A 57,000-nucleotide genomic window follows, 5' to 3' on the forward strand; every position below is an offset into this window, starting at 1 on the left:
GCAGCGTCGACGCATCGTGCACGGTGGTCAGTGCATGGTAGTCGGCGATGAAGTAGCAGCACTGGTTGCCGGCGGGTTCCTGCAGCTCGAGGTGCTGCTTGATGGCCCCGAACCAGTTGCCCAGGTGCAGTTTTCCGGAGGGCTGGACGCCGGACAGGATCCGCATGCGAAACGCTCGTTCGGACGGAGGAGCGGGGTACGTGGTGGACGACGATTCCGCGCGGCGCCGCCGCGGGACCGAGCAGGCTAGCCCGCCCGCTCCGATGCGGTCAACCGCGGCCGGAGGAATCTGCCCACCGAGGAAACTTTTTCCTCAAGCCCGGCACGCATCTTCCGATAGCAGAGGGTGAGCGCACGAGGGAACCTCTCCCTCCGTCCTGGGCGAGGGCGGGGGGAGAGGGAATCACCGCGCAACCTCTTTTGCCCGCGGGGGGCGATCGGAGGCGGGCAGTATGGACATCGGGTCCATCGTTGCCAGTGGCATGCAGGCGATGCGGCAGAAGGCCGACGCGCATGCGCACAACGTCGCCAATGCACGCACCCCCGGATACCAACGGCTGGCCGTCCGCACGACGGAGAGACCTCGTGGCGGCGTCGGTCTCTCGGTCGAGCGCGAGCCGAGCCAGGTGTCCACCCGGGGAGAAGGCGAGCTGCCGCCGGCCTCGGCGGACGGTGGCTCTCCCGCGGGCAATGTCTCCGCCGCGGATCCCGGTCGCGTGGATCCGCAGGAAGTTCGACCCGAAACAGAGGAAGGTGAACCATCATCGAGCGACGAGGCGGTCGCCCGGAGAACGGACGCCGACCTGGTGACGGACATGATCGGCACGACAGAGGCGGCACGAGGCATGGAGATGCTGGCCGCGGTGTATCAACGCCACGATGAAGCACTGGGTACGGTGATCGACGCCTTCGGGTGACCGAGGAACCGCCGCCCGGGGACGCCCGGCGCGGTGAGAGTCCAGCAACCACGGGCCGCGTCCGGATTCGGGCGCGGCCTCGCCCGTACCGGGGGCCGTGGTTGCCAATTGTTGTTACAACGATTATCGTCCCCGACCCATGAACACGATCGCGAACGACACCACCTACGACGTCCTCTGCGTCGGGGCCCACCCCGACGACGTGGAGATGGCCATGGGCGGCACCGTGGCCGGACTGGTCGACGCCGGCCACCGCGTGGCCATCGTCGTCCACACCCACGGCGAGATGGGCACCTTCGGTGACGCCGAGACCCGGGTGCGCGAGGCACGTGCCGCGGCCGAGGTCCTCGACGTGGGCCTCCGGATCCTCGAGCATCCCGATGGCGCCCTGCAGGACACGCTCGAGACCCGCCACGAGATGGTGTCGATCCTCCGCGAGCTGCGGCCGCAGCTCGTCTTCGCGCCGTACCCGCACACGCGGACCGGCGCCCTCGACGGGCGGGCCAACGTCGACCATCTGGCCTGCGGCACGATCGTCCGCGAGGCGACGAAGCTCGCGCGCTTCCGTCGGCTGATGCCAGATGTCGAGCCGCACACCGTGCGCCGGCTCTTCTACTACATGCTGCCCGACGACGTGCTGCCTTCGTTCGTGGTCGACGTGTCGGACCACCGCGAGCGGCTCGAGTCCGCGATCTCGGCCTACGCCTCGCAGATGCAGATCCGACGCGGCGAACGGCGCGTGCTCGACATGCTCATGCTCCTGCGCCAGCACGCGGGGCTGCGGATCCACGCAGAACTCGGCGAGGGCTTCCTGAGCGTCGAACCGTTGAGCGGTCCGGCCGAGAGCCTCATGCGGGTCTGAATCCGGGCCCGGAACTTGATGTTCCGGTGTCCGGGTCGCACTCAAGCGACGGGTTCTTCGTGCCGATCTCCGGGGCGAGGAGGGTGTCCGCGTGGAACCGACGCTCGACAATCGCATGATCCTGGGTGGCATGGGCAACCTGCGCCTCGCTCCGCACGTGCGCGAGGGGCGGGGTGTCGCGCCCGGTCGGGGCGTTGCCGCCGATCCGCGCCCTTCCGCGCCGGCGGACGGATCTTCCTCTTCGGCTGCTGGCGGCGAGCGGGTCTCCATCTCGGCCGAGGCGCGGGCCGCCTTCGAACAGGCCCTCGGGCGCGCGGGCGGTGCCGGTCCGCGCGGCAGTGTGCCTGCGGTCTCGGGAGCCGGGTACGAGGCCCGTGGGGGGGGCGAAGGGCGCCGAGACGCGACCGGGCAGGAAGTCGGTGCACAGCGGCAGGAACGCCCGACCGACGTCGAGGCGCGGTTCCTGTCCGCCGTCGCCGCCTATGCGGAGTCCACCGCTCCCGACCACGGGCAGACACCGAGCAGCCCGGCTGCCGGTGCCGGTGTCCGCGCATCGCTCCCGCCGGGCGGACTCTACGCCTGATCCCTCGGGTCGGCGTGGTCGATCGACCCATCGTCCGCTAGGCTCGCTCCACCATGGAAAGCACCCTTCGTTGGATCCTGCGCCTCAGTGCGCTCTACGACCTCGGCGCGTTCGCCGTACTGCTGGCCATGCCGGCGTGGTTGTTCGTCCTGTTCTCCCACCCGAGGCCCGAGAACCCCTTCCTGTTCCGCTTGGCCGGTCTGCCGCTGCTCATGGCACCCGTCGTGTACTGGATGGCGTCGAACCGACCGCTCGAGCGACCCTCGTTGGTGCGGGCGTCAGTGCGGTTGCGCGTCGTGGGGGCACTGGGAATCACCGCCGTCGTCCTGTGGCACCGCCCCCCCGGAGCCCTCGCCTACTGGAGTTTCGTGGTCGCCGACCTGATGTGGGCGGGTCTGGTGGCGTGGCAGTGGAAGCGCACGGCCACGCGGGTCGTCGGGCGCGTCTAGGCCCGGGCCGCGGATCCGGACCGTCTCTGCGGACACCGGCGGGTGGGGGACGCACCCATCGGATCGGTCGTCGTTCCACGAGTTCTCTCCCGGACCGTGAGCCGTGATCGTCCCGGGCGATGGAGGATCGCCCGATGCACGACGACGTCCACTGGCTCGGCGCGAGCCGGCTCCTCGATCTGTACCGGCGACGCGAGCTGTCGCCGGTCGAGGTCGCCCGTTCCCTGCTCGATCGTGTCGAAGACCTCGACGGCCACTTCGGTGCGTTCCGTCTGGTCGATCCCGATGCGACCCTGGCCCAGGCGCGGCGCTCCGAGGCCCGCTACCGGCACCTGGAGCGCGTCGGGCTGCTCGACGGACTCCCGGTGGCGATCAAGGACTCGTTCCCGACCCGCGGATGGAGCACCTGCTTCGGATCGCGGGCGGTCGACACCCGCCGGGAATGGGGCCGTGACGGTCCCACGATCTCGTCCTTGCGCCGTCAGAACGCGGTGTTCATGGGCAAGACCACCATGTCGGAGTTCGGCTGGAAGGCCGTGACCGACAGCCCACTCACGGGCGTCAGCCGGAATCCGTGGAACACCGACCGGACGCCCGGAGGCTCGAGTGGCGGCAGTGGAGTGGCCCTGGCCGCCGGCTTCTGCCCCTTGGCGATCGGTTCGGACATCGGGGGCTCGGCACGGATTCCCGCGGCCTTCTGCAACGTCGTGGGCCTGAAACCCACGCAGGAACTCGCTCCGCTCCGTGACGACATCAAGAGCGGTCTCCTGCTCCACGCCGGCGTGATGGCGCGCACGGTCGAGGACATCGCACTGGCCATGGACGTGATGACCGAGTGGCATCCGTCCTCGGCCGCGCGTCCGCAGTCCGCCGAGAGCTACACGGAAGCCTTCGCGGAAGATGTCGAAGGGCTTCGCGTGGCGTCGAGTCCGGGCCTCGGGTTGTTCGAGCTCGATCCGGGGGTCGAGTCGGCGGTCCGCGAGGTGGGCCGGACGCTCGAACAGCTGGGCGCATGGGTCAGTGAAGTGGACCCCGGGATCGAGGATCCGACGAAGATCTACACGGACCTGCTGTTGCCCTCGCTCACGATGGAGGTCGACGCCGTCGATCCGTCGAGGCACGACCGCATGGACCCCGGGCTGCTGGAAGCCGCCGACGAGGGACGACGGCTCGGTGCCGTGAGGTACGCCGAAGCCCTGCAACGTCGTCGCGGGCTGATCGCGGAGCTGGGACGCCTGCAACAGCACTACGACGTTCTGATCACGGCGACGGTTCCGGTCCCGCCCTTCGAAGCCGGGCTCGAGGTGCCCCGTGGTTGGCCCCACGACCGTTGGTGGACGTGGACCCCCTTGACCTTCCCCTTCAACGTCACGGGTCAGCCCGCGCTGTCCGTCCCCGCGGGGTTCACCGATGAGGGACTGCCGATCGGCGTCCAGTTCGTCGCGGGCCGGCACCAGGAACGCGTGATCCTGAAGGCCGCGCACGCCTACCAGAGAGCGAATCCGACGTTCACCCGGCATCCCCCGTCGGTGTCCCGAGGATGACCGAAATCGAGAAGGAGGAGCCCGTGTCCGACTCCACATCCGCACCGGGCCTCGAGATCCGCACCGCTGCCGAGGCCGACCTTCCGCGCGTCGCGTCGATCCTCCACGAGGTCGGATTGAACGGCGAGCTGACGCTGCCGGTCCTGCATCGCATGCAGGAGATCAGTGATGATCTCATGCTGGTCGCCGAGAACGAAGAAGAGGTCGTCGGAGTCCTGATCGCCAGCTTCAACGGGCGGACCGTCTGGGTCAGCCACCTGGCGATCTCGCGCGCTGCTCACCGAACGGGGATCGGGGGCCGGCTCCTGCGACGACTCGAGACGAGGGCCCGGGCCCGCGGCGCCCTGCGCGTGATGATCGACGCCTGGGAGGACGCCGTGGGGTTCTACTCCCGGAAGCACTACCACGACTCGGGCTACACCCTGTTGTTCAAGCACGCCTCGGCGATCGACGATTGAAGGTCGATCACCGGACGGTGCGGAGCGCGCCTCAGAATCCGGTGCCGAAGAGCGCGCCCATGCCCACCTTCAGCATGTCGAAACCGACCTGGTCGAGGGTCGCCTGGCTCGCCGCGCCCATCTCGACGGGGAAGGCATGCGTGTACTCGACCTCGAAGAAGGTGGCGAGATCACCCGCACCGGTCAGCATCCATCCCAGGCCGAGACCGTAGCCCCACACGGTCTCACGGAGTACGGCCGAGGAACCGATGGCGTCGACGGTCGCGCGGAGCTGCCGCACCCCGAGCGCACCCTTCAGGTACGGGCCCGACAGCGGGTCGTCGAGATGGAAGCGCGCGAAGGCACCGTACTCGAGGATCGAGTTCGACGCGTCGATCCCGAAACCCTCGAGGACGTCGCGGGTCTCGTCGCCGAGGCCGATGCCGTTGTAGCTGAACTCTGCACCGAATCGCAGTTGGTCGGTCGTGCGGAATGCAATGCCGGTCCCGAGGGTGTACGACATCGCGGTGCCGTCCTCGGCCAGTGGTCGGGTGGCGCCACCCTGGAAGGTGATTTCGAAGGGATGCCCGGGATCCTGCGCAAGTGCGGGAGACGACGCGGTCAGCGCGATCATGGCGGCCGTGGCCAGGGTGAGCATGCGGTTGCGGTGCATGGGGACGATTCCTCCGGACGAGGCGGACAGGAGCGCGAGACATGGCGTTCCCCCCACGGGATTGCACTGCGCGTGCCTGTTCGCGGCTCTCTTCAGTCCTGCACCCGGACGTGAACGCCCCGTCGGCCGAGTCGACCGATCAAGGCGTGTCCCATGGCGCTGGCCGGGGTCACCACTCCCGGGACACCGGAGGGTTCCTCGCCGGGCAGGGCAAGGCACAGTGCCGACTCCGCCAGCATGATCGCGGTGGCGCCGTAGCCGGGATCGCGATCGGCGTGCACGGTCGCACGGAGCACCTCGGAGCCACCGCGGCGGCCGGACAGCAGGGCCGTGAAGTGACCGGACTCGATGCTCTGCGGGCTCGGTCCCTCCCCGGGAGACGGCAGCGCGAAGCGCCGCAGGAGGGCACGGGTCGGACGGGCGTGCATGGCACCTCGGAAGGCGGTGATGCCGGCGGCGAGGAGGGTGGCGCGGACCGCGCCGCGCAGGCCCGTTCCCGTGTCGACGACCTCGGAGTAGCGGAACTCGCGTCCATAGCGGTGGTCGAGCAGCGCGTTGGTCCTCCGCACGACCCGCGTGTTGACCGGCGCCATCACGAAGGGGCCGGTCCAACTCCGTGTCACGGGGTCGCGCAGGACGCCGGCCTGGTCGGGCGTGTCGGGGCCGTGGCGTTCGCCCTCGGGGTTCAGGCCGTAGGGATCGGAGACGACGCGGGCGACGTCCGTCGAGCGGGCGTCCTCGAGCAGGTCGACCATGCTGGCGATGGTTCCCCCCGACACGCCGCCGCGGATGTCCTGCAGCAGGAACTTCACTTCGTCGCACGGCCGGCCGTCCCGTGCGATCGCCGCTTCCTGGAGCGCGAAGGTTCCCAGATCACTCGGGATCGAGTCGAAGCCGCAGCAGTGGACGATCCGCACACCGGCTGCCGTGGCGTCGTCGTGGTGGCAGTCGATGGTCCGGCGCACGAACTGCGGTTCCCCGGTCAGGTCGACGTAGTCGGTGCGGTGAGCGACGCAGGCGGCGACCAGCGGCTCCCCGTGGCGCACGTAGGGTCCGACGGTGGTGGCCACGACCGCGGCCGATGCCGCCAGTCGAGCCATGGATCCGGGATCGTGGTTGTCGGCCACCACCAGTCCGATCGGGCCCGACTCCGGGAACCGGCTCCGGATCCGATCGCGCAGCTCGACCAGGCGGGCCTCGTCGCGACCCGCGATCGCCCAGCGGAGACCTTCGTCCTGGTGGTGGGCGGCGAGGTGCTCGGCGACCAGGCGCCCCGTGAATCCGGTGGCTCCGTGGAGCACCACGTGGTACGCGCGGTCGGTGGGGGAGATCGTGTCCATGGACCCATGGTGCCAGATCCGGGCGCGCGCCGACAGCCCCGGGCGCGCTTGACTCCGCAGGACCGCCGTTGGTAGCTTCGGCGTACCTGACAGGGGGCCCACGCGCCGCCCCGACACGCCACCCTCACTGGCTCCCAGAATCATCGTGAACACATATGAACGGAAGGGCCACGGGCCCTTCGTCCGGATCGTCGTCTTCGTCCTCGTCCTGATCGTCGCTCCTTCTGCCTCCGCCCGGCTGCTCTTCGACTTCGAAGGGCCGTACCTGACCGAGCCCGGCCGGTCGCTCAAGGACCACGCGATCGTGCGATCGGGCGACACCTGGCACTGTTTCTACACCCGCGGACTGTTCTTCGGGGAGGGCACGAACCAGGAGACCGCGCTCGGCCACGCGATCTCGAACGATCTGCGGACGTGGTCGCGGCAACCCACCGTCCTTCCGGTGGTGCCGTCGTCGTGGGAGGACACCGCAGTGTGGGCTCCCAGTGTCGTGCCCACACCCGACGGCAGCGGTTGGACCATGCTGTACACCGGCGTGACCGACTTCCTCGTGCAGCGCATGGGCCGCGCCACGTCGTCCGATCTGTTCGACTGGAGTCGGCCGAGCTTCGACCCCGCGCTCGAGCCCGACCCGGCCGTCTACTACTGGTCGCCCTCGATCCAGTTCCTGAGTGCCTTCCGCGACCCGTTCGTGTTCGAGCACGACGGGGTCTACCACGCGGTCAACACGGTATTGCTCCGGGACGAGACGCTCGACACCGGCTTCCGGGGCGCGATCCACCACGCCACGAGCAACGATCTGACGAACTGGACGCCCCTCGATCCGTTGGCGGTGAACGAGAACGGGACCGAGGGCGTGGCACGGGAGATCGAGTCGGTCCAGGTGGTCGAGGCGGCGGCGCAGTGGAACCTGTTCTTCACCTATTCGCGGGTCGACGGCGTGTACTGGATGCGCAGCGACTCGCTCGCGGCGGGCTGGGACTTCTCCACCGCGCAGGTGATCGACGACGGCGTGGGTGCCGAGCTCACTCCGTTGTCGGACGACGACTTCCTCTTCACGCGCTACACGTCGGAGCAGCACGCGGCCGGGCATCCCGCGCCCGAGACGACCTTCTTCGTGATCCGCGCGGATACGCTGCGGTTCGACGCGCAGGGCGTGCCGGAGATCATTCCCTCCGACGTCCTGGCGGACGAGTGGCCGGAACGCGAGGGCACGGCCTTCGGCGTGGCGCCGATCTTCGGCGACAACGCCCTGGAGCGGGGAGAGCCCGCCACCCGGCCGATCGGTCACGGGCACCTGAACAGCCGCGAGGCCTACGGAGGGCCGCTGTCGGGGCAGGGCACGATCGGAGAGGCCCGTGCTTCGGCGGCCACCGGCCGGATCCGGTCGGTGTGGTTCGCGATCGAGCCCACCGACTCGCTGCTCACCTTCCAGTTCTGCGGTACGGCCGACCCCGGCTGTCGGGTGGAACTCGTGGAGCGACTGAGTGCCGATGGCGAACCGCTCTCGACGGCCGTGCGCCGCACGGAGCAGGGCAACGGTCTCGAGTCGCTGGCCACGACGAGCTGGGACGTGAGCGATCTCCGCGGCGCCACGGTCCGTCTCGAGTTGATCGACGAGTCGGAGACGGGCTGGGTCGCGCTCGACTACGTGCAGCTGCTGAGCGCGTCGGCGATCGCCGTGTCGGCTCCGGCGCAGGTCTCGTGGTTGATCGAGGACCTGGCGGTCGCTCCGAATCCCTTCAATCCGCGCACGCGGATCGCCTTCGGCCTGCGCGAACGGGCGCCGGTGGACCTGCGGATCGTCGATCTGCGAGGGCGCTCCGTCCGAACGGTCGCCCTGGGCGATCTGCCCGCCGGTGAGCACGGCTGGACGTGGGACGGCACCGATCACCGCGGTGGTGCGGTGGCCAGTGGCACGTACCTCGTCCACGTCCGGGCCGCCGGTCAGCAACGCGTGGTCCGCGTGACGCTGGTGCGCTGACCCCGGAGCGCACTCTTCGGCACGAACGAGCCCGTCGGCGTCCACCGGCGGGCTCGTTCGGTCTCACGAAGGTCGGCGTGGCTCTCAGAACTCGAGGAGACGGCGCGCTTCCTTCGCCACGTCCTCGGTCTGGGGCAGGATGAAGTCCTCGCTGTCGGGCTGGTAGGCCACCGGCGTGTCGATGGCGGCCACGCGGCCGACGGGGGCATCGAGGAACTCGAAGAGTTCGTCCGCGACGAAGGACACGACCTCGGCGCCGAATCCGAAGCTCTTGTTGTCCTCGTAGACCACCAGGCAGCGGTTGGTCTTCTCCACCGACGCGGCGACGGCCTCGTGGTCCCATGGCGAGAGCGACCGTAGGTCGAGGATCTCGCAGGAGACGCCCTCCTTGTCGAGTTCCTTGGCCGCCAGCTCGCAGCGGCGGAGGGTGGCTCCGTAGGTGACGATCGTCAGGTCCTCGCCCTCGCGGTGCATGCGGGCCTTGCCGAAGGGGACGGTGTAGTCGGGGCCGGGGTAGGTGCCCTTGCCGTGCGGCTGGCGGTAGAGGTGCTTGTGTTCGAGGAACATGACCGGGTCGTCGCACCGGATCGCGGTCCGCAGCAGACCCGCCGCGTCGATCGCGTTCGACGGCATCACGACGCGCACGCCAGGCAGATGGGTGAAGAGGTTCACGCCACTCTGCGAGTGGTAGATCGCGCCTCCCTGCAGGTAGCCACCCGAGGCGACGCGCACGACCATCGGCGACGAGAAATGCCCGAAGCTGCGCCAGCGCATCATGGCCATTTCGTTCTTCAGCTGCATGTAGGCGGGCCAGATGTAGTCGTAGAACTGGATCTCGACGACGGGCTTCAGGCCGCGGACGGCCATACCCACGGCGCGTCCGACGATGTTCGCCTCGGCCAGCGGCGAGTTGAACACGCGGTGGCTGCCGTAGAGGGCCTGCAGTCCGTGGGTGGCCTTGAACACGCCGCCCTTACCCTTCACGCGCTCGAGGGCGTCCTCGTTCGTGGCGTCGGCGACGTCCTCGCCGAAGACCACGACGTTCGGGTTCACGCCCATCTCGTCCTTCAGCACCTGGTTGATCGCGTCGAGCATGTAGACCTCGCGACCCCCCGTCTGCGGTTCGGCCTCGAAGTCCGGCCCGGTGGGGTCGACGTCCTCGCTGTAGAGGTGCAGGAAGACGTGCTCGGGCGTGTGCTTCTCGTGGCGCTGCGCGCGCTCGGAGGAGTCCACGACCTCGGTGCGCCACTCGGCCTCGTGGGTCTCGAGTTCCTCGGTCGTGGCGACCCCGCGTTCGATCAGCAGTTTCCGCAGCCGCGGAATCGGATCGAGCTTCGCCTGCTCGGCCAGTTCCTCCTCGGTGCGGTACATGCGCTCGTCGTCACTCATCGAGTGGGAGTACGGCCGCACGCAGGTGGCGCGGACCAGGGCCGGGCCCTTCCGCGCGCGGCAGTGCTCGGCGGCGCGCTGCATGGCCGCGTAGCTGGCCTCGAAGTCGTTGCCGTCGACGTCGACGACCTCGAGGTTCGGGAAGTCGGCCACCTGTTCGTGGATCGGTACGCCGGCGATCTGCACGCTGCGCGGAACGCTGATCGCGTAGCCGTTGTCCTCGACCAGGATCAGCACCGGCAGCTTCATGTTGCAGGCGCTGTTCAGTGCCTCCCAGAACTCACCCTCGCTGATCGAACCGTCGCCGATCGACATGTACACGACCTCGTCGTCCTCGAAGTCGCTGGCGGTCTTCCGCGCGTCCTCGACCATCTCGAGGTAGCGGCCCGCCTCGGCCGCACCCACGGCGTGCAGCGCGTGCATGCCCGTGCAGCTGCTCTTCGAGATGATGTTCAGTGCCTCGTGGCCCCAGTGGGCGGGCATCTGCCGGCCGCCGCTGTTCGGATCCTCGACCGCGCCCACGCCCTGCATGAACATCTCCTCGGCGGTCATGCCGAGCTGCAGGCACAGCGCGCGGTCACGGTAGTAGGGCAGGAACCAGTCGTGGGCGGGCTCGAGCACCATGCCCGCGGCCGTGAGAATCGCCTCGTGGCCGGCGCCGGAGATCTGGAAGTAGTACAGGTTCTTCCGCTTGAGCTTGATCTCCTCGTCGTCGATGGCCCGGGACATCACCATGTTCCGGTAGGCCGCCAGGAGCTGCTCGTTCGTCGGGTCGGCGGAGGCGGTGTTCTTCGTCGACTTCGTGTTGCTCACGATGACTCCCATCTCGAGCGGTCTGTTGGGCCGGGGAACGGGGGCCCGGAGTTCGGGTCTCGCGTGCGGAGGCGAGAGGGTCGCGGCGCGTGGCGCGGATCCGGCCACGTGGAGTCGCCGTCCGCCCGGGAACGCATCGGTGTCCCGGACGCGGTGGACGATGTCACAGTATAGGACTCCGCGACGACGTCGCGATGTCCGTGTCGGTCAGCGTTTCGACGCCCAGCTGTCCAGATCTTGACTGGTGCGCAGCCATTCGCCGTAGCTCCTGGCCTCCTGGCTGCTCCCGAAGTAGCCCACGCGGACCCGGTAGACGGGGTCTCCCTGGTCGGCGCTGGCCATCTGGACGTGGGCGTCGATGCCGCGGCGCGCGAGTTCCTCGACCCGTCGGTCGGCGTTGCCACGCGACGAGAAGCTCCCCACGTTCAACACCCATTCGCCCTGGGACGCGGGCTCGATCCCGGTGCCCGTCTCGACACGCTGCGGAGCGCGTTCCTCGACGGCCTCTTCGGGCACCGGCGGTGGTGGCGTGATCTCCGACCGGGCGGCGGGCTCGGAGTCGTCGACGATCCTGGTCTCGGCGCGTGGATTCGCCGGCTCGCCGAGACCCGAGACGTCCGTTCCCCCGGATCCGTTCACGTCCGCGGCCACCGGCGGCTCTTCGGACGTCGGGCTCACGGCGTCGTCCGAGGCCTGTGTGGTCGTGCGCGGCGTGAGCGACGTTCCGTCCATCGGATCGGTCTGTTCGCCTCGGGGCCAGAAGAGGAAGGCGGCCACGAAGAAGATGACGATGGCCACGCCGCCGTAGACCAGGGGGCGGCGGTCAGGGGTCTCCAGTGGATCGTTCACGGTCGAACCTCCGGGGTCGGACCCGCACGCGGGACCGAGCTTGCGGCGCGTCGTGCGCGTGCCTGCACGCGCCACGACGGGATCGCGACGTCGACGGGAGGTCGTGGGGCGGGTGTCCCCGTCATTGTCGGTCTACGCCGCCGGCTCCCGGCCGTCAAGCACGGCGAGCCCGAGGCCCACGCACAGCAACCAGCGTTTCTGGGCGATCGGACTCTCGAAGGCCTGCGCGGTCTCGAGGCGCACGGGCAATCCCTCGGCGTTCATGCGGGGCCGGCGCACCTCGTCGGCGCGATCACTGCGCTGGAAGCTGAGGACACGACCGTTCTCGCGGAGCATGGGGACCCCGAGGTCCAGAGCGTCGTTCGGGGCCAGGCGCTTGACCACGACCACGTCGCAGGTGTTCGCGTTGTGCCGCGCGAAGTCCTCGTGCGACTGGGCGTGCACGTGCAGGTTGCGCAGGCCGTAGAGGTTCGTGACCCGTCGCCACCACCACAGCCGTTTCCGGTCGGGCTCGACCAGGTGGAAGGGCTGGTCGGGGTGGAGGATGGCCAGTAGCAAGGCGTTGATGCCCCAGCCGTTGCCCAGTTCGACGATCCGCGGGGGGATCTTCTCGATCGTCGGCTCGGGCGGTGTCTCGGGTGCCTCTTCGCCGTCGGGCACCGGTTCGGGCGTGACCTCGACCTCGCGCGGACGCAGGAGCGGTTCCATCCACAGGGCGGTTTCGAGATCCTCGGCGATCATGGCCGCGATGTCGGCTCCACTGCGCCCCTGGAACAGCTCGCGCGGGAGGACCGTGACCCCGTACTCGAGGATCTCCTCGCCCATGTCGTGGGCGAGGGCGCGGAGTTGCTCGTCGTTCTCGATCACCGGGGCGAGCCCGCCGTCGAGACGGCGCAGGATCGCGTCGGGGGTGACGTTCATGCCGACCCTTCCTGGCCCGGCCTCGGTCGGCCGGTGGCCACGGGGAAACGCTGCACCCACGCGAGGCCGGCGGGTGCACAGGACCGAGCGCAGGCTATGCACGGTGCACTGCCGCAACAAGTGAAGAGCTGTGACGGTCGAGCCCGCGGGTCCGTGCGCAGAGGGCCGAGTGCTGCTACCGTGCGCGCCATGGATCCGCGGTGCATTCTCTTCGACCTCGACGGGACCCTGGTCGATTCCGTGGGCGATCTGACGGCGGCGGCCAACGTCGTCCGCGCCGAGCACGGACTCGAAACCCTCCCCGAGGAAACGGTCGCGGCCCACGTCGGCGACGGGGCCCGCAAGCTCGTGGAACGTGCCTTCTCCGACCTCGACGGTCTCGACGTCGATTCGGTCCTCGAGCGCTTCCGGGCCGTGTACCTCGACCACTGCACGGAGCGCACGCTTCCCTATCCCGGGGTGAACGCCGCCCTGGAGGCCCTGCGTTCGATCCCGATGGGGATCGTCAGCAACAAGCCGCAGGAGATGTGCGAGCGCATCACCGTTGCCCTGGGTCTGTCCGACTGGATCGACGCCGTCGTCGGGGCGCGGCGCGGGGTGGCGGTGAAGCCCGCTCCAGCCCTGCTCGAACTCGCTCTCGACGAGCTGGGCGTCACCGGACGCGACGCCTCGATCTGGATGGTCGGCGACAGTGCCAACGACGTCCGCAGCGGCCGGAGTCTCGGGGCGACCACGGTCGGGGTGACCTATGGCATCGGTGACGTCGAGATCATGCGGGCGGCCGGGCCGACGCACGTGATCGATCGCATGGAGCGATTGGTCCCCCTCGTGCGAGGCTGAGACTCGCCCTTCTTCCGGTCCGCTTCGCCGCGCGGTCTTTCCATCGCGACTGAACCATCTTCACCGAGGCCTCGTGTCCAGTGGGCCGGACACCGTCCCGGACCCCGGGCACTCCGATGCGCGGTCCGGCATTGGGTTGTGGTGATCTTCCACATCGGCGGTTCGTGGTAGGGATCCATAACTGATTCCTTGGCAGTGAGTTGAAGATTCATCCGGAAAAGCTTGCCGGTCCGCGCGTGGTCTGGCCCCGCCTTCGCTATGGCGTACGGGCGGGAGGCCGGGTCTCCCGCGCGTCGGAGGTCGGGGTCCAGGGGCTGCTTAATGGGAGGCGGGCGGCTCGAGGACACCGGCGGACCGTGGATCGGACCCGGTCTCCCGCTTCGTGCGCTCCAATCGGCACGAGAGCGAGGCCCCACCGGACGGTGGGGCCTCCACTTCGTTCGATTCCCGGGGTGGGCCGCGTCACGAGGCGGCGTGCGGCGCCTCGGCCGTGCGCAGCAGCTGGTTCAGCATCGGGATCCGGTTCCGACGCACCCAGGCGACCGTGAGGCCGGCGGCCAGCCCGACCAGGGCCAGGATGAACAGGGACGGATCTCCGTTGTAGACGACGCCGAGGATCGTCAGGTGGGCCAGCACGGCGCCGGTCAGGATTCCGGCGGTCAGCAGCCCTCCGATCGCGGCCGTCCGCGGCACCAGCAGCAGCACGACGGCCATGGCCTCGAGCGCTCCGAGCGTGAGGCGGCCGTAGGCTCCGGCACCGAGTGTCTCGAAGAGGGCGATGGTTTCGGGCGCTCCGACCAGCTTGGGCACTGCGGCCATGCCGAGGATGGCGGCGCCGACGATCTGGGCGGTCCAACTGACGGTGCGAGTGGTGCGGCTCGGCGTCGAAGCGTTCATGGTTCCCTTCCTTCGTTCGTTCTCGGGTCTTCGTCTCGATGTCTTCACCCGGAGGTACGCCGGCCTCGGTTCGGTGGGACACCACCGAACGTCAACTCGATGTCACGACGACGACCCCGGGCCGTCCGGCCCGGGGTCGTGTCCCGACGGAATCGTCCACCCGGAATGCGACTCAGGGCTTGACCGCGTAGGTCCCCTGCTCCACGAGCTGCTTCGCGATGCGACGCCGCACGCTCGCGGTGTCGATCGGATCGCTCACCTTGGTGAAGCGCTTCAGTCCGGCGAGCTGCACGCGCAGGTCGTCGCCCTCGCTGGTGTGCGCCAGCGCCTGGCTGCCGGCGTCGAGCACGCGGTGGGTGGTGCGCTGGATCAGCACGTCGACCATGTCCTTCGCCAGCGTGGCGTCCTCGCCGGCGCTCTCGATCTTGCGCGCGCGCAGGACGGCGCTCTCGAGCGCGAAGGTGTCGATGACCATGTCGGCCAGCCACGACAGGACCTCCTGCTCCTTCTGGATCGACGGACCGTACTTCAGGGCGGCCACGCCGCTGACGAGCAGGATCGCCTTCTTGGCGCGCTCGACCTGGTCCATGGCGTCGTCGAAGGTGCCCTTCTCGGTGCCGTTGGAGAAGTCGGGCACGGACAGGAGCGCGTCCTGCACCTGCTTGGCCGCGGCCATCAGGGGCAGCTCGCCCTTCATGGCCCGCTTCAGGAGCATGCCGACGGTGACCATGCGGTTGATCTCGTTGGTGCCCTCGTACAGGCGGTTGATGCGCGCGTCGCGGAAGTAGCGTTCGGCCGGGTAGTCCTCGACGTAACCGTAGCCGCCGAAGACCTGCACGCACTCGTCGACGCAGACGTCGAGCACCTCGCTGCCGAGCACCTTGAGGATGGCGCACTCGATCGAGTGGTCGTCGATGGCCTTGATCACCTCGCGGTCGTGGTTCTCGGCCGCGGGATCGATGGCGGCGATGGCCTGGTCGAGCAGTCCGGCGGTGCGGTAGGCCGCGCTCTCGGCGGCGAAGGTCAGCGCGGCCATGTCGGCGATCTTGCCCTGGATCAGCGGGAAGTCGGTGATCGGCTGGCCGAACTGCATGCGGTCACGGCCATACCGGATCGAGTCCTCCACGCAGACCTTCGCACCGCCGACGGCGCCCACGCCGAGCTTGAAGCGCCCCACGTTGAGCACGTTGAAGGCGATCACGTGGCCCTTGCCGACCTCGCCGAGGAGGTTCGCCTCGGGGATGCGCGCGTCCTGCATGATGAGCGAGCGCGTGCTGCTGCCGCGGATGCCCATCTTGCGCTCCTCGGCGCCGGTGCTCACGCCCAGGATGTCGGCGGGAAGGAGGAAGCAGCTGAAGTGCTCGCCGTCGACCTTGGCGAAGACGATGAACAGGTCGGCGAAGGCGGCGTTGGTGATGAACTGCTTCTCGCCGTTGAGCACCCACTCGCCGTCGTCGAGCTTCGCGGTGGCCTTGGCGGCGAGGGCGTCGCTGCCGCTCGACTGTTCGGTCAGCGCGTAGGCACCGATCTTCTCGCCGGTGGCCAGCTTCGGCAGCCACTCCTGCTTCTGCTCCTCGGTGCCGAAGTACACGATCGGCAGGGTGCCGATGCCGGTGTGCGCGCCGTGGGTCACGTTGAAGCTGCCGCCACGCGCGAGGCTCTCGACGAGCAGCATGGTGCTGGTCTTCGGGACGTCGAGGCCGCCGTAGGTCTCGGGCACGTCGGTCGACAGCAGACCGATCTCGCCGGCCTTCTTCACCAGCTTCACCATGAGGCCCTCTTCCTTGGCCTCGAGCTGGTCGACGACGGGTTCGATCTCGTTGGCCACGAACTCGCGCGTGGTCTGCGCCAGCAGCAGGGCCTCCTGGTCGAAGTCCTCGGGCGTGAAGACCTGGTCGGGGTCGGGGGTCTCGACGAGGAAGCTTCCGCCCTTGAAGCGGGTCTTGCTCTCGGTGCTCACGTTGGTCTCCTCCTCGTGGTGGTTCAGGCGGCCGTGAAGGTCGCGGCCGCGCCCATTCCCCCGCCCACGCACATGGTGGCGAGGCCCTTCTCCTGTCCGGTGCGCTCGAGGTGGTGGAGCAGGGTGACGACGAGGCGCGCGCCGCTGCATCCCAGCGGATGGCCCAGCGCGATCGCTCCGCCGTTGGGATTGACCTTCTCCTGGTCGAGGCCGAGTTCGCGGATCACCGCGAGCGACTGGGCGGCGAAGGCCTCGTTCAGCTCGACGGTCTCGACGTCGTCCTGTGACCAGCCCGCCTTCTCGAGCGCCTTCGGCACCGCAGCCACCGGTCCGATGCCCATGATCTCGGGCGGGACGCCGGCGGCGGCGTAGCTGTGCATGCTGCCCAGGGGCTCGAGGCCCAGCTCTTTCATCACCGACTCGCGCATCAGCAGCACGGCGGCCGCGCCGTCGGTGAGCGGTGAACTGTTGCCGGCGGTAACCGTGCCGCCCTGGCGGAACACGGGCTTCAGTCCGGACAGCACGTCCATGCTGGTGTCGGCGCGCGGGCCCTCGTCGCGTTCGTGGACGTCGTTCTCGATCCCGGTGACCGCGTCGAGCGGGTAGGGGATGCGTTCCTCGGACCAGGCGCCGCTCTCCTCGGCGGCCAGCGCCTTGCGGTGGCTGGCCAGGGCGAAGGTGTCCTGGTCCTCGCGGCTGATCTCGTGGCGGTCGACCAGGTTCTCGGCCGTGAGTCCCATGCCCAGGTACATGTCGGGATGATGCTCGGTCAGGTTCAGGTTCGGCGTGAACGAGTGCCCGCCCATGGGGATCATGGTCATGCTCTCGGTCCCGGTGGCGACGATCACGTCGGCCACGCCGGTGGCGATCTTGGCGTGGGCGGTGGCCACGGCTTCGAGCCCCGACGCGCACCAGCGGTTGAGCTGCATGCCGGGAACGGAGTCGGGCAGCCCGGCGAGTTGGGCGACCACGCGTCCCAGGTTGTAGCCCTGCTCGGCCTCGGGGAAGGCGGTGGCGGCGATCAGGTCGTCCACGCGCTCGGGGGCCAGGGCCTCGTTCCGCTGCAGCAGGGTGCGGACGAGGAAGGCGGTCATGTCGTCGGGACGCACGCCGGCCAGACGGCCCTTCCTGCTGCGCCCCATCGGGGTGCGGATGGCGTCGACGATGTACACGGCTTCGGTCATCGGATTCGTCTCTCCCTCGTGGGTTCTCAGTTCCGCAGCGGCTTGCCCTTCTGGAGCATGTGCTGGATCCGTTCGAGCGACTTGCGTTCGCCGCACAGCGACAGGAAGGCCTCGCGTTCGAGGTCGAGCATCTGCTGTTCGCTGACGATGCGCGGGTTCGGACCGCTCTTGTGCGCCCCGCCCGAGAGGATGTGGCCGATCTTGCGGCCGATCAGCGCGTCGTGATCGGAGATGTAGCGGCCGGCGTGGAAGTTGTGCAGGCCGACCTCGACCAGCGCGAGGGTGTCGGCCCCGCCGACGGGGATCTCCCGGCGCAGCGCCGGCGGCGTGTAGCCGGACCCGGCCAGGGCCAGGGCCTCGTCCTTGGCGGTCTGCAGGAGGTGGTCACGGTTGAAGGCGATCACGTCGCGGTCGCGCAGGAAGCCCAGGTCGCGGGCCTCGTGGGCGCTGGTGCTCACCTTGGCCATGCCGATCACCTCGAAGGCCGCGCGGGCGGCCTTGCGTGGATCGGCGTCGGGGCCGAGGGCGTCGAGCTTGCGCAGGTACAGCTCCTTGGTCCCACCGCCGGCGGGGACCAGCCCCACTCCGCCCTCGACCAGACCGCAGTACAGCTCCGCCGCCGCGACCACGCGATCGCCGTGCAGCGTCACCTCGCAGCCGCCGCCGAGGGTGAGTGAGAAGGGCGCGATCACCACCGGTCGCGCGCAGGTGCGCAGCGACGTGGTCATACGCTGGAACTGACGGATCATGATGTCGATCTCGTCGAACTCGCCCTCCAGTGCGGCCATGAGCAGCAGCGCGAGGTTCGCGCCGGCGCTGAAGTGCTGGCCGTCGTTGCCCACGACCAGGCCCACGCCGTGGCGCTCGACGTGGTCGACGGCCTGCAGCGTCATCTGCACGCTGTCGCCGCCGAGGGAGTTCATCTTCGAGTGGAACTCCAGGCCGAAGACCCCGTCGCCGAGGTCCCAGAGCGAGGCACCGGCGTTGCCGGTGACCTTCTCCGGACCGGTCGGCGTCTCGCGCAGCGTGAGCACGCCCGGGCGCGGTGGCACCGGACGCGTGCCCTCGCCGCCGAGGTCGAGGACGTGCGGGCCGGCCTCGGTGTCGACGTAGAAGCGGTCGTTGCCCTCGGCGAGGTGGCTCTTCACCCAGGCGGGAACGGTGAGTCCGTCCGACTCCATACGGTCGACCACGCGCTGCACGCCGAGCACGTCCCAGAGTTCGAAGGGGCCGAGGTCCCAGCCGAAGCCCCAGCGCATGGCGCGGTCGATCGAGGCGATGTCGTCGGCGATCTCGGCGGCGACCTCGGCCGCGTAGAGCAGCGTGTCACGGGTGATCGCCCACGCGAAGGCGGCGCCGCGTCCCTTGGCCGCCATCAGCGCACGCAGGCGTTCGTGCAGGTCCTCGACGGGGCGCACCGCGTCGATCTCGCCGAAGCGTGCCTTCGGCTTCGGCGCGTACTCCATGGTCTCGAGGTCGAGGGCCTCGATCACGCGGCTGCCGTCCTCGGCGCGCGCCTTCCGGTAGAAGCCCGCGCCGGCCTTCTCGCCCACGAGGCCCTTCTCGACCATCCGTTGCAGCACGGGAGCGGGACGGAAGGTATCGAGTTGCGGATCGTCGGTCGCGCCGTTCACCACGTTCTCGGCCACGTGGAGCAGGGTGTCGAGACCGACGAGGTCCACGGTGCGGAAGACGGCGCTCTTCGGCCGGCCCATCAGCGGGCCGCTCAGGAAGTCGACCTCGGTCGGATTCAGGCCGTGCTCGAACATCAGCTCGACGCTACGGAGAACGCCGTAGGTTCCGATGCGGTTCGCCACGAAGTTGGGGCGGTCCTTCGCCACGACCACGCCCTTGCCCAGGACGTCCTCGCCCAGGCGGGTCAGCGCCTCGATGGCGCCCGCGTCGGTGTCGGGTCCGGGGATGATCTCGAGCAGGTGCATGTAGCGCGGCGGATTGAAGAAGTGCGTGCCCAGGAAGCGGGGGCGAACGTCCTCGCCCACGAAGCCGGCCAGGGTGGCGATGGGGATGCCGCTGGTGTTGCTGCTGAGCAGGGTGTGCGGGCCGATCGCGGCGGCCACGCGGCCGAGCAGGGACTCCTTCACGTCGACCCGCTCGACCACGGCCTCGATCACCCAGTCGGTGTCGGCCAGGGCGCCGAGGTCGTCCTCGAAGTTCCCGGGGCGGATCCGCGCGGTCACCGACCGGTGCACGATCGGCGAGGGCTTGTCCTTCGGCAGGGCCTTCATCGCGTCCAGCACGATGGCGTTGCGGACGTCCGGCGCGTCGCCGGGCGCGGAGTCCTTCGCCGGCAGATCGAGCAACAGCACGTCGAGGCCGCAGTTGGCCAGGTGGCCGGCGATCGCGCGGCCCATCACGCCGGCGCCCAGCACGGCGGCGCGGCGGAGGACCGGAGGGGTCTGGGATGAATCCATGTTCAGCTCCGGGACGCGGCGCGACACGCCGTCGTCGCAGAATCCGGGGAATTCCTGGAGTTTCGAGGGAGCAACCGGTCATCCGTGCCGAGGACCAGCGACTGGCGGTTGCTCTTGTCTCGCGTTTCATGAATGATTATTCATAATCACGGCGCTGGCAAGGGCGGGGTGTGTCGGTGCCGTGAACTCCGGTACCAGTCGCGCCGCGGCTGCTCTCCCGCCCGGGGAGGACCACCATGGACATCGGTTCCACCTCCGCGCGGGACGCCGCGCGGGACGGCGCGCGGGATCGCCGCCGCGACGAGAAGCGCGAGCGCATCCTGGCCGGCGCGATCGAGGCCTTCGCCGCCCACGGCTTCCACCGCGCGCGGGTGAGCGACGTGGCCAAGGCCGCCGGCGTGGCCGACGGCACGATCTACCTCTACTTCGAGAACAAGGACGAGCTGCTCGCGCGGATCTTCGAGCAGACGCTCGATCGCTTCTGGGAGCGCGGCGAGGCCTATGTCTACGGCGTCGAGGCTGCCGACGAGCAGCTGGGTCGCCTGGTCGAGCTGCACCTGAAGTTCCTGGGCGAGAACCGGAATCTGGCGGCCGTCTTCCAGGTCGACCTGCGCCACAGCCCGCACTTCCTGGGCGACGTCAGCCGACGGATCTTCCGGCGCCATCTGGACGAGCTCGGCGCCATGATCGAACGCGGGCAGGAGCAGGGCGTCTTCGCCGACGACGTGCCCCCGGCCGAGGCGGCCAAGCTGGTGTTCGGAGCGATCGATCAGCTCGTGACGAGCTGGGTGCTCAGTCGTCGGAACTATCGACTGGAGTCGATGGCCCCGGTCGCCCAGCGTTTCGTGCTGCGGTCGCTGGGGGCCGAGCCCCGGTCCGACGGCCCGGAATCGTGAACCGATTCACGAGGTCGAGAGGGGTCGTCGGCGTCCGTGGGCTTCTGTATCCTTGGTGTCGACGCCCCGTTCGACGCACCTCCCGCCGGGAGTCCACATGACCACGAAGACGACGTCGATCCTCTCGCTCGGTGCGGTCGCGCTGCTGGCGGTGGTGCCGGTGCACGCCCAGACCGCGGCGTCGCTCGACGACCTGGCCCTGATCGAGCAGGTCGATGCGGCTCTGCACGGCGGGGGCGAGACCCCCGAGCAGCCGGTGCGCTGTCTGTTCCCGCACTTGATGGAGATGGAGGCGCGCGGTCTGGCCGTGGCAGCCCTGGAGCCCGTGCTGGAGCGGGCGACGCTCCTGGAGTACCCGACGCCCGAGGGGCACTTCGTGATCCAGTACTGGAACGACGGTCGCGACGCACTGCCCGACAGCACCGACGCCGACGCCAATGGCGTTCCCGACTACGTGGAATGGGTGGCCGAGGCCATGGAGGAGAGCTACCAGCGCGAGGTGGTGGAACTGGGCTTTCCGTTTCCCACGGGCGGCCGTTACGTCGTCCGTCTCAAGAGTCTCTTCGGTGGCACCTACGGCCTCACCCGTCCCTTCCAGACCAGCTTCTTCGCGGGCACTTTCATCGAGATCAACAACGACTTCGAGAGCTTCTACCGCAGCTTCCCCGACCTGACGAACGACGATCCCGACGGATTGATCCGGGGTGCCATCCGCGTGACGGCGGCCCACGAGTTCAAGCACGCGATCCAACTGGCCGAGGACTGGAACATCGATTCGCCACACACGCAGTGGTTCGAGGTCGACGCCGTGTGGATGGAGGAAGTCGTCTACGACGGGGTGAACGACTACTACAACTACATCCGCAACTCCGGGTCGCCCTTCACGTCGCCGAGTCTCTCGATGCTGAACACTGCCTCGTACGAGGACGCGACCTGGCAGATGTTCCTCGAGCAGGAGTACGGCGTCGACTTCATGCTCGACCTGAGCGAGCGGCGTGCGACCTTGCGCGACGAGTTCTTCCCCTTCGCCTACGAGAACGTGGCCGCGGACCGGCAACTCGTGTGGTCGGACGTCTGGCGTCGCCATGCCCTGTACAACTACCTGACCGCGGACCGGGCGGCGCAGAGCTTCGGCTTCACCGAGGCCGCACACTATCCTCGGGCGCCGGTCGACTCGATCCCCGCGCTGCCCCACACCGAGGAAGGGAAACTCCTGGCCCCCTGGGCCAACCGTTTCCACGAGTTCGACAACTCGGCCGGTGACGCGTCGGGAGAGCTCCGCGTGGTCTTCGACGCCGAGAACCACGGGGACTGGGGCCTGAGTGTGGTCCTGCAGAACGAGACGGTGACGCACGTGGTCCCGCTGTCCTACGACGCCCGACCGGACACCTTCGCGATCCTGGGCTTCGACGTGGTGGACTTCGAGCGCGTGGGCCTCGTGGTGGGCAATGGTCGCACCGCGATGACGACCTCGCCCGCGGACACCTACACGTTCAGCGTCGAACTCGACGATTCCGTCCGCGCCGAGCCGTCCTCGTTCGGGAGCCTCAAGGCTCGTTACTGATCCGACCGGTCCCGCGACAACAGAATTCCAGACCCTCACAACAGGCCGCACAACACGATGTGTTGTGAGGTGCAGTGTTGCACAACAATCAATGTTGTGTGTCGTGTCACATCTCTGGTGTGCATCGGCGTGAAGTGACTGTGAAAAAGAGACTTGAAGGAGTTTTCGGGGTGGCGGAAGCAGTGGCATTGTGGTTGCGTATGGGTCGTCGCGAGGGCGGGATCTGGGCGAGGATCCCGACTCTCGATCCGAAGACCGGAGTTGGCGAGCTCCCCTTCGGAACGACACCCGATCGCCGAGGCAAGGCGGCGTCCCCCGGGCCCTCCCCATCGGAGGCCAAGGGTGGAGGCGCCGGGCGAATCGGGGAACAGCGAACGGGTTCCGGGGAGTTGGCGAGCTCCTCGAAGGTCCCGCCCGGGACCGCGGAACCCGCCGCCGACGATGCCGCAGCCGGTCTTGGCGAGAGACCGGTCGGCGACGGGCTCCGGCCCGAGGAACATCGTCGGCACGATACGGGGCGCCCTTGGCGAGAGGGGCGCCCCGTCAACGTTTCCCCCCGACGGTCTCCGCTCAGCGTTGCTCGGCGGGCGGTACCGGTTCGGTCAGGCCGCGCTGGATCCAGGCGCCTCCGAGATCGCCGAGCCTCCGGACCGCGTCGCGGTAGTCCCCGGGGAGTCGTGGAAAGGCGCGGTGCGGCTCCCCGCGCTCGGCGGCCAGGGCCAGGCGTTCGATCACGCGACGTACGCGACGGGCTGCCCGATGGCGGGCGAGGTTCGACCCCGCGAGACGTTCGACCGCGCCCGACAGACCGCCTTCCTCCAGGAAGGCCTGCAGGATCTCGCCATCGAGGTAGTGGCTCATCTGCGCCCGGTCGACCACGGCCACGTCCTCACCCTCGAGCTTGCGCGCGCGGAGCCTCCGGCTCGCCTCGAGCAGGTTGAACGAGGACTGCCGCCACGCCTGCACCACCTGGGCGCCGGCGTCGAGACCGGCCGGCGAGTCGGGGAAGACACTCCGCACCGGCAGGACGTGGTCGTGACCCCGCGGCGGCCCGGACGCAGAGGGGCCGCCGTCGGTCGGTCCTCCCGGCTCCTCGACGTCGAGGGAGGTCTGGCCTCCGGGATGGATGTTCATGCTCCGGAAGACGTCGTGCAGTGCCGTGAGCGTCACCCGCCCCGTGGTGCGGCTGCGAATGGCCAGCGCCTCGGCCATGTTCTGCAGCTCGCGCACGTTGCCCGGGAAGGGGTAACGGTTCAGCTCGGCGAAGACCTCGGGGTCGACGTCCGGCGGGTCACGCTCCTCGTCGACGAAGAAGCCCTTCAGGAAGGCGCGCGTCAGGACCTCGACGTCTCCTTCGCGCTCGCGCAGAGGGGGTAGACGCACCGGGAACACCTGGATCCGGAAGAACAGGTCCTTGCGGAAGCGCCCCTCGCGCACCGCGGCTCGGAGGTCGACGTTCGTGGCCGCGATCACGCGGACGTCGACCGAATGCTGTTTCTCCCCGCCCACCGGCCGGAATTTGCCCTCCTGCAGGACGCGCAACAGCCGTGTCTGACTGTTCAGGGTCATGTCGCCGATCTCGTCGAGGAAGATCGTCCCGTGGTGGGCCAGATCGAAGGCGCCGCGCCGGTCGCGGACGGCACCGGTGAATGCGCCTCGCATGTGGCCGAACAGTTCGCTCTCGATCAGCTCCCGCGGGATCGACGAGCAGTCCACGATCTCGAGCGGACCCTTGCGCCGCCGGCTGAGCTCGTGGATCGCCTTGGCCACGAGCTCCTTGCCCGTCCCGCTCTCGCCCTGGATCAGGATCGTGGCCCGGCTGTCGGCGAACTCGACGAGGTCGCGGAAGAGTTCGAGCATCGCCGGGCTCTCGCCCACGATCCGGCGGAGTGGGGGGTGCTCCAGTCGAAGCTGCCGCAGGTCGAGGTTGTCCCCCTCGTCGCGGCCCCGTGCGCGGGGGATGCCCGCGGCCCTGCCGCTCTGGACCCGCTCCGGCACCAGGTGGGGCGCCCGTTCGAGCGCCAGCACGTAGAGTTCGGCCAGGCTCGCGAACAGTTCGAGATCCCGCGCGGCGTAGCCCTCGGCGAACAGACGCCGGCCGAGGACCAGGAACCCGAGCAGCCCCTCGCGTCCGGCGAGCGGGCACACGACATCGGCGTCGAGCTGGGTGAGGGCATCGGCGAACTGCTGGAGGAACAGACTCGTCGCGCCGCCGGTGAGCACTTCGTCGGTCCGGACCGGGCGCGGTGCCGGTTCCTCGCGGAAGGCCTCGAGCAGCGAGCGCGACATCCGCAGACGCAATCGGGGTTCGGGGTCGAGCCCGAGCTGGTTGCCCAGCACGAGGTGGTCGCCGTCGCGCAACAGGACGCACGCACTTCCGGCACCGAGCACGCCGATCGCCGACAGCAGCACGCGGCGTGCGACGTCGTCGGCATCTCGGGCGCGGAGCAGTTCGCGACTCGTCTCCACGAGCGTCAACAGCTCGAAGAGCTTCGCCTGGAGCTCGTCCCGGTCCATCTCGGCGAAGTCGAGGTACTCGCCGGCGAAGGGGACTTCGTCGTCGTGGGTTCCCATGCGCGGCAGGCTAGCACCGGCCGGCCCCGGGGGCCACGTCGGAGCCTTCCGGCGGTGGTGGGGCCCGGATCCGGCTGGTAGACTGTTCCGCCTGTCGTGACCCTCACCGCCGGGATCGTCCATGCGTCGTATCGTCAGCCGAATCCAGACCGAGTCCGAGGAGTTCCGTCGCAATCGCGCCTTCCACCGCGAGCAGGCCGAACGGTTGCAGGAACTGCTGGCCACCACCGCTCTCGGCGGGAGCGAGAAGGCCCGCGCTCTGCACACGAAGCGCGGCAAGCTGCTCGTGCGTGAACGCATCGAGCGGCTGATCGACCCGGGCAGCCCCTTCCTCGAACTGAGCCCTCTGGCCGCCCACGAGGTCTACGATTCGCCCGTGCCCGCGGCCGGACTGATCACGGGCATCGGCAACGTCCACGGCCGCCAGGTGATGATCGTGGCCAACGACGCCACGGTGAAGGGTGGGACCTATCATCCGCTGACGGTGAAGAAGCACCTGCGAGCGCAGGAGGTCGCGTTGGAGAACCGACTTCCCTGCGTCTATCTCGTCGACAGCGGTGGGGCCTTCCTGCCGCTGCAGGCCGAGGTCTTTCCCGATCGTGAGCACTTCGGACGCATCTTCTACAACCAGGCGCGCATGAGCGGACTGGGGATTCCCCAGGTCAGCGCGGTCATGGGGAGCTGCACGGCGGGCGGAGCCTACGTACCCGCCATGAGCGACGAGGTGGTGATCGTCGAGGAGCAGGGCACCATCTTCCTGGGCGGACCCCCACTGGTCAAAGCCGCCACCGGCGAGGAGGTCAGCGCCGAGGACCTCGGTGGTGGTGACGTGCACACCCGCCTGAGTGGCGTGGCCGACCACCTGGCTCGCGACGACGAGCACGCCCTGAAGATCGTGCGCGACATCGTCGAGAACCTGGGCCACCGCGACCTGGCCGCGATCGATCGCGCCGAGCCCGAGGATCCGGCCTACGACCCGGAGGAACTCCTGGGCATCGTGCCCGACGACGAGCGCAAGCCCTTCGAGGTGCGCGAGGTGATCGCGCGTCTGGTCGACGGTTCGCGCTTCCACGAGTTCAAGGAGCGCTACGGCAATACGGTCGTCACCGGCTTCGCCCGCGTCCACGGACAGCCCGTCGGGGTCATCGCCAACAACGGTGTCCTGTTCAGCGAGAGCGCGCTGAAGGTGACGCACTTCATCGAGATGTGCGGGCAGCGCCGGGTGCCGCTGTTGTTCCTGCAGAACATCACCGGGTTCATGGTGGGCCGGAAGTACGAGACCGGCGGCATCGCGAAGGACGGGGCGAAGATGGTCAGTGCCGTCAGCAGCGTGGCGGTACCGAAGTTCACGGTGGTGATCGGTGGCAGCTACGGCGCGGGCAACTACGGCATGTGCGGGCGGGCCTTCCAGCCACGGCTGTTGTTCATGTGGCCCCACGCGAAGATCAGCGTGATGGGCGGAGAGCAGGCGGCCAACGTGCTGGCCACGGTCAAGAAGGACCAGCTCGCGCGCGAACAGAAGTCCATGACGGCCGACGAGGAGGCCGCCTTCAAGCAACCCATCCTCGACAAGTACGCCGAGGAGGGTTCGGCGATCCACAGCACGGCCCGGTTGTGGGACGACGGGATCCTGCAGATGCCGCAGACCCGGGACGTGCTCGGGCTGTCGTTGGCGATGGCGCGCAACGCTCCCCACGCCGAGAGCCGGTACGGCATCTTCCGCATGTAGCGCTCAGTCTTCGCGCCGCCGGCGCGGTGAGATCGGTAGAGGTCCGCGCCGGAGCAGTCCGTCGACACGGCCCGGGCGCAGCGGCATGACCCGGCCGCTGGCGAAGAAGGGGAAGTCGAAGTCGAGCTCCTCTCCGGCGGCCCGTCCCGGCATGGGCATGAGCCGCGCGGTCAGCGGCTTCTCGAGCCGGAGCGCCAGGGCGCCGAGGTCCAGCAGGCAGGCCACGATGCTCTCTGCGTCGACGTCGCCGGGCAGGGGCACGGTGTCGAGACCGGTGCCGCAGACGGTCGAGGCCAGGAGCAGGTCCTCGATCCGAAGGCTTCCCTCGGCCGCGCGGCGGGCCAGCGTGTCGTCCTCGAGCACCGGCAGGAACAGACCGCTGAATCCGGTCCGCGGGAAGCGGGCGCGGTCGACGGCGCTGGTGATCATCGCGGCCGCCGCCACGCTGCCGGGCCGACCCACGGCATCGACACCCATCGACTCGATCGTGGCCCCGATCGAATCTGCGTTCCGGGGAAAGGGTGCGGGGCTGAAGTCGATTCCCCCGAAGCGCGCGGTTCCGCTCCGCTCCAGCGTCCGCGCCACCGACTCGATGGACGCGGCGGCCTCCTCGATCCGGTCGACGAGCCGGTCGAGTGCCCGGGCCGGCGACGACGCCTCGGCGAACGCGCTCCGGGCGAGGTCCGCGGCCTCGGTCGCGACGGCGAACTCGGCGGGTGCCCCGGCCCGCGCGTACGCGGACGGCAGGAAGGGGACGCCGGCCGGAACGCGGGCCAGGGCCGAGAACCGGAGATTGGCGAAACCGTTGGGCTCGATCGGCGCCGCGGCGAGGATCACGTCGGCGGCATGGGCCGCCTGTTCCCCGAAGAGTTGCCCGTGGCCGTCGTCCATCTGCAGCGTCACGAACACCCGCTGCGTCTCGTCGAGGATCCGCGGGAGGGCCTCGACCCAGCGGTGCGGATCCCCGGGACGGTGCGGACCGAGTGCCGCGTAGTCGATCCCGCGGTCGTGGGCCCTGCCTTCGATCTCCCGGGCGAGTTCGATCAACGCGTCCGGGGAGCGAGCGGGCTCCACGACGTCGCTCAACGGGGGAAGCGCCAGGCGCACCGTCTGGACCTCGAATCCGGCGTCCACGTAGGCCGCGCGGGCACGGCCCAGGAAGCCGGCCACGGCGTCCACGCCGTCGAGGTCCGCGCAGAAGCCGGTGATCGATCGGATCTTCATGGACGAGCGCTCCCGAGTCGGGGTCGACGTGATCTCTTGCTCCGAGAACGCAAACCCGTCGAGGGGTCGCGGCAGGAGCCGGCACCGGGCGACGAAGCACCGGGCGACGAAGGCCGACGGTCCGATGGACACAATCTCTACCACGATCGCATCGATGTCTCGACACTGGCGTCGGGTGGCTCGTGATCGCATGATGGGGGTCATGACCGACCCCGAGCCCGGCTTCGTGCCCTTCACACTGCCCGATCTGTCCGAGGACGAGCGCCAGGCGCGCGGACGCGCCTGGTTCGAGGAACTCGACCGCCGCCGCAGCGTGCGCGACTTCTCCGACGCGCCGGTGTCGCGTACGTGCATCGAGTGGGCCATCCGGGCGGCCAGCACCGCTCCGTCGGGAGCGCACCGCCAACCCTGGACCTTCGTCGCCGTCAGCGCGGACGAGACCAAGAAGCGTATCCGCGAGGCAGCGGAACGGGAGGAGCACTCGTTCTACGAGGGCGGGCGCGCGCCCGACGAATGGCTGGACGCGCTCCGGCCCATCGGGACCCACTGGCAGAAGCCCTTCCTCGAGACCGTCCCCTGGATCGTGGTCGTCTTCGAACAGTTGTCCGGCTACGACGAGACGGGGAGGCGCCAGCGCAACTACTACACGAAGGAGAGCGTGGGCATCGCCTGTGGGCTCTTCGTGGCGGCGCTGCACCGGATGGGGTTGGTCACGCTGACGCACACGCCCAGCCCCATGGGCTTCCTGCGCGAGATCCTGGGGCGGCCGTCGAACGAGCGGCCCTTCATCCTGTTCCCGGTCGGGAGGCCGGCGGACGACTGTCGCGTGCCCGACCTGCGGCGCAAGGAACTCGACGAGGTCGCGATCTTCGATCCGCGGCCGCAACGGCCACGGGGTACGGGGCCCGAGTCCACACCCGACCCGACACCCGACCCGACACCAGGAGACGATCGATGAGTCTCGAAGCACTGTACGTGGCCCACGTCGGCCGCGTGATCGCCGACACCGAAGCCGCGCTCGAACGCTCGAAGGCGGCCGGGGCCGCGTTCGACGGGGTCGTCTTCCACGCCGGGGGCGAACTGCTCGTCCACCGTGACGACCAGACGCACGTCTTCCGCCCCGACTACCACTTCGCGCGCTGGGTGCCGCTGGCCGGTCCCGACCATCTGATCTCGTTCGAGCCCGGCCGGAAACCCCGGCTCGTCCGGGTGGTGCCGAAGGACTACTGGTACGAGTCGCCTCCGCCGCCACCGGTCGACATCACGCGGGTCTTCGAGGTCGTCGAGGTCGAGGACGTCGACGAAGCCGTCGACGCGCTGCGGTCGCGCCCCCGCCACGCTTTCGTGGGGGCCGACGGCGAGGTCGCCGAAGCTCTCGGTCTCGATCCCGGCGCGCAGGAGCCCGAGACCCTCATGGCGAGCCTGGACTGGTCGCGGGGGACCAAGACCGATTACGAGGTCGAGTGCCTGCGGCGGGCCGGCTCGCGCGCCGCCCGTGGGCACCGGATCGTCCGGGAGGGGGTGGCCGCCGGTCGCAGCGAGCGGCAGATGCACCACGACTACCTGGCGGCGACCTCGATGGTCGAGGACGAGGTGCCGTACCCGGCGATCATCGGCTGGGACGATCACGCCGCCGTTCTGCACTACACCCGCAAGGACGTCACGCCCCCGGCGCCCGGCGGCGTTCTGCTGATCGACGCCGGGGCCAGTTTCCAGGGCTATGCCTCGGACGTGACGCGCACCTACGTGACCGACAAGGCCCCGTCACGCTTCGCAGAGCTGCTCGACGGGATGGACGACCTCGAGCGGGAACTGGTCGACGCCGTCGGGCCCGGGGTCCCCTACGTCGACCTGCACCGGCGGGCCCACGAAGGCGTGGCCAGTCTGCTCGCCGACACCGGCGTGTTCCGATGCCCGGCCGCCGAGGCCATCGAGAAACGCCTCAGCCTCCCCTTCCTCCCGCACGGCCTGGGGCATCACCTGGGCCTGCAGGTGCACGACGTGGGAGGGCGGCAGGCCGATCCGTCGGGAACGACCGTGGATCCGCCCGAGGACTTCCCGCACCTGCGGACGACGCGCACCCTCGAGCCGGGGCACGTGGTGACGATCGAACCGGGTCTGTACTTCGTGCCGATGCTGCTGGATCCGCTCCGCGAAGACGAGCGTGGGGCCCTGGTCGACTGGGACCTCGTCGACGAGTTGCTGCCCTTCGGTGGGATCCGGATCGAGGACGACGTGTTGGTCACCGAGGACGGGCGCGAGGATCTCACGCGCCCGCAGATTCCCGGTCACCGCGACTGAGGGTGCCCGCCACGGGCGTGACGGGCCGAGAACTCAGTCCACGTAGACGACCATGCGGCCGTTGCCGTAGCCGTCGATGTTGATGTCGAGACCGGTCTTCTGCTCGGCCTCGCCGAACCAGGCCACCAGACCCTCGCCCGCCTCGTCGGGAGGCTCGGAGTAGTGTCCGAGCTTCAGGCGGGGCGTGCCGGGGCTGTTGAACAGGCCGGCGCAGACGTTCAGCACCTCACGGAAGTTCTCACTGAGGTTCTCGGCGACCTGTCCCGCGCGGATGCTGTCCTGGGCCATGCTGGCGGGGATCAGCGAGAGCGCAGCGCCGCCGTAGGCCGCGGTCGCGACGTCGCACGCGATCACGGCGCCGAGGGTGCCGTCCTCTTCGTCGTAGACGGCGAAGATCCAGTTCGCGGTGCCGTCGAAGTCGACGGCGGGGTTCTTCCGGGCGGTCGTGTCCTTGCCGAGCAGGCTGGTGAGCATCTCGGCGATCTCGACGGCCGTCGGGCTCGCGTAGGTGAGAGCAGCCATCGTTCCTCCGGTCGGGAACAGCGGTGTGGTTGGAGCCGGGGGTCGCCTTCTCCGGTGGCGACGACGATCAGCTCTTGTTCATGAGGACGACGAGATAGGCTTCGATCTCCCCCAGAGCGACCTGGGTGACCTGGAGGTCCTGGCGGTCGTTCGGGGAGATGTGCCCGTGGATCATCGTCGGCAGACCCAGCGTCAACCCTCGATAGCGGCTGTCCATGACCTGCTTCAACGAGCCGGCCAGGATGTTCACGATCTCGCCGAAGGCGTCGGCCATGACCGAGTCGGTGAGCTCGGGGTCGCCGGCTTCCATCATCATGAGGGCGCCGGCGAGCCGCCGGCAGTCCCCGCGTCCGGCGGCGATGCCGATCTGCATCTGCACCTCGGGCGAGATGAGGGCCAGATAGGCGCCCGACATCTGCAGCGAGAGCTTCTCGGCCTCGCCGACACGTCGGCATCCGGCGGTGATCGAGAGGGCCTCGCGCGCGACTTCGTCGGTGGCGCGGACGAGACCGTCCGACCACTCCTGACAGGGAGTCGTCACGGTCATGAGACGGCCGCCGCGATGTTCTCGGAGAAGTCGTTCGCCGTGAAGGGCTTGCTGATGAGGAACGCCGCGCCGGCCTCCTGGGCCTGCTGGCGCATCTCGGTGGTGCCCTCCGACGTCACGAAGCCGAAGTTCACGTCGTTGCCCTCGGCGCGCAGGGCTCGCAGGAACTCGATGCCGTTCATCTCGGGCATGTTCCAGTCGCACAGCACGATGTCGGGTGCATCGGCCTTCACGGCGTCGAGACCTTCGCGGCCGTTCGTGGCCTCGCTCATGGTCGCGTCGCCGTAACCGGCCTGCTTCAGGGTGCGCTTGACGATCATACGCATGGCCTTGCTGTCGTCCACGATCAGGATCTTCATCCGGGTTCCCCCTCGGTCGTTTCTCGTTCGGCCATATCGGCCGATGCTCCGGCAGTTGCTGCCGGTCCTCGTGTGACGTCGTTCCGTTCAGGCGACGTTCGCCGGGTCCTTCCGGCCCGTTTCTGCATTCTTCGCCGAACGGTGGGTGTCCGCACCCGCCTCGTTCACTTCGGCGAGCACGACGCGTACCGGTTGACACTCGCTGCGGAATCCGACCCGCGTGACCGGATGACTTCCCGGCACCGCGAGGCGCGTGTGGATCCCGGTGGCCACGGTCGGCAGGGAGAGCTGGCTCGGTCCCGGGACCAGGCCCTTGACGTTGCCGCCGATCATGTTGGCGACCTCGCCCACGGCGTCGTGCAGCAGCTCGTCGTCGACCTCGTCGTGCTCGAGTTCGAACATCGCGGCGGCGATGGCGATCCCGAGGGTCGACGGGCACGACAGGATCACGCTGCCGTTCCAGCCGCCCGAGATGTGCACGCACGCAGACACGGTCTCGTCCCCGTCGGGTGGATGGTGGTCGTCCTCGACGGGTTCGATACCCATGGCCAACACGGTCTCCCACACGGTCCGCGTCAGTTCGATGACTTCGGCTTCCAGGAATTGCATTCCCGTTCCTCCTCGAGTGGTCAGCGGACGCGGTACACCACGGTCCTGCCGAGCCGTACGATCTCGAAATCGTCGGCGAAATTGATCACGGTCTCGGCCCCACCCAGGAAGAGGGTGGCACCGGGGGCCAGGACGCTCTTCAGGCGTCCGAGGATCTGTCGCTTGGTGTCGGGATCGAAGTAGATCAGCACGTTCCGCAGGAAGACGATGTCGAACTTCGGCATGCTGGGCCAGGGTTCGACCAGGTTCATCTTGCGGAACCGGACCAGTCGGCGGACCTCGGGCTTGATCTGCCACTGGAGGCCGACCCTCTGGAAGTGTTTGACCATGAGCGGCGCGGGCAGCCCACGGTTGATCTCGAGCTCGCTGTACGCGCCCGAGCTGCTCTTCTCGAGCATCTCGTCGGAGATGTCGGTGCCCAGGATCTCGACCTGCCAGCCGTTGATCTTCGCCCCGAAGTGCTCCTGCAGGGTGATCGCGATCGAGTAGGGCTCCTGACCGCTGGAGCAGGCGGCACACCAGACCCGTAGCGAACGATTGGACTGGTTGCGCTCCAGGGTCCCGGGCAGGACCTCGGTCCGGAGGGTCTCGAAGGGATGGTGATCGCGGAAGAACGAGGTCTCGTTCGTGGTCATCGCGTCGATGACTTCGCTCTGCAGCGCTGCGGAGCCGCCGGACTGGAGCTTCGTCACCAGCTCGCCCAGGTCGGTCAGGGAGTGGGCGCGCAGGATCGGGTGCATGCGCGACTCGACCAGGTACTCCTTGCCCGGCTCGAGCACGATTCCGGCGCCGCGGTAGACGATCTCGCGGATCACGTCGAAGTGGCTGGTCGCGATCGTCATGGTGTCACTCCCGCTCGGACCGGGTTCTGGCTCGCGCGGGCACCGGCCCGTACGACGCTCGTGATCTCGGACGCGATGGAGTCGATCGACACGATCGAATCGGCCAGCCCTTCCTTGGCCACGTGACCCGGCATTCCCCACACCACCGACGACTCGGCGTCCTGGACGACGACGTGGGCCCCGAGTTCGCCCAGTTTCCGACAACCCTCGAGTCCGTCGCGGCCCATGCCCGTGAGGATCACCACGAGCACGCGGTCGCGGTGCGTCTCGACGATCGAGTCGAGCATGACGTCGACAGCGGGTCGGCAGGAGTTCACCGGAGGCCCGTCGTCCAGCTTCACCCGGATCGCGCCCTCGGATCGGACGAGCGTCAGGTGCCGGTCGCCGGGGGCGAGGTGGACGTGACCCGGCTCGACGACCACGTCGTCGCTCGCCTCGGTCACCCGTAGCGACGACGCTCCGTCGAGTCGTTGTGCCAGGAGCTTGGTGAACAGCGGTGGCATGTGCTGGGTGATCACCATCGGGACACCCAGATCGGCGGGAAGGGATCCGAGCACGGTGGCCAGCGCGTTCGGCCCTCCGGTGGAGACCCCGATCGCGACCAGGTCGACGGAGCTCTTCCGTTCGCGGCCTCGCGGCGGGGGCACCGTGTCCGGAATCGCGACCGAGGGTCGAGACTCCGGAGTGCTCGGCGTCGGACCATCGGGAGGCGGGTCGCTTCGTGTCGGCCGTCGCCGGATCGAGTGCGTTTCGACCAGCGAGCGCAGACGGGGGAGCAGTTCGTCGCGGACGGCCTGGAAGGCTCCTTCCTGACTGTCCTGGTTGCTGGGTTTCGCCACGCAGTCACTGGCCCCACGGGCCAGGGCCTCCAGGGCCGCCTCGCCGCCCTGCGTGGTCAGCGTGCTGAACATGACGACCGGCAACGACCGGTCGCGGGCCCGGATCGCCTCGAGGGTCTCGAGGCCGTTCATCACGGGCATCTCGACGTCGAGGACCACCGCATCGATGTCGTGCTGCTCGAGGGCGCGCAGCGCCAGGTGACCGTTGGCCGCCGACGCGGTCACCTCGAAGTCCGGGTCGCTGCCCAGGATCCTCTTCAGCGCGCGGCGGATGAACGCGCTGTCGTCGACGATGAGGATGCGGATGGTCATCGTGGTCCGTTCCTAGGCCGTCACGCCGAGCATGTTGAGCTTGTCCTGGAGCGCTTCCTTGGTGAAGGGCTTCATGATGTACTCGTCGGCTCCGGCTTCGAGGGCCTTGACGACCTGGGCGGTCTCGGTCTCGGTCGTGACCATGCACAGCTTCATGGAGGCGTACCGGTCTTCCTTGCGGACGGCCTTGACGAATTCGTAGCCGTTCATCTCGGGCATGTTCCAGTCGACCAGCGCCAGGTCGAAGGGTTCGCCGCCCTGCAGCTGCTCGAGGGCCTCGGCCCCGTGGCCCGCCTCGACGACCTCGGCGCCGATGGATTTCAGCGTCTTCTTCAGGATCATGCGGATGGCGCGGGAATCGTCGATGACGAGTACTCGCATTCTGCCCACCTCAACGATTGGCCACGTCGCCCTCGAGACTCGTGACGAGTCCGGTGAGCTCGGTGGTCATACGGGAGAAGTCCTCGATGGCGGCGCGGGTCTCGTCCGCCCCGGAAGCGGCGCTGCTCGCCGCCGTCGTCAGTCCGGCCATGTTGGCGCGGATGTGGACGCCGCTCTCGGCGGCGTCCTTCACGTTGCTGCGGATCGCGTCGGCGGTGCCGGCCTGTTCCTCGACGGCGCCGATGATCGATTCCTGGATCTCGTTGATCCGTTCGACCACCGTGCCGATCTGCTGGATGGCGCCCACCGCGTTCTGGGTGTCGTTCTGGATCGCTTCGATCTTCAGGCCGATGTCGCCGGTGGCCTTGGCCGTCTCGTTGGCGAGCTCGCGGACCTCGTTGGCCACGACGGCGAATCCGCGTCCGGCCTCGCCCGCGCGAGCGGCCTCGATGGTCGCGTTCAGGGCCAGCAGGTTGGTCTGCTCGGCGATCGAGTTGATCAGCTTGACCACGTTGCCGATCTCGGCGCTGCTCTGGCCGAGACGGGTCACGTTCTCGTTCGTGTTGCGCGCGGCGTCGACCGCGTCGCGGCCGACCTCACCGCCGTCGCGTGCGCTCGTGGCGACGGCATGGATGGTGTCGCTCAGCTCCTGCATCTTGTTGCTGACGGCTTCGACGCTCGTGTTCACGCGGTCGAAGTGGGAACTGATCATCTGCGCCTTGTCGGAGGTCTGGCCGGCGTTGCCGGTCATCACGAACATCAGGTCGCTCATCTGGCCGGCGGCCTGGGCCAGGTCGCGGACACTGCGGGCGACAGGGGTGGTGCGGTCCTGCACCGCCTGTTCGTGGTCCCGCACGCGGTCGACGATCCGGCGGACCCACGGCGCGGCCAATCCGTTGAGATCGAGCTGATCGGTCCGGTCGTGCGCGAGGGCGTCGGCCATCTCCTCGAGCGGCGAGAAGATCGTCCGCTGGGCGAGCCACGCTCCGCCCACGGCCCACGCCACCGCGAGACCGAGTCCCGGCATCCATCCGGCCACGGATCCCACGACCACCGACGTGCCCGTGCCCAGACCGACGAGCGCGCCGCAGAACAGCGCTTCGCGGCTCGACCGCGATCCCGATGTCGTCTTGGTCGTCTCGTCCACGACGTCCTCCTCGGCTTCCACGAGGTCCGGTGTGATCAGGCGGCCGCGCCCTCGAATTCCATGAGCTTGTCCGGATCGAGGATCTGCAGCAGGCGGCCCTCGAGCTTGTACACGCCCGCGAGCAGGGCGCGGATCCGGGGATTCACGTTCTCGGGGGCGGCTTCGAGCAGGTCGTCGGCCGGCGACATGACGTCGCCGATCTCGTCGACCAGCAGGCTGACGCCGCCGTCCGGACGGCGGATCACGACGTTGATCGGACGTCGTCCGTCGGAGCGCGGTGGCAGACCGACGCGCTCACGGAGGTCGACCGCAGTCATGATCTGCCCCCGCAGGTTGATGAGGCCCCGGATCACCGGAGCGCTCAGCGGGACCTCGGTCATCTCCTGGAAGCGCAGGATCTCCTGGACACGACCGACTTCGATCCCGAAGAAGTCGTCGTCGAGGTAGAAGGTGCAGTACTGCGTCTCGTTGGGCACGTCGGCCTCCTAGGCGATCGCCGTTTCCTGTTGGGTGAAGAACGACGGGTCGGCTGCCCGGATCACGCCCTCGGCGTCGACGAGGTCGGTCACGCGACCCTGGATCACGGCCGAGCCGAGCAGGCCCGGCCGATCGCTCTCGCGCTTGACCGTGATGTTCTCGTGCACGATGTCGACGATGTCGTCGACGAGCAGACCCACGCTGCGGTCGTTCTTGGTGTAGACCACGACCTGCAGCTTCTCGTCGGCCTCGCGTGGCCGCGGCGCGTAGCCACCCAGGACGTTCGAGACCGGAATCAGCGGCAGCAGTTCGTCGCGGTACTGGACGACCTGCTGGGTGCCGGCCTGTTCCACGCGCTCGGGCTCGAATTCCTCGAGGCGGGCGACCATCTCCAGCGGCATGCCCAGGCGGGAACCCTCGCCGACGGTGAAGAGCAGCAGGGTCTTCCGCTCGCCGGCGTCGTCGGCTCCGTCGTCCTGCAGGGCGGCTCCGTGTTCGCGGATCTCGCTGAGCACTCCGGCGCCCTGGGCGACACCGATCACGTCGAGGATCAGCGCCACCGCGCCGTCGCCCATGATCGTCGCCCCGGCGTAGGTCGCCAGGTTCTTGATCTCCGAACCCAGTGGCTTGACCACGATCTCCTCGGTGTCGTTGATCGAGTCGACGACCAGGCCGAAATCCCGTTCGTCGGCCTGGAGCACGACGATGTTCACGATCGGGTCGTCGGGGTCGAGCTCGGCCTCGGGCAGGCCCAGCTCGCGATTCAGGTAGACCAGGGGCAGCAGGTTGCCACGCAGTCGGTAGACCGGCGTCCCGTGGATCAGCTCGATCCCGTTGCGGGCCACGTCGCCCTCGAGACGCAGCAGTTCGATCAGGCTCACCTGCGGGATCGCGAAACGGTTCTGCGCGGCCGCGACGATCTGCGCCGGGATGATCGCGAGTGTGAGCGGAATCTTGATCCGGAAGGTCGTGCCCTGTCCCGCGCGGGTCTGGATCTCGATGGTGCCGCCGATCTTCTCGATGTTCGTGCGGACCACGTCCATGCCGACGCCGCGCCCGGACACGTTCGTCACCTGCTTGGCCGTCGACAGGCCGGCCTTGAAGATCAGGTTCGCGACCTCGCGTTCGCTCATCGCCTCGGCCTGGTCCTCGGTGATGAGACCGTTGCGGACCGCCTTGGCGGCGATGGCGCCGGTGTCGATGCCGCCGCCGTCGTCGGCGATCTCGATGTTCACCAGCCCGCCCTCGTGGAAGGCGCGGAGCAACAGCACTCCCTCGGCGGGCTTGCCGTTCGCCCTGCGCGTCTCGCAGTCCTCCACGCCGTGGTCGACGGCGTTGCGGACGAGGTGGGTCAGCGGATCCTTGATCGCCTCGATCAGGGTCTTGTCGAGTTCGGTGTCCTTGCCCTCCATCTCCAGCCGGATCTTCTTGCCGCAGGAGTTGGCGAGGTCGCGGACCACGCGGGGAAGCTTGTTCCAGATGTTCCCGATCGGCTGCATGCGCGTCTTCATGACGTTCTCCTGCAGCTCGGAGGTGAGAACGTTCAGCCTCTGCGTGGTCGAGGCGAAGACCGGGTTCTGGACCTGGGCTCCGTACTGGAGGATCTGGTTGCGGGCGAGGACGAGCTCGCCGACCAGGTTCATGAGCTTGTCGAGCAGGCCGACGTCGACCCGGATCGCCTGTTCGGTGGCGCTCCTGGCGGCGGCATCGGCTCTCGCCTGGGCCTGTTCCGACGGTGCCTGCGATTCGTTCGTCGGTGCCGCCTTGCTGACCTGCACCGTCGCGGCGTGGACCTGATCGACGGCCGGGTCGGCATCGGCCGTCCCGGCGTGGTCGTCGCACGCGTCGTCGGCCCCGGTCTCGTCGGGCGCCTCCGTCCCGTCCGTGACGTCTTCGGTCTGCACGTCGGTGGCTGCGTCCGCGTCCTCCGCGCCGTCCTCGAGACCGCCCGTCTTCTGCAGGCGCTCGAGCTCGGCGATCAGGGCGGAGTAGTCGGTGTCCCCTTCGGTCTGCGTCGACTCGATGTGTCCGAGCATCTCGCGCACCGCGTCGCCCATGTGCAGCAGGGTGTCGGTGATCGGGCGGTTCACGGCCCAGTGGCCGTCGCGCAGCAGGCTCAGGAGGTTCTCCCCGGTGTGGGTGACCTTCTCGAGCTTGCCGAAGCCGAGGAACCCGCAGGTACCCTTGATCGTGTGGATCGTCCGGAAGATCGACGCGATGATGTCGGTCTCCTGCGGATTCTCCTCGAGCGAGACCATGTCCTGCTCGAGCTGATCGAGGTTCTCGTAACTCTCGACGAGGAATTCCTGGAGGACTTCGTCCAGTTCGCTCATGCCACCGGCCTCGCGATTCGTGCTCCGATGTCCCGCACGCGGCGGGCTCGATTCGCTCTACGGGGCGGATATCGGTCGTCTCCGGGCCCGGCTTTAGGCGGGAATCCGGCGGACGGTGGCTCCCGGAGCTTCCCGGCCGCGGGTCGGGACGGGTGGTGGATCCACTCGGCGTGCTGGTGGACGCAACCCTCGGTGCTTTCTATACTTGCCGACTCCGGCCAGAGGACGACCGCGCGCACCACCAGACGGTGGCCACCGCGACGCGGTCCGCGAAAGGTGATCGATGAGCGAACGAGTGCTTCGGATCGGGAACGCGAGCGGTTACTGGGGCGACGACCTGACCGTGCTGCGGCGCCAGATCGAAGGCGGCCCCCTGGACTTCGTCACCCTGGACTTCCTCGCCGAGATCACCATGTCGATCCTTCAGAAGCAGCGGGATCGCGATCCGTCGGCCGGCTACGCCCGCGACTTCGTCGACCAGATGGACGAGGTCATGGCCGCGGCGCTCGAGCGCGACGTGGTGGTCATCAGCAACGCCGGCGGCGTGGCGCCCCGGGCCTGCGCGGACGCGATCCTCGAGCGCGTCCGGGCCCGTGGTCTGGACCCTCGGATCGGCGTGGTCGCCGGCGACGACCTGCTCGATCGCCTGCCGGGCTGGCACGAGGAGGGAGTCGACCTCTCCAACATGGACGACGGTCGGAGCTTCGACACGATCGTCGGGCGCGTGAGCAGTGCGAACGCCTACTTCGGAGCCGCTCCGGTCGTCCGGGCACTCGAAATGGGCGCGCAGATGATCGTCACCGGCCGCGTCACCGACACCGGGATTACCCTGGCCCCCATGATCCAGCGCCTGGGCTGGGCCGCCGACGACTGGGATCGTCTGGCCGCGGGGATCGTCGCCGGTCACATCCTCGAGTGTGGAGCCCAGAGCACGGGGGGGAACTTCACCGACTGGCGCCGCGTGGGCGACTTCCACCGCATCGGCTACCCGATCTGCGAGATGCACGAGGACGGAAGCTTCGTCCTGACCAAGCACGAGGGCACCGGCGGTATGGTGTCGGTCGAGACCATCAAGGAACAGTTGCTGTACGAAATGGGGGATCCGCACCGCTACCTCACGCCGGACGTGGTGGTGGACTTCTCGAGCATCCGTCTCGAGTCCGACGGCCCGGACCGCGTGCGCGTGTGGGGCGTGCGAGGCGCGCCGCCGACCGAGTTCCTGAAGGTCTCGGTCAGCTACTCCGACGGGCACAAGGCCTCGGGCGCGGTGATCGTCTCGGGCCCCGAGGCCCGCGACAAGTGCGAGGCCTTCGCCGACATCCTGTGGAAGCGACTTCCCGAGTACGAGGAATCGCTCACCGAGTACGTGGGTGCCGATGCGACCTGGGGTCCGCTCAGTCCGAGCGCCGATGCGAACGAGATCTACCTGCGCTTCGGAGCGCGCGACCACGACGCGGCGAAGCTGGGCGAGTTCAGCAAGATGCTTCCGGCGCTGATCCTCTCGGGGCCGCCGGGAGTGGCCGTCACCGGGGGGCGCCCACGGGTGCAGGGGGTGGTCGCCTACTGGCCGCTGCTCGTTCCACGCGAGCGCTGCACGGCGCAGGTGACCGTCGTCGCGGGAAGCGGCGAGGAGAGCGCCGAGGTCGGGTTCACCGGACCCACCGGACCCGGTGCCTGCGAGGGGACCGCGGCGACCCTCACCGAAGCGCCGGCTCCATCGGGTGAGACGGTCACGGTTCCCCTGCGGCGCGTGGCCCACGGGCGCAGCGGCGACAAGGGCGACACCTGCAACATCGGCGTCATCGCGCGGCATCCCGCCCTGTACGGTTGGATGCGGGACACCCTGACCGCGGAGTGGGTGAAGGAGCGCTTCACCGGAATCGCCCACGGCGACGTCGAGCGCTTCGAGGTGCCGAACCTCGACGCCCTGAACTTCCTCCTGCACGAGTCGTTGGGTGGGGGCGGGACCCTCGCGCTGAAGATCGACGCCCAGGGCAAGACCTTGAGCCACGCATTGCTCGGCTGCGAGGTCGAGATCGACCGCGCGCTGCTCGACCTCGTGGAGGACGCGTCGTGAGCCGTCTGCGTCTCGAGCCGTCGGGTGACGTCCTGACGATCGTCCTCGACCGCCCCGACGCGCGGAATGCGCTCGACGAGCAGGCCATCGCCGAACTGACCGAGGCCCTGCGCGGACCCGCGTCCGATTCCGGCGTGCGCTTCGTGGTGCTCCGGGGCGAGGGCAAGGTCTTCTGCGCCGGGGCCGACCTCGACTACATGCGCCGCCTGGCGGCCGCCGACGACGAGACGAACCAGGCCGATGCACGCCGGCTCGGTGCGCTGTTCGACGCCATCGCCGGCTGTCCGCATCCCGTGCTCGCCGCGGTGCACGGCGCGGCGATCGGGGGCGGTATCGGACTCGTCGCGGCCGCCGACCTCGTGGTCGCGACCGAGGGCACGAAGTTCGGCTTCACCGAGGTCCGCCTGGGCATCGTGCCCGGTGTGATCTCGCCCTACGCCGTGCGGCGGCTCGGACCGGCCGTCGCCCGCCGCCTGTTCCTCACCGGCGAGATCTTCGCCGCACCCGTCGCGCGGGACTTCGGCCTGGTCGACGAGATCGTCGCCGACGGCGCACTCGATCCGGCGATCAGCCGCTGGGTCGAGCGGTTGCGGGTCGGGGGCCCCGGGGCACAGACCGCCGTGAAGCGGCTGCTCGACGACGTGCTCGACGCACCCCTGGCCGAGGCGGTGCAACGCACGCCGGCGCACATCGCCCGCCAGCGGGCCACCGACGAGGCGCGCGAGGGATTCGCCGCCTTCTTCGAGCGGCGCCCACCCTCGTGGTCGCCGGAGGCGAAGTCATGAGGGCGCGTCCGTTCCGCCGCGTGCTCGTGGCCAACCGCGGGGAGATCGCCGTCCGCGTTCTTCGCGCCTGCCGACAGCGAGGACTCGAGACCGTGGCCGTGGTCAGCGAGGCCGACCGCGCGTCGCTGGCCGCTCAGTTGGCCGACCAGGTCGTCGAGATCGGTCCGGCCCCCGCCGCCGAGAGCTATCTGCGTATCGACGCCATCCTCGACGCCGCGCGGGGCACCGGCGCCGATGCGATCCATCCCGGCTACGGATTCCTGGCAGAGAACGCCGCCTTCGCCCGGGCCTGCGACGACGCCGGGGTGGTGTTCATCGGACCGGGTGCCGACGTGATCGATGCCATGGGGGTGAAGACCGAGGCCCGCCGCCGCATGGAAGAGGCCGGGGTGCCGGTCGTGCCCGGGGCGCTGCTCGAGGGCGACGACCCTGCGGCCTGGGAGGCCGCCGGCTCCGGCGTCGGCTATCCGTTGCTCGTGAAGGCCGCCGCCGGAGGTGGGGGCAAGGGCATGCGCGCCGTCCACGGAGCGGCGGATCTGGTCGACGCGATCGGCGCCGCCCGCCGGGAGGCGGCCAGTGCCTTCGGCGACGCCACCGTGTACCTGGAACGACTGCTGATCCGGCCACGCCACGTGGAGGTCCAGGTCCTCGGCGACACCCACGGTCACGTCCTGCACCTGGGCGAGCGTGATTGTTCGGTACAGCGTCGGCACCAGAAGGTGGTGGAGGAGTCGCCCGCCCCCGGGCTGAGCGACGACCTGCGGGCGCGCCTGCACGACGCCGCGGTGCGTGCCGCCCGGGCCGTGGACTACGTCGGCGCCGGAACCGTCGAGATGCTGCTCGACGCATCGGGGGACTTCTTCTTCCTCGAGATGAACACCCGTCTGCAGGTCGAACATCCCGTGACCGAGAACGTCACCGGGGTCGACCTGGTGGAGGCCCAGTTGCGCGTGGCCGCCGGCGAACGGCTGGCGCTCACGCAGGACGAGATCCGCGCCCACGGTCACTCGATCGAGGTGCGGCTGTACGCCGAGGATCCCGCCCGGGGCTTCCTGCCGCAGACGGGCACGCTGCACCTCTTCGAACCGCCGGCAGGTCCGGGCGTGCGCGTGGACACCGGCGTGACGACGGGCAGCGAGGTCACGCTGCACTACGACCCGATGATCGCGAAGCTGTGCGCGTGGGGCGCGGACCGCGAACAGTCGCGCCGGCGTCTGATCGAGGCCCTGAGCGAGACCACCGTGCTCGGTCCGACGACGAACCTGTCGCACCTGCTGGCGATCCTCGGACACGAGGCCTTCGCCTCGGGTGCGGTGCACACCGGATTCCTCGAAGAGCACCTGGCCGACTGGAGCCCCGACGGCGAGGGGAACGTGGACACCGACGAGGCCCTGTGGCTGGCGGCGGCGGCGAGTTTCGCTCTCGACCCGGGGGGCGGGACGGCGCGCCGTTCCGACCGCGACACGATCGGCGAGGCGCCGGGACCCTGGGAGGACCTGGGTCCGCTGCGCCTGGTCCCCGCGCGGGAGGACGGATGATGGAGATCGATCTCGAACGCGACGGCCGCCGTCGACGGACAAGGGTCCATCGCGAGGGCGACGACACCCTGCGCGTGCAGATCGACGGGGGCGACGCCCGCACGGTACGGGTGATCGCGCGCGACGAGAACACGCTCCTGCTCGACGTCGACGGCCGTCGGCATCGCCTTCGCTGGGTGCGGCGGGGGCGCGAGCTCCACCTGGGTCTGCGCGGTCACTCCGCGCACTTCCACTGGGTGGAGGAGGACGAGGTCGACGAGACCGTCGGGGCCGCCTCGCCGGTGGTCCGAGCGCCGATGCCCGGCAGGGTTCTCGAGGTGACCGTGGCGGCGGGCGACCCCGTCGCGGCGGGGCAGGTGGTGGCGCGCATCGAAGCGATGAAGATGGAGATCGCCCTGTCGAGCGACGTGGCCGGGCGGGTGTCGACGGTCCACGCCGGCAAGGACGCTCTCGTCGAACCCGATCAGCCCGTGGTGACGATCGAGCCGGACGGCGAGGCGGATTGAACCGCGAGACCCGCATCCGCGCCGACCTGGCGCTGGTCCTGGTCACGATCTTCTGGGGAGTCACCTTCCCGCTGATCCGCAGCGCACTCGCCGACGTCGGTCCGCACCAGTTCATCGGGTGGCGCTTCGCGCTCGGCACCGCGGCCTTCCTGCCGCTGGTGGTCCTCGATCCGGGGGCCCGCGCCGGGCTGCGCCGGGCACTGCTCCCCGGCGCGCTGCTGGGATTGATCGCGTGGTCGTCCTACGTGTCCCAGACGATCGGCCTGCAGACCGTGCCGGCGGGGCGTGCCGCCTTCATCACCGGCACGGCGGTGATCATCGTGCCGCTGCTGGCTCCGGTGTTCCGGGCCGGTCGGCCCACGGCGGTCGACTTCGCCGCGGCCGTGGTGGCGGCAGGGGGGCTGTACCTGCTGACCGGAGCCGGCGCGACCGGCGTGTCCGGCTTCGGGGTGGGGGATCTCTGGGTGCTCGCCTGCGCCCTGGGTTACTCGACGTACGTGCTCGTATTGCAACGTGTTCTGACGGTCGAGCACCACCCGACCAGCCTCGCGTTCACGCAGGTGGCCACGATCGGACTGATCGGGGTCGCCGTGCTCGGCGTCCGTGGGAATGTCGCGATCGAGCTCTCGGGGGACGTGGTGCGCGCGCTCGGCTTCTGCGCGCTGGTGGCGACGGTGGGGACCTTCTGGTTGCAGACCCGGTTCCAGGGCTCGACGACGCCGCAGCGGGCATCGCTGATCTTCTCGCTCGAGCCCGTCTTCGCCACCTTCTTCGCGTGGTGGCTGCTGTCCGAGGTCCTCACGCCGCTGGGAGCGCTGGGGGCGGCCCTGATCCTCGCCGCGGTGATCGCCTCGGAGACCTGGACCGGGCGTCGAACGCACCGATCCGACGCGACGGCTGGCCAAGGCGGCGTGACCCCGGTAGACTCGTAGGACCATGAGCTCTTCCGCCGCACGCGAACGTTTCGGACGACTGGCCGCCCTCGAGGACGACCACATCGACCTGCTCGAGGGTGCCTTCCTGATCGCCCAGGAGGAGTACCCGGAGCTCGTGCTCGACGAGCAGATCCAGCGCGTCGAGGCGATCGCCCGTCGCTGTTCCGAGCACCTGGCCGGGGCCGAGGACTTCTTCCACGCGGTGTGGGTGATCAACCGTGTGCTCTTCGACGAGATGGGCCTCCGTGGCAACGTCGAAGCCTTCGACGACCCCGAGAACAGCTACCTGAACCGGGTTCTCGACCGTCGCACGGGCATTCCGATCACGCTGTCGGTACTCTACCGCGAGGTCGCGCGCCGCTGCGGGTTCCACGTCGAGGGCATCGGCCTGCCCGGTCACTTCGTCGTGCGCGTGACCGACGACTGGGGTCATACCTACGTCGATCCCTTCCACGGCGGCAGCGTCGTGACGCGCGACGATCTGTCGCGTCTGTTGCACGAGCGATTCGGCCCGCGGGCACGACTGCTCGAGGAACACCTCGAACCGGTGTCCTCCCGGCGGATCCTCACCCGCATGCTCCTGAACCTGAAGCGGATCTACGTGCGCAAGCAGGACGACGAGCGGGCGGTGCTGGCGAGCGAACGGATCGTCCTTCTGCAGCCCGATGCCGCGACCGAGCGCCGTGACCGCGGGCTCCTGTACCGCCGGACCGGTCGCCGCGCCGAGGCGATCACCGATCTCCGGTGGTACCTCAACGACCGGCCGCAGGCGATCGACGGACCCCGCATCCGGCGCGTGCTCAACGAGCTCCTGCACGAGCGCGCCGCCGAGGGATGATCCGGCGCGGGCGCGTCTCCGCCTTCCTGTTCGCGCTCCTCCTCCTCATCGACGCGGTTCCCCCCGCATCTGCGGCCGAGCGCGAGGGCTTCGCGTTGGTCCTCGGTGGCGGCGGGGCCAAGGGCCTCGCGCACATCGGCGTGATCCGGGTGCTCGAGGAACTGGACATGACCCCTTCCCTGGTCGTCGGGACCAGCATGGGGGCGTTGGTCGGCTCGCTGTACGCGAGCGGCCTCGACGCCGACGAGCTCGAGAGTCTGGTGGTCGATCGGAACTGGCTGCGGACCCTCCTCGACTCCGACGCCCCGGCCCAGCCGGTCCAGGGCGGGTGGAGCAGCCTGCCGCGCGCACAGCTGCGTCTGTGGCTCGACACCTGGCCGCCGAGTCTGCCGCCGGGAGCCAGCCAGGGACACGCGGTCGAGGGACTGATCGGCCGCCTGACCGCCGACGCGGCGTACCGGGCCGGCAACGATCTCGACCGGTTGCCGATTCCCTTCCGGTGCGTGTCGACGGATCTCATGACGGGTGAGGCGGTGGTCTTCGACGAGGGATCGGTGGCGCGCATGGTGCGGGCCAGTGGGGGACTGCCGCTGGTCTTCGCTCCGGTCGAGTACCGTGGCCGTCACCTGGTCGACGGTGGTTTCGTCGACAACCTGCCGCTCGGCGTCGCCCGGTCGATGGGATTCGAACGCGCGATCGTGGTCGACGTCAGCAATGCCTTCGTCCCTCCCGACTCGCCCCCCAGCGACCTGTTCGGATTGTTGCAGCGGTCGACGAGTCTCGCGCAGCTGGCCGAGAACACCGTCGAGGCCGGCGCGGGTGACGTGGTGCTGCGCCTCGACCTGCGCGACCACTCGTCGCTGGGTTTCTGGGCCTCCGAGGACATCGTCGACGAGGGCTACCGTCAGGCCTCGGCCCACCGCGAGGAGTTGCGCGCGGTCGGAGAGGCTGCGGGTGCGGCTGCGGCGCGACCGCAGCCACCGAAGGTGACCGTCGGTCCGTTGCGTGTCGAGGCGGTCGAGGTGCGCGGAAACCGGCGTCTGTCGGGTTGGTCGATCCGCAAGCGGTTCGACCTCGCGGCGGGCGATACGGTGCAGGCCGAAACGCTGTGGACGCGGGCGGCGGACCTGGCCCGACAGTCGATCTTCGAGAGCGTCTGGGTCGAGGCGCTGCCGCGGCCGGACGGAACGATGCGGGTGGTGACGCACGTCGACGAGCGCGATCGCCCCGAGCTGGAGCTGGCGGCGAACTACCGCGACGACATCGGGCCCGCGGCGATGCTCCGGTTGCGGCTCGACAACCGGCTCGGCGCCGGGGGTGGTCGGACGCTGACCTGGAAGGTGAGCGACGAACGGGCGAGCCTGGCCCTCGACACGTCGGTCCCGATCCGTGGTTCGAGGCGCGTCGAGTTCCGCGCCGGAGGACGGTGGGTGAACGAGCGGGTCGAGATCGAGGAGGGACCGCGCGGTGAGGACGCATGGTCGTTCCGGCGCGTCGGCGGCCATGCCGACGTCATCGTGGGTCGCGAGGTGGGCGAACCCGCCCTACGGTTCGGCTTCGAAGCGCTCGACGGCCGCCGTCACCTCGAGTCGCGCGCGCCCTCCGGCAATGGAGAGTCACGGTGGCGGGCCGTCCGTGTCCGGCTCGAGACGTGGACGGGAGGCGGGCTGAACCCGTGGCCGGGGCAGGGCTTCGCGGTCACCGGGCGGTGGGGACTGCGAACCCTGGGTGGGCGCAGCAACGCGTGGTCGGTCGAGGGCGGATGGACGCATCGACTGTTCGCGACCCGTTGGTTCGGCGCGACGTCGGTCGGCGGCGCCGCGTGGTCCGCGGCCGATTTTCCGCTGCAGTTGCTCCCGCGCGCCGGTGGGCCGCGGGGCTGGGTCGGTCAGGACCCCGACGCGATCCTCGCCCCGAAGCTGGCCTGGTCGCGTCTCGGACTGGATTTCTTCCTGAACCGCGAGATCCGCTTCGAGCTCGCAGGCGCGGTGGGTTGGTACGGTCGGGAGGGGCTGGACGAGCACCGTCCCCGCCCCGGAGTCCAGCTGCAGGTGATCTGGGAATCGGCGCTGGGGCCGGTCCAGCTCGGCTGGGCGGGAGGCCGTCGCAACGAGCCGCGGGTCGTCTTCGACGTCGGTCACGAGTTCTGAACCGGGCCGCCCGTCGTCTGCCTGCGCCAACTCTCTTCGCCAGAACGAGTTTCCGGATCGGGCGCTCCTCGGGTGAAGGTCGGGGTCGGGCCGGGCGGGCGCGGGACGGAGGTGGTGCGCCGTCGGTCGCGAGTCCCAACTGAAGTTTTCACAGGCACTTGAAACGAAAATTCGAACGGGCGCGAAAAATCGGTTGAGGCCCCCATGGCTTGTGGTAGCTTGCGCACGTCGCCACCAGATCTTGTGGAGACGGGCCCCAACCGCCTGCGGCACACCGACTTCCGGCGAACCGTGCGGTTCCGTCCTCCCCGGCCCTGGCGACGGCCACCGACGCGCGGTGTCGCGCAGTCCACGTCGAGCATCGGAAGCCCGACGGAAGCGGCGGACGAAGAGGTCCGCCCCGGGGATCCGTCGTCCCCGAAGAGTCGAGATCGAGAACCGTCGGGTGTGCGCGCGACCGCGTGACGCTCGCCCCGACACCCCAGCCCATGGACGGAAGGAGCCGAACGACCATGGCCGACGACCTCAGCCTGCACTCGGAGAAGGACGCCACCCGCACGGTCGCGAAGGACGCGACCACCCGAAAGGGCGTCCACGTCACTCGACACTTCACACGCCCCGGCGAGTCGGTCTTCGACTCCGTCGAGTGGGAACTCCGCACGGCCACGATCGCCGACGACAAGGGCGAGGTCCTCTTCGAGCAGACCGACGTCGAGGTCCCCGCGAGTTGGAGCCAGCTCGCCACGAACGTCGTCGTCTCGAAGTATTTCCGGGGGTCGGTGGGGCGGCCCGGCCGAGAGACCAGCGTTCGTCAGCTGATCGGACGGATCGTCGACACACTCACCGCCTGGGGGACCAAGGACGGCTACTTCGCGACGAACGACGACCGCGACGCCTTCCGGGACGAACTCACGCATCTGTTGCTGTACCAGAAGCTGAGCTTCAACTCGCCGGTGTGGTTCAACATGGGCGTCGAGGAGACACCGCAGTGCTCGGCCTGCTTCATCAACTCGGTCGACGACTCCATGGGTTCGATCATGGACCTGGCCAAGACCGAGGGCATGCTCTTCAAGTTCGGCTCGGGGACCGGGACCAACTTCTCGGCCCTGCGCGGAAGCCAGGAGACCCTGCACGGCGGCGGCGTGGCGAGCGGCCCGGTCAGCTTCATGAAGGGCTTCGACGCCTTCGCCGGCGTGATCAAGAGCGGCGGCAAGACCCGCCGCGCCGCCAAGATGGTGATCCTCGACGCCGACCATCCCGACATCGAGGAGTTCATCGAGTGCAAGGTCAACGAAGAGAAGAAGGCCTGGGCACTGATCGACGCCGGCTACGACGGCAGCTTCCGCGGTGAGGCCTACGGCTCGGTGTTCTTCCAGAACAGCAACAATTCCGTCCGTGTGGCCGACGACTTCATGCGCGCCGTCCTCGAGGACCGCGAGTGGCACACGACGGCGCGTGTCGACGGGCGTACCGTCGGGACGCATCGCGCCCGTGATCTCATGCGCAAGATCAGCGAGAGCGCCTGGCACTGCGGCGATCCCGGCATGCAGTACGACACCACGATCAACGACTGGCACACCTGCAAGGGCACCGACCGCATCTACGCCAGCAATCCGTGCAGCGAATACATGTTCCTGAACGACACGGCCTGCAACCTGGCCTCGCTCAACCTGCTGAAGTTCCGCGCCGACGACCTGACCTTCGACGTCGAGGCCTTCCGCCGCGCCGTCGACGTCACCATCCTCGGCATGGAGATCATCGTCGACAACGCCAGCTACCCGCGGGATCGCATCGCCGAGAACAGCTACCGCTTCCGTCCGCTCGGACTGGGCTACGCGAACCTCGGGGCCCTCCTCATGAGCCGGGGGCTCGCCTACGACAGCGACGAGGGTCGGGACTTCGCGGCGGCCGTGACCGCGCTCATGTGCGGCCAGGCCTACCGCCGCTCCGCCGAGATCGCGGAGTCGACCGGACCGTTCGCGGGCTATCCCGAGAACGAATCGTCGATGCTCGACGTCATTGCCAAACACCGTGCGGCCGTATCGACGATCAACCGCCAGCGTGTGCCGGCCGACCTCTTCGAGGCCGCCGGGCAGAGCTGGGACGAGGCCCTCGACCTCGGTCGCGAGAACGGCTACCGCAACAGCCAGGTCACCGTGCTCGCACCGACGGGGACGATCGCCTTCATGATGGACTGCGACACGACGGGGATCGAGCCCGACATCGCGCTCATCAAGTACAAGAAGCTCGTCGGTGGCGGCTTTCTGAAGATCGTCAACCGGACCGTTCCCGAAGCCCTGCGCCGCCTGGGATACTCGGAGTCGCAGATCGAGGAGGTCGTCGCCTACGTCGACGACCAGGAGACGATCGAAGGCGCTCCGCACCTCCTCGACGACCACCTCACGGTCTTCGACTGTGCCTTCAAGCCGCAGAACGGGGTCCGCACGATCGAGCCCATGGGCCACGTGCGCATGATGGGCGCGGTGCAGCCCTTCCTGTCGGGCGCCATCTCGAAGACCGTGAACCTCCCGGAGGAGGCCACGGTCGAGGACATCGAGAACGCCTACATCGAGAGCTGGAAGCTCGGTCTGAAAGCGGTCGCGGTCTACCGGGACGGCAGCAAGCGCACGCAGCCCATGAACACCAGTCGCAGCAAGACCGACGACGCGGTCCGCAAGGAGGCCAGGGCTGCGGCGGAAGAACTGGTCGGTCCGCAGCGTCGCCGTCTGCCCGACGAGCGCACGGCGATCACGCACAAGTTCTCGATCCAGGGCCACGAAGGCTATCTGACCGTGGGTCTGTTCGAGGACGGGACGCCGGGTGAGCTCTTCGTGCGCATGGCGAAGGAGGGCTCGGTGATCAGCGGGCTCATGGACAGCTTCGCCACCGCGGTGTCGATCATGCTGCAGTACGGCGTTCCGCTCGAGGTCCTCTGCCAGAAGTTCAGCAACAGCCGGTTCGAGCCCAGCGGCTTCACCCGGAACCAGCAGATCCCCATGGCGAAGAGCATCACCGACTACATCTTCCGCTGGTTCGGGATCAAGTTCCTGGGGCACCGTCCGGCGAATGCCGATGTCGTCGAGGACGAGGTCGAGACCGCGGCGGGTGGCTCGCTGCCGCAGCTCGAGAAGACCGAGACCCCGGCGGGGCAGTCCAACGGACGCAGTGTCGGGGCCGCGGCGGTGGCGGACTCGCCACAGGGGACCACGGCGAGCGACGCGCCGCCTTGCACCGAGTGCGGTTCGGTCATGGTGCCCAACGGGAGCTGCTACCGCTGCGCGAACTGCGGGTCGACGAGCGGCTGCTCGTGATGCAGACTGGCCCGACGCCGTGATCGCGAACGGGCGTCCCGGACGGGGCGCCCGTTCCGCTTCCGCCTCCCGAACACGGAGATCGCACCATGACGAAGACTGCGCTCGTCACCGGAGCCAATCGCGGAATCGGGGCCCGGACCGCCCAGTTGCTGAGCGAGCGGGGACTGCGGGTGATCCTCGCCGTCCGTGACCGTGCCGCCGGCGAAGAGGCGCTCGGAGCACTGCACGGGGACGGACACGAGGTACTGGAGCTCGACGTCGGTGATCCGGCATCGATTCGGCGCGCTCTCGACACCCTGTCCTCGTCGTCCGTCGACGTCCTCGTCAACAACGCCGGAGTGTTGGAGAGTGGTGATGCCCTGGAGGTCGATCCCGACTCCATGGACCGCAGCTGGCAGGTGAACGTGCGGGGTCCGTGGATGCTCGTGCAGGGGCTGTTGCCAGGAATGATCGAGCGGGGCTACGGACGCGTGGCGAACGTCTCGAGCGGTGGTGCGTCCTTCGGCGAGGGCAGTATGATGACCGGCCAGGCGGTCTACGCGGTCACCAAGGCGGCCCTGAACGCGTTGACGGTCTGTACCGCGGCGCGGGTCGAGGGCGACGTGAAGATCAACGCCGCGTGCCCGGGCTGGGTCCGCACGCGCATGGGTGGTGACGCCGCGCCGCGATCGGTCGACGAGGGTGCGGCGGGCATCGTCTGGCTGGCGACCCTTCCTGCCGACGGCCCCCACGGGGGTTTCTTCCGCGACGGCGAGTCCGTTCCCTGGTGACGTACGTGGCCGGGTCCGACCCACGGTCTTGAGGGCCGGGCCCGCCTCGACTAGCGTATCGCGGAACGCCTCGCACCGCGGGGCCACCGTCCCTCCTGCGCCGTTCCCGATCCCGACGAGGAGAGCTCCGTGGACCCGCTGCCCGAGGACATCACCGTCGAAGAGCTCGCCCGCCGTCGTCGCGAGGGCGACGGTCCGGTCGTTCTCGACGTCCGGTTGCCCGAGGAACTGCAGATCGCCGCGCTCGACGGCGACGTCGTGCACATTCCCCTCCATCTGCTGCCGCTCCGGATGGAGGAACTCGATCCGGGACGCGAGTACGCCGTCCTGTGCCACCACGGTGCCCGGAGTTGGCAGGCGGTCCGCTACCTGCGCTCGCGGGGATTCGCGGGGCCGCGCAACGTCGGCGGGGGCATCGACCGCTGGTCGGCCCTGATCGATCCCGCGGTCCCGCGCTACTGAGCGGCCGGTTCGGTACCGGTCGTCGAACGGAGGTCCCTTGAATCCTGCGCTCCGCCGCACCCGCATCGTCGCCACCGTGGGTCCCGCGTCGTCCGAACCGGAGCAGTTGCGTCCGTTGCTCGCCGCCGGCGTCGACGTGGTGCGCCTGAACGCCAGTCACGCCGACGCGGAGTACTTCCGGACGATGGTTCCGCGCATCCGCGGGCTCGCGTCCGAACTCGACCGGACGGTCGCCGTCCTGCTCGATCTGCGCGGACCCAAGATCCGCATCGGAGACGTGGAGCGGCCCGAGGGGGTGACGCTTCCCGCAGGATCCGAGGTGGAGATCGCGCCGGGCGACTTCGTCGGCACCGCCGATCGACTGCCCTGCACCTACGCCGACCTGCCCGCCGACGTGGGCGCCGGAGACGTGATCCTGATCGACGACGGGCTCGTCGAGCTCGAGGTGCTCTCGGCCGACCCGCCCCGTTCGATCCACTGCCGGGTGATCGTGGGCGGAGCCGTGAAGGCCAACAAGGGCATCAACGTCCCCGGGCGCCCCCTGTCGACACCGGCGTTCGGCCCGAAGGACCTCGCCGATCTCGACGCCGCGCTGCCGCTGGGCGTTGATTTCGTGGCGCTCAGCTTCGTGCGCCAGGCCGCCGATGTCTACGCCCTGCGCCGCGAGCTGCACGAACGGGGGTCGATCGTCCCGATCGTCGCCAAGATCGAGAAACCCCAGGCCATCGACGCTCTCGAGGAGATCCTCGAGGCCGCCGACGCCATCATGGTCGCGCGCGGAGACCTGGGCGTGGAGGTCCCGCCCGAACGCGTTCCACGTCTTCAGAAACGGATCATCGCGCGGGCGAACGCGCGGGGGCTCCCCGTGATCACGGCCACGCAGATGCTCGAATCCATGATGGAGAACCCGCGGCCGACCCGGGCCGAGGCCAGCGACGTGGCCAACGCCATCTTCGATGGCACCGACGCCGTCATGCTGTCGGGCGAGACGGCTGTCGGCCGGTATCCCCTCTACGCCGTGCAGATGATGGACCGGATCGCGCGCGAGTCCGAGGCGTCGCAGTTCTACGGATCGACGGGCGTGTCCGAGGAGGAGCTCGAGGCCTTCGAACTCGAGCGCCGCGAAGTCGCCGTGGCCGCCACGCGGATCGCACGGCGGATCGACGCCGATTCGATCGTGGTCTACACCCTGTCGGGTACGACCGCCCGACTCATGAGCAAGCTCCGTCCACGTCGGCCGATCTACGCCCTGTGTCCCGACGAGATCGTGTGCCGGCGCATGACCCTGGAGCACGGGATCATTCCCCTGCGCGTGGACTACTACGCCGCCACCGACGACATGCTGCGCGAGGGCGACCGGTTGCTCACCGAGCTGGGAGTGGTCGAGCCCGACGATCGTGTGGTCGTGGTGGGAGGGACTCGGCAGTTCGCCGGGGTCAGCAACATGATCCAGATCCGCCATCCGGTGGGAGATGCCACGCCGGCCGACGGGGACGACGACTGATGGCGAGGCTGCTCGCGATGGCCGTGGTGCTGCTCGCGGCGTGCGGCAAGGAGTATCCGCCGACGCCCGAGGGCCGCTACCTGGCGCGGTGTGTCCGCTGCCACGAGGTCGACGGGAGCTCGATCACCGCGAGCGAGCAGGCCGGCGAGCCGGTGAGCATTCGCGATCCCGAGTTCCAGCGTCTGGCCACCGACGAAGACATCGAGCGCATCGTCACCCGTGGCAAGGGGCAGATGATGCCGGTGTCGGGTCTCTCGGCGGCGGAACTCGATTCGATCGTCCTGCACGTACGGCGCCTCGGCGCCCGCTACGCGGCCGCGCTCGACAGCGCGCGCGTCACCCCCTAAGCTGCCGCGCGTCGCACGAGCCGGTTCCGCCGCCGGGCGTGCACTGCCAGGAGGTCCTCGTTGCTCCGCATCCTCGTCGCCACTCTCTCGATCCTGCTCCTGGCCGGCTCCGGTCGTGCCCAGGTCGACGCGCAGGGTCACTGGAACCAGGAGTACGACCCCCACGTGGCCGCGCTCGGCCTCGCGGCGGGTTACACCTCGGGCACAGGTCTCGCGCTGCGCTGGCCGGCCTTCCCGCAGACAATGGTCGGTGTCGCGGGGGGCGCCTGGGGTCGGAGCGACGAACTCGACTGGAACTTCGGGGTCGAGGCCCACTACGTGCTGCGGCAGAGCGGACGGACGCGGGTCTTCCTGGGACCGGGCATGGGTGTCTACAGCGATCACGACGCCGACGACACGAACGTCAACGCATCGTTCGACGTGGGCTTCGAACACCTGCTCCAGCCACGCCTGTCGGTGAAGGCCGACATCGGCTTCACCTACCTCGGCGACGACGACGCGGTCTATCCGATCCCACAGATCGCGGTGTACTACTACTTCTGAGTCACGTTCTGAGTCACGACCGCCCGACGGGGCTCGTCAATCGACGAACTCGACCGTCTCGATCCGTGGCACGACCCCGGCGTCGGCGCCGCGTTCCAGCAACAGCGAGATGGCTTCGCGGCCGCGATCGCCGTAGTCCAGAGTCCACTCGTTCACGTACATGCCGATGAACTCGTCGGCCGTCGACACGTCGAGCCCGCGTCCGTACTGCATGGCGTGCTCCACGGCCTCGCGACGGTGCTCGAGTCCGAGCTCGATGCTCTTCTTCAGGACCGAGTTGATCTCGCGGTTGCGTTCGAGCCCGAAGCTCTTGCGAATGGCGTTGCCGCCGAGGGGCAGGGGCAGACCCGTGTCCTGCTGCCACCACACGCCGAGGTCCTGCACCAGTTCCAGGCCGTCGGCCTCGTAGGTCAGCTGGCCTTCGTGGATCAACAGTCCGGCCTCGAAGTCCCCGGCGGCGACCCGGGCCGGGATCTCGTCGAACATCACGACCTCGTGTTCGAAGTCGCCGAGCAGAAGCCGCGACGCCAGGTACGCGGTGGTCATGGTGCCGGGCACGGCGACCTTCTTCGACTTCAGGTCGTCCACACCGAACCCACTGCCCTTCTTCGCGACGAGCATGGGTCCGTAGCCGTCTCCCATGCTGCTGCCGGTCGGCAGGAGGGCGTAGCCGTCGTGGACGTGTGCGTAGGCGTGGATCGAGATGGCGGTGATGTCCAGTTCACCGCGCTGTGCACGCTCGTTGAGCGTCTGGATGTCCTGCAGGATGTGCTCGAAGCTGTACTCGCCCGCGTCGAACTGGTTCGTGGCCAGGGCCCAGAACATGAAGGCATCGTCGGGATCGGGGCTGTGGCCGAGGGTCAGGTGCATGGAACTTCCTCGAGGGTCGAGGGGGAGGGCGGGGGCGTCGAGCGGGGGTGTCGGGCCGGCGACCGAGGGAAACTAGTCGCCGGGCGCAGGCCCGGCAAGCGGGTGTTCGGGGCGAATCCGGCCAGGGACTTGCATCCTGTCCGGGGCGCGGTAGCATGCGCGCGCCGCCGCGGCATCCCCCTCCGACGGAACCGATGGCCCGAGTCACCTTCCACAACGACGACCTGACGGTCGACGCCGAGCCGGGCACCACGCTCTCGCTCGTGGCCTTCCAGAACGAGGCCGGGCTGCCCTTCGGCTGCCGGGCCGGTACCTGTGGTACCTGCGTGCTGACGGTGGTCGAGGGAGCCGAGGGCCTCGACGAGCCGGGCTTCGTCGAGGACGACACGCTGGCGGTCTGCGGGGAGATCGGACCGGGGCGACGGCTCGGGTGTCAGATCATCGTGCGCGACACCGATCTCGCCGTCGAGTGGTGACGCGACGCCGCGCTCAGGATTCGCGCTGGAGGTGGCGGAGTTCGCGCTCGAGCTGCTGTTGCTTGCTCGCCATCCGGCCCACGTAGCCCAGAAGGGCCACCCAGATCACTCCGTAGGCCGCGAACAGCCACCAGAAGTTCTCCTTGGGGCGCCATTGCTCGTCGTCGGTCGCGGCGTAGGGGGTCGAGGCGTCGTCGTCGGTCTGCGCCTGTGCCATCGGAGCAACGGCGAGCACGAGCACGCCCAGCACCAGCGCGAACAGGACGTACAGGCGGGACTTGCGGTTCATCGGGTCAACCCTCCGGTTCGGTGCGTGCGCCGCGGCTCAGCTGCGCTGCAGGTGGAGTTCTTCGATCTGGTCCTCGATCCGCGATTGCTGGTGCCGCAGGCGGAGGAGCAGGACGTAGGTCACGGTGAAGGCGAACACGCCGATCAGCAGCGTGGCCAGGAACTCCGGCGCCAGACCGCTGTCCTCGCCGCCGCCGACGACGGGGGCCGGGTGCTGGCTGGCCTTCACGCGGTTGGCGAAGTAGACGATCGGCACGTCGAGGAAGCTGATCAGACCGACCACGGCGCTCAGCTGTGCGCGGCGGTCGCGGTCGCCCACGCTGCGCCGGAGGATCAGGTAGGCCAGATACAACAACCACAGGATGAACGACGTGGTCAGCCGCAGGTCCCAGGTCCAGTAGATCCCCCAGATGGGCTTCGCCCAGAGGGGACCGGTGATCAGCACCAGCGTGATGAACACCACGCCGACCTCGGCGCTGGCAGCCGCGATGCGGTCGTGCTTCAGGTCGCGCGTCATCAGGTAGCGCAGGCCGTTGTAGCCGGTCACGCCGAAGGCGAGGAAGGCGACCCACGCCACGGGGACGTGTACGTAGAAGATCTTCTGCACGAAGCCCTGGGCGGCTTCGCGGGGGATCGTCATCAGCATCCAGCAAAGGGCCAGCATTCCCACGGTGCTGAGGCCGAGCAGGACGCGATTGGTCATGGACATGGCGACTATTCCTCGAGAACGGAACCGAAGAGCAGGAACCCGGCGGTCAGGAAGATCAGGTCGAAGACGGCGGCCAGCTGCACCCAGTCGCCCAGACCCTCGTCGGGGCCGGGAGTGAAGATGATCGCCGTTCCCTCGACAGCTCCGAGCAACAGGGG

The 57,000-nt window shown here is 69.1% G+C and carries 53 protein-coding genes (1 of these 53 only partly in view); 27 read left to right on the forward strand and 26 right to left on the reverse strand.

Going from position 1 to position 57,000, the window contains the following annotated elements; genetic code table 11:
* Nucleotides 1–166 (reverse strand): tryptophan--tRNA ligase (locus VKA86_07230; GenBank protein ID HKK70993.1); only part of this gene is annotated, 166 nt, incomplete at its 3' end.
* 286 nt (nt 167–452) lie between these two features.
* Between VKA86_07230 and VKA86_07235 the strand changes: the two genes are divergently transcribed.
* From VKA86_07235 to VKA86_07260, 6 genes are all read left to right on the forward strand, one after another.
* On the forward strand, nt 453–917 hold the full coding sequence (locus VKA86_07235) for a flagellar basal body protein (protein HKK70994.1): 465 nt from the start codon (nt 453–455) through the stop codon (nt 915–917).
* 139 nt (nt 918–1,056) lie between these two features.
* Complete coding sequence (locus tag VKA86_07240; GenBank protein ID HKK70995.1) at nt 1,057–1,779, forward strand: PIG-L family deacetylase; 723 nt, start codon at nt 1,057–1,059, stop codon at nt 1,777–1,779.
* 91 nt (nt 1,780–1,870) lie between these two features.
* Nucleotides 1,871–2,362: a hypothetical protein gene (locus VKA86_07245; protein HKK70996.1), complete on the forward strand. Its 492-nt coding sequence runs from the start codon at nt 1,871–1,873 to the stop codon at nt 2,360–2,362.
* 53 nt (nt 2,363–2,415) lie between these two features.
* Nucleotides 2,416–2,811 (forward strand): hypothetical protein, encoded by a 396-nt coding sequence (locus VKA86_07250; GenBank protein ID HKK70997.1) that lies wholly within the window; start codon nt 2,416–2,418, stop codon nt 2,809–2,811.
* 134 nt (nt 2,812–2,945) lie between these two features.
* Complete coding sequence (locus VKA86_07255) at nt 2,946–4,355, forward strand: amidase (protein ID HKK70998.1); 1,410 nt, start codon at nt 2,946–2,948, stop codon at nt 4,353–4,355.
* A gap of 23 nt (nt 4,356–4,378) precedes the next feature.
* Nucleotides 4,379–4,813: a GNAT family N-acetyltransferase gene (locus VKA86_07260; GenBank protein ID HKK70999.1), complete on the forward strand. Its 435-nt coding sequence runs from the start codon at nt 4,379–4,381 to the stop codon at nt 4,811–4,813.
* A 31-nt stretch (nt 4,814–4,844) separates the two neighbouring features.
* Here VKA86_07260 and VKA86_07265 read toward each other — a convergent pair whose 3' ends face one another.
* Both VKA86_07265 and VKA86_07270 read right to left on the reverse strand, forming a co-directional pair.
* On the reverse strand, nt 4,845–5,465 hold the full coding sequence (locus tag VKA86_07265) for an outer membrane beta-barrel protein (GenBank protein ID HKK71000.1): 621 nt from the start codon (nt 5,463–5,465) through the stop codon (nt 4,845–4,847).
* A gap of 92 nt (nt 5,466–5,557) precedes the next feature.
* A complete protein-coding gene (locus tag VKA86_07270) occupies nt 5,558–6,805 on the reverse strand; it encodes a saccharopine dehydrogenase NADP-binding domain-containing protein (GenBank protein ID HKK71001.1) in 1,248 nt (415 codons plus the stop codon).
* A gap of 145 nt (nt 6,806–6,950) precedes the next feature.
* Between VKA86_07270 and VKA86_07275 the strand changes: the two genes are divergently transcribed.
* A complete protein-coding gene (locus VKA86_07275; GenBank protein ID HKK71002.1) occupies nt 6,951–8,789 on the forward strand; it encodes a FlgD immunoglobulin-like domain containing protein in 1,839 nt (612 codons plus the stop codon).
* Nucleotides 8,790–8,873: 84 nt separating this feature from the next.
* On the opposite strand, the gene VKA86_07280 is transcribed toward VKA86_07275, so the two are convergent.
* The 3 genes from VKA86_07280 to VKA86_07290 form a co-directional block, all read right to left on the reverse strand.
* Nucleotides 8,874–10,991: a thiamine pyrophosphate-dependent enzyme gene (locus tag VKA86_07280; GenBank protein HKK71003.1), complete on the reverse strand. Its 2,118-nt coding sequence runs from the start codon at nt 10,989–10,991 to the stop codon at nt 8,874–8,876.
* A gap of 207 nt (nt 10,992–11,198) precedes the next feature.
* Complete coding sequence (locus VKA86_07285) at nt 11,199–11,840, reverse strand: SPOR domain-containing protein (GenBank protein ID HKK71004.1); 642 nt, start codon at nt 11,838–11,840, stop codon at nt 11,199–11,201.
* A 132-nt stretch (nt 11,841–11,972) separates the two neighbouring features.
* Entirely contained in the window at nt 11,973–12,761 is a 789-nt protein-coding gene (locus VKA86_07290) for an RsmG family class I SAM-dependent methyltransferase (protein HKK71005.1), read from the reverse strand.
* 189 nt (nt 12,762–12,950) lie between these two features.
* Here VKA86_07290 and VKA86_07295 point away from each other — a divergent pair, with 189 nt between their 5' ends.
* Entirely contained in the window at nt 12,951–13,601 is a 651-nt protein-coding gene (locus tag VKA86_07295) for an HAD-IA family hydrolase (GenBank protein HKK71006.1), read from the forward strand.
* A gap of 462 nt (nt 13,602–14,063) precedes the next feature.
* Here VKA86_07295 and VKA86_07300 read toward each other — a convergent pair whose 3' ends face one another.
* The 4 genes from VKA86_07300 to VKA86_07315 form a co-directional block, all read right to left on the reverse strand.
* Complete coding sequence (locus VKA86_07300) at nt 14,064–14,498, reverse strand: DoxX family protein (GenBank protein ID HKK71007.1); 435 nt, start codon at nt 14,496–14,498, stop codon at nt 14,064–14,066.
* A 172-nt stretch (nt 14,499–14,670) separates the two neighbouring features.
* Nucleotides 14,671–16,458, reverse strand: coding sequence for an acyl-CoA dehydrogenase family protein (locus tag VKA86_07305; GenBank protein HKK71008.1), 1,788 nt, complete (start codon nt 16,456–16,458; stop codon nt 14,671–14,673).
* 23 nt (nt 16,459–16,481) lie between these two features.
* Complete coding sequence (locus tag VKA86_07310) at nt 16,482–17,642, reverse strand: thiolase family protein (protein ID HKK71009.1); 1,161 nt, start codon at nt 17,640–17,642, stop codon at nt 16,482–16,484.
* Between the two features lie 26 nt (nt 17,643–17,668).
* A complete protein-coding gene (locus tag VKA86_07315) occupies nt 17,669–20,074 on the reverse strand; it encodes a 3-hydroxyacyl-CoA dehydrogenase NAD-binding domain-containing protein (GenBank protein HKK71010.1) in 2,406 nt (801 codons plus the stop codon).
* Nucleotides 20,075–20,310: 236 nt separating this feature from the next.
* On the opposite strand from VKA86_07315, the gene VKA86_07320 reads away from it, so the two are divergent.
* Complete coding sequence (locus tag VKA86_07320; protein HKK71011.1) at nt 20,311–20,970, forward strand: TetR/AcrR family transcriptional regulator; 660 nt, start codon at nt 20,311–20,313, stop codon at nt 20,968–20,970.
* A 97-nt stretch (nt 20,971–21,067) separates the two neighbouring features.
* Nucleotides 21,068–22,534, forward strand: coding sequence for an MXAN_6640 family putative metalloprotease (locus VKA86_07325; GenBank protein ID HKK71012.1), 1,467 nt, complete (start codon nt 21,068–21,070; stop codon nt 22,532–22,534).
* Nucleotides 22,535–23,104: 570 nt separating this feature from the next.
* Here VKA86_07325 and VKA86_07330 read toward each other — a convergent pair.
* Nucleotides 23,105–25,108: a sigma 54-interacting transcriptional regulator gene (locus VKA86_07330; GenBank protein HKK71013.1), complete on the reverse strand. Its 2,004-nt coding sequence runs from the start codon at nt 25,106–25,108 to the stop codon at nt 23,105–23,107.
* A 121-nt stretch (nt 25,109–25,229) separates the two neighbouring features.
* Here VKA86_07330 and VKA86_07335 point away from each other — a divergent pair, with 121 nt between their 5' ends.
* Nucleotides 25,230–26,837, forward strand: coding sequence for a carboxyl transferase domain-containing protein (locus VKA86_07335; protein HKK71014.1), 1,608 nt, complete (start codon nt 25,230–25,232; stop codon nt 26,835–26,837).
* A gap of 3 nt (nt 26,838–26,840) precedes the next feature.
* On the opposite strand, the gene VKA86_07340 is transcribed toward VKA86_07335, so the two are convergent.
* Entirely contained in the window at nt 26,841–28,061 is a 1,221-nt protein-coding gene (locus VKA86_07340; protein HKK71015.1) for a DUF711 family protein, read from the reverse strand.
* 124 nt (nt 28,062–28,185) lie between these two features.
* Between VKA86_07340 and VKA86_07345 the strand changes: the two genes are divergently transcribed.
* Nucleotides 28,186–29,019, forward strand: a complete 834-nt coding sequence (locus VKA86_07345; GenBank protein ID HKK71016.1) for a nitroreductase family protein — start codon at nt 28,186–28,188, stop codon at nt 29,017–29,019.
* Nucleotides 29,016–30,362 carry a Xaa-Pro dipeptidase gene (gene pepQ, locus VKA86_07350; GenBank protein HKK71017.1) on the forward strand — a complete coding sequence of 449 codons (1,347 nt, stop codon included), beginning with the start codon at nt 29,016–29,018 and terminating at the stop codon, nt 30,360–30,362. The genes VKA86_07345 and pepQ overlap by 4 nt, the downstream gene beginning before the upstream one ends.
* Nucleotides 30,363–30,395: 33 nt before the next feature.
* Here pepQ and VKA86_07355 read toward each other — a convergent pair whose 3' ends face one another.
* The 10 genes from VKA86_07355 to VKA86_07400 all read right to left on the reverse strand — a co-directional run bounded on the left by VKA86_07355 (nt 30,396) and on the right by VKA86_07400 (nt 38,730).
* Nucleotides 30,396–30,884, reverse strand: a complete 489-nt coding sequence (locus VKA86_07355; GenBank protein ID HKK71018.1) for a hypothetical protein — start codon at nt 30,882–30,884, stop codon at nt 30,396–30,398.
* Between the two features lie 67 nt (nt 30,885–30,951).
* Nucleotides 30,952–31,431, reverse strand: a complete 480-nt coding sequence (locus tag VKA86_07360; GenBank protein ID HKK71019.1) for a chemotaxis protein CheX — start codon at nt 31,429–31,431, stop codon at nt 30,952–30,954.
* On the reverse strand, nt 31,428–31,790 hold the full coding sequence (locus VKA86_07365; GenBank protein HKK71020.1) for a response regulator: 363 nt from the start codon (nt 31,788–31,790) through the stop codon (nt 31,428–31,430). The genes VKA86_07360 and VKA86_07365 overlap by 4 nt, the downstream gene beginning before the upstream one ends.
* A gap of 87 nt (nt 31,791–31,877) precedes the next feature.
* Nucleotides 31,878–32,399 (reverse strand): chemotaxis protein CheX, encoded by a 522-nt coding sequence (locus tag VKA86_07370; protein HKK71021.1) that lies wholly within the window; start codon nt 32,397–32,399, stop codon nt 31,878–31,880.
* A 20-nt stretch (nt 32,400–32,419) separates the two neighbouring features.
* Nucleotides 32,420–33,241: a protein-glutamate O-methyltransferase CheR gene (locus tag VKA86_07375; GenBank protein HKK71022.1), complete on the reverse strand. Its 822-nt coding sequence runs from the start codon at nt 33,239–33,241 to the stop codon at nt 32,420–32,422.
* Nucleotides 33,238–34,392, reverse strand: a complete 1,155-nt coding sequence (locus VKA86_07380) for a chemotaxis response regulator protein-glutamate methylesterase (GenBank protein ID HKK71023.1) — start codon at nt 34,390–34,392, stop codon at nt 33,238–33,240. The genes VKA86_07375 and VKA86_07380 overlap by 4 nt, the downstream gene beginning before the upstream one ends.
* 12 nt (nt 34,393–34,404) lie before the next feature.
* Nucleotides 34,405–34,773 (reverse strand): response regulator, encoded by a 369-nt coding sequence (locus VKA86_07385; GenBank protein ID HKK71024.1) that lies wholly within the window; start codon nt 34,771–34,773, stop codon nt 34,405–34,407.
* Nucleotides 34,774–34,783: 10 nt separating this feature from the next.
* A complete protein-coding gene (locus VKA86_07390; protein HKK71025.1) occupies nt 34,784–35,920 on the reverse strand; it encodes a methyl-accepting chemotaxis protein in 1,137 nt (378 codons plus the stop codon).
* 35 nt (nt 35,921–35,955) lie between these two features.
* A complete protein-coding gene (locus VKA86_07395) occupies nt 35,956–36,396 on the reverse strand; it encodes a chemotaxis protein CheW (GenBank protein HKK71026.1) in 441 nt (146 codons plus the stop codon).
* A 9-nt stretch (nt 36,397–36,405) separates the two neighbouring features.
* Nucleotides 36,406–38,730, reverse strand: coding sequence for a chemotaxis protein CheW (locus VKA86_07400; GenBank protein HKK71027.1), 2,325 nt, complete (start codon nt 38,728–38,730; stop codon nt 36,406–36,408).
* 283 nt (nt 38,731–39,013) lie between these two features.
* Between VKA86_07400 and VKA86_07405 the strand changes: the two genes are divergently transcribed.
* From VKA86_07405 to VKA86_07465, 13 genes are all read left to right on the forward strand, one after another.
* Entirely contained in the window at nt 39,014–40,807 is a 1,794-nt protein-coding gene (locus tag VKA86_07405) for an acyclic terpene utilization AtuA family protein (GenBank protein ID HKK71028.1), read from the forward strand.
* A complete protein-coding gene (locus VKA86_07410; protein HKK71029.1) occupies nt 40,804–41,592 on the forward strand; it encodes an enoyl-CoA hydratase-related protein in 789 nt (262 codons plus the stop codon). The genes VKA86_07405 and VKA86_07410 overlap by 4 nt, the downstream gene beginning before the upstream one ends.
* Nucleotides 41,589–43,130, forward strand: a complete 1,542-nt coding sequence (locus tag VKA86_07415) for a biotin carboxylase N-terminal domain-containing protein (protein ID HKK71030.1) — start codon at nt 41,589–41,591, stop codon at nt 43,128–43,130. The genes VKA86_07410 and VKA86_07415 overlap by 4 nt, the downstream gene beginning before the upstream one ends.
* Nucleotides 43,127–43,636, forward strand: coding sequence for a biotin/lipoyl-containing protein (locus VKA86_07420; protein ID HKK71031.1), 510 nt, complete (start codon nt 43,127–43,129; stop codon nt 43,634–43,636). Before VKA86_07415 ends, VKA86_07420 begins: the two co-directional genes overlap by 4 nt.
* On the forward strand, nt 43,633–44,568 hold the full coding sequence (locus VKA86_07425; GenBank protein ID HKK71032.1) for a DMT family transporter: 936 nt from the start codon (nt 43,633–43,635) through the stop codon (nt 44,566–44,568). Before VKA86_07420 ends, VKA86_07425 begins: the two co-directional genes overlap by 4 nt.
* A 4-nt stretch (nt 44,569–44,572) precedes the next feature.
* Complete coding sequence (locus VKA86_07430; GenBank protein ID HKK71033.1) at nt 44,573–45,409, forward strand: transglutaminase-like domain-containing protein; 837 nt, start codon at nt 44,573–44,575, stop codon at nt 45,407–45,409.
* Nucleotides 45,406–47,559, forward strand: coding sequence for a patatin-like phospholipase family protein (locus VKA86_07435; protein HKK71034.1), 2,154 nt, complete (start codon nt 45,406–45,408; stop codon nt 47,557–47,559). Before VKA86_07430 ends, VKA86_07435 begins: the two co-directional genes overlap by 4 nt.
* Before the next feature lie 512 nt (nt 47,560–48,071).
* Nucleotides 48,072–50,870: a vitamin B12-dependent ribonucleotide reductase gene (locus VKA86_07440; protein ID HKK71035.1), complete on the forward strand. Its 2,799-nt coding sequence runs from the start codon at nt 48,072–48,074 to the stop codon at nt 50,868–50,870.
* A gap of 89 nt (nt 50,871–50,959) precedes the next feature.
* Nucleotides 50,960–51,643, forward strand: coding sequence for an SDR family NAD(P)-dependent oxidoreductase (locus VKA86_07445; protein HKK71036.1), 684 nt, complete (start codon nt 50,960–50,962; stop codon nt 51,641–51,643).
* 129 nt (nt 51,644–51,772) lie between these two features.
* Nucleotides 51,773–52,105 (forward strand): rhodanese-like domain-containing protein, encoded by a 333-nt coding sequence (locus VKA86_07450; protein HKK71037.1) that lies wholly within the window; start codon nt 51,773–51,775, stop codon nt 52,103–52,105.
* 37 nt (nt 52,106–52,142) lie between these two features.
* The gene (pyk, locus tag VKA86_07455; GenBank protein ID HKK71038.1) at nt 52,143–53,609 is read left to right on the forward strand and encodes a pyruvate kinase; all 1,467 of its coding nucleotides are present in this window, start codon (nt 52,143–52,145) and stop codon (nt 53,607–53,609) included.
* Nucleotides 53,609–53,956 carry a cytochrome c gene (locus VKA86_07460; protein ID HKK71039.1) on the forward strand — a complete coding sequence of 116 codons (348 nt, stop codon included), beginning with the start codon at nt 53,609–53,611 and terminating at the stop codon, nt 53,954–53,956. Before pyk ends, VKA86_07460 begins: the two co-directional genes overlap by 1 nt.
* Nucleotides 53,957–54,016: 60 nt before the next feature.
* Entirely contained in the window at nt 54,017–54,499 is a 483-nt protein-coding gene (locus VKA86_07465; GenBank protein HKK71040.1) for a hypothetical protein, read from the forward strand.
* Nucleotides 54,500–54,535: 36 nt separating this feature from the next.
* Here VKA86_07465 and VKA86_07470 read toward each other — a convergent pair whose 3' ends face one another.
* Nucleotides 54,536–55,369, reverse strand: a complete 834-nt coding sequence (locus VKA86_07470; protein HKK71041.1) for an MqnA/MqnD/SBP family protein — start codon at nt 55,367–55,369, stop codon at nt 54,536–54,538.
* Nucleotides 55,370–55,563: 194 nt separating this feature from the next.
* On the opposite strand from VKA86_07470, the gene VKA86_07475 reads away from it, so the two are divergent.
* Complete coding sequence (locus VKA86_07475) at nt 55,564–55,845, forward strand: 2Fe-2S iron-sulfur cluster binding domain-containing protein (GenBank protein ID HKK71042.1); 282 nt, start codon at nt 55,564–55,566, stop codon at nt 55,843–55,845.
* A gap of 13 nt (nt 55,846–55,858) precedes the next feature.
* Here the strand turns inward: VKA86_07475 and VKA86_07480 are convergent, their stop codons facing one another.
* The 3 genes in view from VKA86_07480 to VKA86_07490 are tightly spaced (at most 36 nt apart) and all read right to left on the reverse strand, a layout consistent with a single transcriptional unit that may run on beyond the window.
* The gene (locus tag VKA86_07480; GenBank protein ID HKK71043.1) at nt 55,859–56,134 is read right to left on the reverse strand and encodes a CcmD family protein; all 276 of its coding nucleotides are present in this window, start codon (nt 56,132–56,134) and stop codon (nt 55,859–55,861) included.
* A gap of 36 nt (nt 56,135–56,170) precedes the next feature.
* Nucleotides 56,171–56,842, reverse strand: coding sequence for a cytochrome c biogenesis protein CcsA (ccsA, locus tag VKA86_07485; protein ID HKK71044.1), 672 nt, complete (start codon nt 56,840–56,842; stop codon nt 56,171–56,173).
* A gap of 5 nt (nt 56,843–56,847) precedes the next feature.
* Nucleotides 56,848–57,000: the 3' end of a heme exporter protein CcmB gene (locus VKA86_07490; protein ID HKK71045.1), read on the reverse strand. 528 nt of this gene lie beyond the right edge of the window; 153 of the gene's 681 nt are visible here — the last part of the coding sequence; the start codon falls outside the window, past its right edge; the stop codon is at nt 56,848–56,850.

The organism is Candidatus Krumholzibacteriia bacterium (genome assembly GCA_035268685.1).
Classification (GTDB): Bacteria; Krumholzibacteriota; Krumholzibacteriia; order JAJRXK01; family JAJRXK01; genus JAJRXK01.

Bases quoted from the DNA above. Each gene is read 5' to 3' on its own strand.
- VKA86_07240 (HKK70995.1), top strand. From the start codon at position 1,057: ATGAACACGATCGCGAACGACACCACCTACGACGTCCTCTGCGTCGGG.
- VKA86_07440 (HKK71035.1), top strand. From the start codon at position 48,072: ATGGCCGACGACCTCAGCCTGCACTCGGAGAAGGACGCCACCCGCACG.
- ccsA (HKK71044.1), bottom strand. From the start codon at position 56,842: ATGTCCATGACCAATCGCGTCCTGCTCGGCCTCAGCACCGTGGGAATG.
- VKA86_07295 (HKK71006.1), top strand. From the start codon at position 12,951: ATGGATCCGCGGTGCATTCTCTTCGACCTCGACGGGACCCTGGTCGAT.
- VKA86_07300 (HKK71007.1), bottom strand. From the start codon at position 14,498: ATGAACGCTTCGACGCCGAGCCGCACCACTCGCACCGTCAGTTGGACC.
- VKA86_07365 (HKK71020.1), bottom strand. From the start codon at position 31,790: ATGAAGATCCTGATCGTGGACGACAGCAAGGCCATGCGTATGATCGTC.
- pepQ (HKK71017.1), top strand. From the start codon at position 29,016: ATGAGTCTCGAAGCACTGTACGTGGCCCACGTCGGCCGCGTGATCGCC.
- VKA86_07430 (HKK71033.1), top strand. From the start codon at position 44,573: ATGAGCTCTTCCGCCGCACGCGAACGTTTCGGACGACTGGCCGCCCTC.
- VKA86_07460 (HKK71039.1), top strand. From the start codon at position 53,609: ATGGCGAGGCTGCTCGCGATGGCCGTGGTGCTGCTCGCGGCGTGCGGC.
- VKA86_07470 (HKK71041.1), bottom strand. From the start codon at position 55,369: ATGCACCTGACCCTCGGCCACAGCCCCGATCCCGACGATGCCTTCATG.
- VKA86_07250 (HKK70997.1), top strand. From the start codon at position 2,416: ATGGAAAGCACCCTTCGTTGGATCCTGCGCCTCAGTGCGCTCTACGAC.
- VKA86_07435 (HKK71034.1), top strand. From the start codon at position 45,406: ATGATCCGGCGCGGGCGCGTCTCCGCCTTCCTGTTCGCGCTCCTCCTC.
- VKA86_07265 (HKK71000.1), bottom strand. From the start codon at position 5,465: ATGCACCGCAACCGCATGCTCACCCTGGCCACGGCCGCCATGATCGCG.
- VKA86_07475 (HKK71042.1), top strand. From the start codon at position 55,564: ATGGCCCGAGTCACCTTCCACAACGACGACCTGACGGTCGACGCCGAG.
- VKA86_07340 (HKK71015.1), bottom strand. From the start codon at position 28,061: ATGAAGATCCGATCGATCACCGGCTTCTGCGCGGACCTCGACGGCGTG.
- VKA86_07310 (HKK71009.1), bottom strand. From the start codon at position 17,642: ATGACCGAAGCCGTGTACATCGTCGACGCCATCCGCACCCCGATGGGG.
- VKA86_07380 (HKK71023.1), bottom strand. From the start codon at position 34,392: ATGACCATCCGCATCCTCATCGTCGACGACAGCGCGTTCATCCGCCGC.
- VKA86_07290 (HKK71005.1), bottom strand. From the start codon at position 12,761: ATGAACGTCACCCCCGACGCGATCCTGCGCCGTCTCGACGGCGGGCTC.
- VKA86_07445 (HKK71036.1), top strand. From the start codon at position 50,960: ATGACGAAGACTGCGCTCGTCACCGGAGCCAATCGCGGAATCGGGGCC.
- VKA86_07420 (HKK71031.1), top strand. From the start codon at position 43,127: ATGATGGAGATCGATCTCGAACGCGACGGCCGCCGTCGACGGACAAGG.
- VKA86_07400 (HKK71027.1), bottom strand. From the start codon at position 38,730: ATGAGCGAACTGGACGAAGTCCTCCAGGAATTCCTCGTCGAGAGTTAC.
- VKA86_07315 (HKK71010.1), bottom strand. From the start codon at position 20,074: ATGGATTCATCCCAGACCCCTCCGGTCCTCCGCCGCGCCGCCGTGCTG.
- VKA86_07405 (HKK71028.1), top strand. From the start codon at position 39,014: ATGAGCGAACGAGTGCTTCGGATCGGGAACGCGAGCGGTTACTGGGGC.
- VKA86_07480 (HKK71043.1), bottom strand. From the start codon at position 56,134: ATGAACCGCAAGTCCCGCCTGTACGTCCTGTTCGCGCTGGTGCTGGGC.
- VKA86_07385 (HKK71024.1), bottom strand. From the start codon at position 34,773: ATGCGAGTACTCGTCATCGACGATTCCCGCGCCATCCGCATGATCCTG.
- VKA86_07255 (HKK70998.1), top strand. From the start codon at position 2,946: ATGCACGACGACGTCCACTGGCTCGGCGCGAGCCGGCTCCTCGATCTG.
- VKA86_07235 (HKK70994.1), top strand. From the start codon at position 453: ATGGACATCGGGTCCATCGTTGCCAGTGGCATGCAGGCGATGCGGCAG.
- VKA86_07360 (HKK71019.1), bottom strand. From the start codon at position 31,431: ATGACCGTGACGACTCCCTGTCAGGAGTGGTCGGACGGTCTCGTCCGC.
- VKA86_07375 (HKK71022.1), bottom strand. From the start codon at position 33,241: ATGACGATCGCGACCAGCCACTTCGACGTGATCCGCGAGATCGTCTAC.
- VKA86_07335 (HKK71014.1), top strand. From the start codon at position 25,230: ATGCGTCGTATCGTCAGCCGAATCCAGACCGAGTCCGAGGAGTTCCGT.
- VKA86_07325 (HKK71012.1), top strand. From the start codon at position 21,068: ATGACCACGAAGACGACGTCGATCCTCTCGCTCGGTGCGGTCGCGCTG.
- VKA86_07270 (HKK71001.1), bottom strand. From the start codon at position 6,805: ATGGACACGATCTCCCCCACCGACCGCGCGTACCACGTGGTGCTCCAC.
- VKA86_07415 (HKK71030.1), top strand. From the start codon at position 41,589: ATGAGGGCGCGTCCGTTCCGCCGCGTGCTCGTGGCCAACCGCGGGGAG.
- VKA86_07345 (HKK71016.1), top strand. From the start codon at position 28,186: ATGGACACAATCTCTACCACGATCGCATCGATGTCTCGACACTGGCGT.
- VKA86_07320 (HKK71011.1), top strand. From the start codon at position 20,311: ATGGACATCGGTTCCACCTCCGCGCGGGACGCCGCGCGGGACGGCGCG.
- VKA86_07355 (HKK71018.1), bottom strand. From the start codon at position 30,884: ATGGCTGCTCTCACCTACGCGAGCCCGACGGCCGTCGAGATCGCCGAG.
- VKA86_07370 (HKK71021.1), bottom strand. From the start codon at position 32,399: ATGCAATTCCTGGAAGCCGAAGTCATCGAACTGACGCGGACCGTGTGG.
- VKA86_07330 (HKK71013.1), bottom strand. From the start codon at position 25,108: ATGGGAACCCACGACGACGAAGTCCCCTTCGCCGGCGAGTACCTCGAC.